This window comes from Rhodococcus maanshanensis NBRC 100610 (genome assembly GCF_001894865.1).
GTDB lineage: Bacteria > Actinomycetota > Actinomycetes > Mycobacteriales > Mycobacteriaceae > Rhodococcus_G > Rhodococcus_G maanshanensis.
This window is the reverse complement of the sequence record NZ_BCXA01000007.1, coordinates 1-56,521: the sequence shown is the minus strand read 5'-3', so window position 1 is coordinate 56,521 and position 56,521 is coordinate 1. Positions and strand designations below refer to the sequence as shown.

Annotated in this window: 54 protein-coding genes and 1 pseudogene (1 of these 55 cut by a window edge); 37 read left to right on the top strand and 18 right to left on the bottom strand. The window is 69.4% G+C overall.

All coding sequences use genetic code 11. The features are described 5' to 3' along the window. On the bottom strand, positions 1–543 hold the 5' portion of the coding sequence (locus RM1_RS04775) for a siderophore-interacting protein (protein ID WP_072750234.1). 279 nt of this gene lie to the left of the window's left edge; the window shows 543 of its 822 coding nt (coding positions 1–543); its start codon is at positions 541–543; its stop codon lies off the left edge, out of view. Positions 544–861: 318 nt separating this feature from the next. Between RM1_RS04775 and nrdH the strand changes: the two genes are divergently transcribed. The 5 genes from nrdH (at position 862) to RM1_RS04750 (ending at position 5,237) form a co-directional block, all read left to right on the top strand. Further along, positions 862–1,095: a glutaredoxin-like protein NrdH gene (gene nrdH, locus RM1_RS04770; protein WP_072750233.1), complete on the top strand. Its 234-nt coding sequence runs from the start codon at positions 862–864 to the stop codon at positions 1,093–1,095. Between the two features lie 23 nt (positions 1,096–1,118). Then, positions 1,119–1,577, top strand: coding sequence for a class Ib ribonucleoside-diphosphate reductase assembly flavoprotein NrdI (gene nrdI / locus RM1_RS04765; protein WP_072750232.1), 459 nt, complete (start codon positions 1,119–1,121; stop codon positions 1,575–1,577). After that, on the top strand, positions 1,535–3,721 hold the full coding sequence (gene nrdE, locus RM1_RS04760; RefSeq protein WP_072750231.1) for a class 1b ribonucleoside-diphosphate reductase subunit alpha: 2,187 nt from the start codon (positions 1,535–1,537) through the stop codon (positions 3,719–3,721). Before nrdI ends, nrdE begins: the two co-directional genes overlap by 43 nt. A gap of 34 nt (positions 3,722–3,755) precedes the next feature. After that, on the top strand, positions 3,756–4,730 hold the full coding sequence (gene nrdF / locus RM1_RS04755) for a class 1b ribonucleoside-diphosphate reductase subunit beta (RefSeq protein ID WP_027499154.1): 975 nt from the start codon (positions 3,756–3,758) through the stop codon (positions 4,728–4,730). 123 nt (positions 4,731–4,853) lie between these two features. Continuing rightward, positions 4,854–5,237 carry a VOC family protein gene (locus RM1_RS04750; protein WP_072750230.1) on the top strand — a complete coding sequence of 128 codons (384 nt, stop codon included), beginning with the start codon at positions 4,854–4,856 and terminating at the stop codon, positions 5,235–5,237. Here RM1_RS04750 and RM1_RS04745 read toward each other — a convergent pair. The 4 genes from RM1_RS04745 to RM1_RS04730 are packed head-to-tail and all read right to left on the bottom strand — an operon-like array spanning position 5,209 to position 8,895. Further along, positions 5,209–5,700, bottom strand: coding sequence for an NUDIX hydrolase (locus RM1_RS04745; RefSeq protein WP_072750229.1), 492 nt, complete (start codon positions 5,698–5,700; stop codon positions 5,209–5,211). The genes RM1_RS04750 and RM1_RS04745 overlap by 29 nt on opposite strands. 3 nt (positions 5,701–5,703) lie before the next feature. Then, a complete protein-coding gene (locus tag RM1_RS04740) occupies positions 5,704–6,798 on the bottom strand; it encodes an HtaA domain-containing protein (protein WP_072750228.1) in 1,095 nt (364 codons plus the stop codon). After that, positions 6,782–7,858 (bottom strand): ABC transporter substrate-binding protein, encoded by a 1,077-nt coding sequence (locus tag RM1_RS04735; RefSeq protein ID WP_072750227.1) that lies wholly within the window; start codon positions 7,856–7,858, stop codon positions 6,782–6,784. Before RM1_RS04735 ends, RM1_RS04740 begins: the two co-directional genes overlap by 17 nt. 35 nt (positions 7,859–7,893) lie before the next feature. Then, positions 7,894–8,895: an ABC transporter substrate-binding protein gene (locus RM1_RS04730; RefSeq protein ID WP_072750226.1), complete on the bottom strand. Its 1,002-nt coding sequence runs from the start codon at positions 8,893–8,895 to the stop codon at positions 7,894–7,896. Positions 8,896–8,998: 103 nt separating this feature from the next. Between RM1_RS04730 and RM1_RS04725 the strand changes: the two genes are divergently transcribed. The 12 genes from RM1_RS04725 to RM1_RS04670 all read left to right on the top strand — a co-directional run bounded on the left by RM1_RS04725 (position 8,999) and on the right by RM1_RS04670 (position 20,737). Beyond that, complete coding sequence (locus RM1_RS04725; protein WP_072750244.1) at positions 8,999–9,835, top strand: DUF427 domain-containing protein; 837 nt, start codon at positions 8,999–9,001, stop codon at positions 9,833–9,835. Between the two features lie 171 nt (positions 9,836–10,006). Next, positions 10,007–11,740, top strand: coding sequence for an aa3-type cytochrome oxidase subunit I (ctaD, locus tag RM1_RS04720; RefSeq protein WP_072750225.1), 1,734 nt, complete (start codon positions 10,007–10,009; stop codon positions 11,738–11,740). A gap of 108 nt (positions 11,741–11,848) precedes the next feature. After that, a complete protein-coding gene (serB, locus tag RM1_RS04715) occupies positions 11,849–13,069 on the top strand; it encodes a phosphoserine phosphatase SerB (protein ID WP_072750224.1) in 1,221 nt (406 codons plus the stop codon). Beyond that, the gene (locus RM1_RS04710; RefSeq protein ID WP_072750223.1) at positions 13,069–13,821 is read left to right on the top strand and encodes an aminoacyl-tRNA hydrolase; all 753 of its coding nucleotides are present in this window, start codon (positions 13,069–13,071) and stop codon (positions 13,819–13,821) included. The genes serB and RM1_RS04710 overlap by 1 nt, the downstream gene beginning before the upstream one ends. 47 nt (positions 13,822–13,868) lie before the next feature. Next, complete coding sequence (locus RM1_RS04705) at positions 13,869–14,681, top strand: MerR family transcriptional regulator (protein WP_072750222.1); 813 nt, start codon at positions 13,869–13,871, stop codon at positions 14,679–14,681. After that, positions 14,678–15,220 (top strand): hypothetical protein, encoded by a 543-nt coding sequence (locus RM1_RS04700; RefSeq protein WP_245816041.1) that lies wholly within the window; start codon positions 14,678–14,680, stop codon positions 15,218–15,220. The genes RM1_RS04705 and RM1_RS04700 overlap by 4 nt, the downstream gene beginning before the upstream one ends. A gap of 71 nt (positions 15,221–15,291) precedes the next feature. Next, positions 15,292–15,954: a membrane protein YczE gene (gene yczE / locus RM1_RS04695; protein WP_083576533.1), complete on the top strand. Its 663-nt coding sequence runs from the start codon at positions 15,292–15,294 to the stop codon at positions 15,952–15,954. 71 nt (positions 15,955–16,025) lie between these two features. Then, entirely contained in the window at positions 16,026–16,856 is an 831-nt protein-coding gene (locus RM1_RS04690; RefSeq protein WP_027499165.1) for an ABC transporter ATP-binding protein, read from the top strand. Positions 16,857–16,928: 72 nt separating this feature from the next. Continuing rightward, complete coding sequence (locus RM1_RS04685) at positions 16,929–17,741, top strand: NUDIX hydrolase (RefSeq protein ID WP_072750221.1); 813 nt, start codon at positions 16,929–16,931, stop codon at positions 17,739–17,741. A gap of 9 nt (positions 17,742–17,750) precedes the next feature. Next, positions 17,751–18,530 (top strand): enoyl-CoA hydratase/isomerase family protein, encoded by a 780-nt coding sequence (locus RM1_RS04680; RefSeq protein ID WP_027499167.1) that lies wholly within the window; start codon positions 17,751–17,753, stop codon positions 18,528–18,530. A gap of 66 nt (positions 18,531–18,596) precedes the next feature. Beyond that, positions 18,597–19,577 (top strand): class I SAM-dependent methyltransferase, encoded by a 981-nt coding sequence (locus RM1_RS04675; RefSeq protein ID WP_027499168.1) that lies wholly within the window; start codon positions 18,597–18,599, stop codon positions 19,575–19,577. Beyond that, positions 19,577–20,737 (top strand): class I SAM-dependent methyltransferase, encoded by a 1,161-nt coding sequence (locus tag RM1_RS04670; RefSeq protein WP_072750220.1) that lies wholly within the window; start codon positions 19,577–19,579, stop codon positions 20,735–20,737. The genes RM1_RS04675 and RM1_RS04670 overlap by 1 nt, the downstream gene beginning before the upstream one ends. A 25-nt stretch (positions 20,738–20,762) precedes the next feature. Here the strand turns inward: RM1_RS04670 and RM1_RS04665 are convergent, their stop codons facing one another. After that, complete coding sequence (locus RM1_RS04665) at positions 20,763–22,061, bottom strand: outer membrane protein assembly factor BamB family protein (protein WP_072750219.1); 1,299 nt, start codon at positions 22,059–22,061, stop codon at positions 20,763–20,765. 330 nt (positions 22,062–22,391) lie between these two features. Between RM1_RS04665 and RM1_RS04660 the strand changes: the two genes are divergently transcribed. Both RM1_RS04660 and RM1_RS04655 read left to right on the top strand, forming a co-directional pair. After that, positions 22,392–22,667 (top strand): hypothetical protein, encoded by a 276-nt coding sequence (locus RM1_RS04660; RefSeq protein WP_143069376.1) that lies wholly within the window; start codon positions 22,392–22,394, stop codon positions 22,665–22,667. Between the two features lie 16 nt (positions 22,668–22,683). Next, positions 22,684–23,427, top strand: coding sequence for an acyltransferase (locus RM1_RS04655; protein ID WP_027499171.1), 744 nt, complete (start codon positions 22,684–22,686; stop codon positions 23,425–23,427). 69 nt (positions 23,428–23,496) lie between these two features. On the opposite strand, the gene RM1_RS04650 is transcribed toward RM1_RS04655, so the two are convergent. Genes RM1_RS04650 through RM1_RS04640 form a run of 3 tightly spaced genes read right to left on the bottom strand, consistent with a single transcriptional unit; the run spans position 23,497 to position 27,139 of the window. Continuing rightward, positions 23,497–24,741 carry a glycosyltransferase family 4 protein gene (locus RM1_RS04650; protein WP_072750217.1) on the bottom strand — a complete coding sequence of 415 codons (1,245 nt, stop codon included), beginning with the start codon at positions 24,739–24,741 and terminating at the stop codon, positions 23,497–23,499. Beyond that, positions 24,738–26,267: a 1,4-alpha-glucan branching protein domain-containing protein gene (locus tag RM1_RS04645; RefSeq protein WP_072750216.1), complete on the bottom strand. Its 1,530-nt coding sequence runs from the start codon at positions 26,265–26,267 to the stop codon at positions 24,738–24,740. The genes RM1_RS04650 and RM1_RS04645 overlap by 4 nt, the downstream gene beginning before the upstream one ends. A 32-nt stretch (positions 26,268–26,299) precedes the next feature. Further along, complete coding sequence (locus RM1_RS04640; RefSeq protein WP_425528661.1) at positions 26,300–27,139, bottom strand: class I SAM-dependent methyltransferase; 840 nt, start codon at positions 27,137–27,139, stop codon at positions 26,300–26,302. A 244-nt stretch (positions 27,140–27,383) separates the two neighbouring features. On the opposite strand from RM1_RS04640, the gene RM1_RS04635 reads away from it, so the two are divergent. The 9 genes from RM1_RS04635 (at position 27,384) to RM1_RS04595 (ending at position 37,189) form a co-directional block, all read left to right on the top strand. Further along, positions 27,384–28,184, top strand: a complete 801-nt coding sequence (locus RM1_RS04635) for an electron transfer flavoprotein subunit beta/FixA family protein (protein WP_027499175.1) — start codon at positions 27,384–27,386, stop codon at positions 28,182–28,184. A 44-nt stretch (positions 28,185–28,228) separates the two neighbouring features. After that, entirely contained in the window at positions 28,229–29,185 is a 957-nt protein-coding gene (locus tag RM1_RS04630; protein ID WP_072750214.1) for an electron transfer flavoprotein subunit alpha/FixB family protein, read from the top strand. Positions 29,186–29,313: 128 nt separating this feature from the next. Then, positions 29,314–30,129 carry a GNAT family N-acetyltransferase gene (locus RM1_RS04625; protein ID WP_072750241.1) on the top strand — a complete coding sequence of 272 codons (816 nt, stop codon included), beginning with the start codon at positions 29,314–29,316 and terminating at the stop codon, positions 30,127–30,129. Beyond that, positions 30,126–30,989, top strand: coding sequence for a lysophospholipid acyltransferase family protein (locus RM1_RS04620; protein ID WP_072750213.1), 864 nt, complete (start codon positions 30,126–30,128; stop codon positions 30,987–30,989). The genes RM1_RS04625 and RM1_RS04620 overlap by 4 nt, the downstream gene beginning before the upstream one ends. 64 nt (positions 30,990–31,053) lie before the next feature. Continuing rightward, on the top strand, positions 31,054–32,313 hold the full coding sequence (locus tag RM1_RS04615; protein WP_072750212.1) for a cysteine desulfurase family protein: 1,260 nt from the start codon (positions 31,054–31,056) through the stop codon (positions 32,311–32,313). Then, the gene (gene mnmA, locus RM1_RS04610; protein ID WP_072750211.1) at positions 32,313–33,401 is read left to right on the top strand and encodes a tRNA 2-thiouridine(34) synthase MnmA; all 1,089 of its coding nucleotides are present in this window, start codon (positions 32,313–32,315) and stop codon (positions 33,399–33,401) included. The genes RM1_RS04615 and mnmA overlap by 1 nt, the downstream gene beginning before the upstream one ends. Next, a complete protein-coding gene (locus tag RM1_RS04605; protein ID WP_072750210.1) occupies positions 33,398–34,420 on the top strand; it encodes a methionine synthase in 1,023 nt (340 codons plus the stop codon). The genes mnmA and RM1_RS04605 overlap by 4 nt, the downstream gene beginning before the upstream one ends. A gap of 99 nt (positions 34,421–34,519) precedes the next feature. Beyond that, positions 34,520–36,613, top strand: a complete 2,094-nt coding sequence (gene ligA / locus RM1_RS04600; RefSeq protein WP_072750240.1) for an NAD-dependent DNA ligase LigA — start codon at positions 34,520–34,522, stop codon at positions 36,611–36,613. Between the two features lie 21 nt (positions 36,614–36,634). Continuing rightward, positions 36,635–37,189, top strand: a complete 555-nt coding sequence (locus tag RM1_RS04595; protein WP_072750209.1) for a dihydrofolate reductase family protein — start codon at positions 36,635–36,637, stop codon at positions 37,187–37,189. A gap of 6 nt (positions 37,190–37,195) precedes the next feature. Here the strand turns inward: RM1_RS04595 and RM1_RS04590 are convergent, their stop codons facing one another. Then, complete coding sequence (locus tag RM1_RS04590) at positions 37,196–38,455, bottom strand: SPASM domain-containing protein (RefSeq protein WP_072750208.1); 1,260 nt, start codon at positions 38,453–38,455, stop codon at positions 37,196–37,198. 157 nt (positions 38,456–38,612) lie between these two features. Here RM1_RS04590 and RM1_RS04585 point away from each other — a divergent pair, with 157 nt between their 5' ends. Continuing rightward, a complete protein-coding gene (locus RM1_RS04585) occupies positions 38,613–39,563 on the top strand; it encodes a MerR family transcriptional regulator (RefSeq protein ID WP_072750207.1) in 951 nt (316 codons plus the stop codon). Positions 39,564–39,586: 23 nt separating this feature from the next. Here RM1_RS04585 and RM1_RS04580 read toward each other — a convergent pair whose 3' ends face one another. Beyond that, complete coding sequence (locus RM1_RS04580) at positions 39,587–40,999, bottom strand: acyl-CoA synthetase (protein WP_072750206.1); 1,413 nt, start codon at positions 40,997–40,999, stop codon at positions 39,587–39,589. 40 nt (positions 41,000–41,039) lie between these two features. Beyond that, positions 41,040–42,383, bottom strand: a complete 1,344-nt coding sequence (locus RM1_RS04575; RefSeq protein WP_245816038.1) for an SLC13 family permease — start codon at positions 42,381–42,383, stop codon at positions 41,040–41,042. Between the two features lie 182 nt (positions 42,384–42,565). On the opposite strand from RM1_RS04575, the gene RM1_RS04570 reads away from it, so the two are divergent. Beyond that, positions 42,566–43,324, top strand: a complete 759-nt coding sequence (locus RM1_RS04570; RefSeq protein WP_072750205.1) for an IclR family transcriptional regulator — start codon at positions 42,566–42,568, stop codon at positions 43,322–43,324. A 27-nt stretch (positions 43,325–43,351) separates the two neighbouring features. Here the strand turns inward: RM1_RS04570 and soxR are convergent, their stop codons facing one another. Next, a complete protein-coding gene (soxR, locus tag RM1_RS04565) occupies positions 43,352–43,825 on the bottom strand; it encodes a redox-sensitive transcriptional activator SoxR (protein WP_027499186.1) in 474 nt (157 codons plus the stop codon). An 87-nt stretch (positions 43,826–43,912) separates the two neighbouring features. On the opposite strand from soxR, the gene RM1_RS04560 reads away from it, so the two are divergent. The 3 genes from RM1_RS04560 to RM1_RS04550 all read left to right on the top strand — a co-directional run bounded on the left by RM1_RS04560 (position 43,913) and on the right by RM1_RS04550 (position 46,263). Beyond that, positions 43,913–44,614: an SDR family NAD(P)-dependent oxidoreductase gene (locus RM1_RS04560; protein WP_072750204.1), complete on the top strand. Its 702-nt coding sequence runs from the start codon at positions 43,913–43,915 to the stop codon at positions 44,612–44,614. Next, positions 44,611–45,711 (top strand): S-adenosylmethionine:tRNA ribosyltransferase-isomerase, encoded by a 1,101-nt coding sequence (locus tag RM1_RS04555; RefSeq protein ID WP_072750203.1) that lies wholly within the window; start codon positions 44,611–44,613, stop codon positions 45,709–45,711. The genes RM1_RS04560 and RM1_RS04555 overlap by 4 nt, the downstream gene beginning before the upstream one ends. Before the next feature lie 63 nt (positions 45,712–45,774). Beyond that, the gene (locus RM1_RS04550; protein WP_072750202.1) at positions 45,775–46,263 is read left to right on the top strand and encodes a GNAT family N-acetyltransferase; all 489 of its coding nucleotides are present in this window, start codon (positions 45,775–45,777) and stop codon (positions 46,261–46,263) included. 18 nt (positions 46,264–46,281) lie between these two features. Here the strand turns inward: RM1_RS04550 and RM1_RS04545 are convergent, their stop codons facing one another. Continuing rightward, on the bottom strand, positions 46,282–46,932 hold the full coding sequence (locus RM1_RS04545; RefSeq protein WP_027499189.1) for an ACT domain-containing protein: 651 nt from the start codon (positions 46,930–46,932) through the stop codon (positions 46,282–46,284). A gap of 296 nt (positions 46,933–47,228) precedes the next feature. On the opposite strand from RM1_RS04545, the gene gatC reads away from it, so the two are divergent. Together gatC and gatA are read left to right on the top strand one after the other, a co-directional pair. Beyond that, positions 47,229–47,528 (top strand): Asp-tRNA(Asn)/Glu-tRNA(Gln) amidotransferase subunit GatC, encoded by a 300-nt coding sequence (gatC, locus tag RM1_RS04540; protein ID WP_027499190.1) that lies wholly within the window; start codon positions 47,229–47,231, stop codon positions 47,526–47,528. Then, positions 47,525–48,997, top strand: a complete 1,473-nt coding sequence (gene gatA / locus RM1_RS04535) for an Asp-tRNA(Asn)/Glu-tRNA(Gln) amidotransferase subunit GatA (protein ID WP_072750201.1) — start codon at positions 47,525–47,527, stop codon at positions 48,995–48,997. The genes gatC and gatA overlap by 4 nt, the downstream gene beginning before the upstream one ends. Positions 48,998–49,059: 62 nt before the next feature. Here the strand turns inward: gatA and RM1_RS04530 are convergent, their stop codons facing one another. Both RM1_RS04530 and RM1_RS04525 read right to left on the bottom strand, forming a co-directional pair. Further along, a complete protein-coding gene (locus RM1_RS04530; protein ID WP_072750200.1) occupies positions 49,060–50,199 on the bottom strand; it encodes an NAD(P)/FAD-dependent oxidoreductase in 1,140 nt (379 codons plus the stop codon). Positions 50,200–50,247: 48 nt separating this feature from the next. After that, positions 50,248–51,087, bottom strand: a complete 840-nt coding sequence (locus RM1_RS04525) for an SDR family NAD(P)-dependent oxidoreductase (RefSeq protein ID WP_245816042.1) — start codon at positions 51,085–51,087, stop codon at positions 50,248–50,250. 142 nt (positions 51,088–51,229) lie between these two features. Here RM1_RS04525 and RM1_RS04520 point away from each other — a divergent pair, with 142 nt between their 5' ends. Continuing rightward, entirely contained in the window at positions 51,230–51,826 is a 597-nt protein-coding gene (locus tag RM1_RS04520; RefSeq protein WP_072750198.1) for a TetR/AcrR family transcriptional regulator, read from the top strand. Positions 51,827–52,194: 368 nt separating this feature from the next. Here RM1_RS04520 and RM1_RS04515 read toward each other — a convergent pair whose 3' ends face one another. After that, a complete protein-coding gene (locus RM1_RS04515) occupies positions 52,195–53,337 on the bottom strand; it encodes an arabinofuranosidase catalytic domain-containing protein (protein WP_169922287.1) in 1,143 nt (380 codons plus the stop codon). A 603-nt stretch (positions 53,338–53,940) separates the two neighbouring features. Here RM1_RS04515 and RM1_RS26700 point away from each other — a divergent pair. Further along, positions 53,941–54,048, top strand: a pseudogene (locus tag RM1_RS26700) (transposase); the annotation flags it as partial. 742 nt (positions 54,049–54,790) lie between these two features. Here RM1_RS26700 and RM1_RS04505 read toward each other — a convergent pair. Beyond that, positions 54,791–56,521, bottom strand: a 1,731-nt coding sequence (locus tag RM1_RS04505) for an Ig-like domain repeat protein (protein WP_072750196.1), incomplete at its 5' end; no start/stop codon positions are given.

Here is a 56,521-nt window from a genome sequence, read left to right as displayed (position 1 = left end):
CCGCAGCCACGCGGGCAACGCGCTCGGGGTTCGGCCGTTGCCGGTGTCGTGTAGCCAGGTCACCGTCAGCTCCGCGTCGGTGGCCCAGTCCTGCTCGTCGGCCGGTTCCGGGATCTCGGCGACCAGGTGGACGCCGGTTCCCTGCGGCAGGCCCTCGATGATGCGCGCGGCGGCGGGCAGCGCGCTGAGGTCCGCGAGCAGCAGTTGCCAGCGCGCGTCCGTGGGCGGCCGGTACCAGCCCTTCGGATGGGACAGCCGCACCGGCTCGCCCGGCTCGGCCGCGCGCGCCCACTCGGCGGCCCGCCCGCCCGCGTGCACCGCGAAGTCGATGTCGACGCTGCCGGTGTCCGCGTCCCAGTGGCGCACGGTGTAGCTGCGCCGGTGGTCGTCGCCGAACTCGATGAGCAGCCGCTCGTCCGGATCGCCGCTGGAGGCGAACGCGGCGGGGTCCGCGAGCCCGAATCGGATCCGTCGCAGGCTGGGGGACAGGTGGGTGGTCGACACCACCGCGGCGTGGAACTGGGGATCCTCGGCGGTCGGCACCGCCTCACCCTAGGCCGGTCCGGTGCCACCACATGCATATCGGTCAAGTGCCGCGCACGACACGGCGAAAATGTGACCTGCGACACGCCGATGGGGCGCGTATGGATGCCTTACGACCTGGGAATTCCACGGTTGTGGTTCACAACATCTCGCGTTCTATGGATATGTCGGACACTAGGTGTAGTGTCTAGAACACCGAGAGGGCATAGCCGGAACGGTCGAGAAACACAGGCCGGAGCGCTGTCCAGTAGGTGGGATCCACATGATCTTCCGCGTCACTGACCATCAGTTCCGTAAGCCAGAGAAAGAGGGACTTACATGAGCATCACCGTCTACACCAAGCCGGCGTGCGTTCAGTGCAATGCGACCTACCGGGCGTTCGACAAGGCCGGTATCGAGTACTCCGTCATCGACATCACCGAGGACTCGGAGGCCCGCGACTACGTGATGGCCCTGGGTTACCTGCAGGCCCCCGTCGTGGTGGCAGGCGAGGATCACTGGTCGGGTTTTCGCCCGGACCGGATCAAGTCGCTCATCGCGGCTGCCGCCTGAAGACGATACGGAGATGATCGGCTGTGACATCGCTGGTCTTCTTCTCCAGCGCGTCGGAGAACACCCATCGCTTCGTGCAGAAGTTGGGTGTCCCGGCCACGCGCATTCCGCTGCACGACCGTGCGGGCACGTTCGAGGTCGATGAGCCGTACGTCCTGATCCTGCCGACCTACGGGGGCGGGATCACCGCGACCGGACGGGACACGAGCTACGTGCCCAAGCAGGTCATCAGATTCCTCAACAACACGCACAATCGCTCCCTCATCCGTGGGGTGATCGCTGCAGGCAATACGAACTTCGGCGAGTCGTATTGCTATGCCGGAAACGTGATTTCGCAGAAGTGCAGGGTTCCGTACCTGTACCGCTTCGAGCTCATGGGTACCGCCGAAGACGTAGTAGCAGTCCGGGACGGGCTCGAACAATTCATGGAGAGTGAACAGTGGCACCGACAATCACAGACACAGCCCCGGCTGGGAGTGTAGAACGCGCTGTGGCACGACCCGACGTCTCCTCGGGAGAACTCGACTACCACGCGTTGAACGCGATGCTGAACCTGTACGGCCCCAACGGCGAGATCCAGTTCGAGAAGGACCGCGAGGCCGCGAACCAGTACTTCCTCCAGCACGTCAACCAGAACACCGTCTTCTTCCACAACCAGGACGAGAAGCTGGACTACCTGGTCAAGGAGAACTACTACGAGCGTGAGGTCCTCGACCAGTACACGCGCAACTTCGTCAAGTCGCTGATCGACCACGCGTACTCGAAGAAGTTCCGGTTCCCCACCTTCCTCGGTGCGTTCAAGTACTACACCTCGTACACGCTCAAGACGTTCGACGGCAAGCGCTACCTCGAGCGATTCGAGGACCGTGTCTGCATGGTCGCCCTGACGCTGGCCGCGGGCGACGAGGATCTGGCCACCAAGCTGGTCGACGAGATCATCGCAGGCCGCTTCCAGCCCGCCACCCCGACGTTCCTCAACTCGGGCAAGAAGCAGCGCGGCGAGCCCGTGTCCTGCTTCCTGCTCCGCATCGAGGACAACATGGAGTCGATCGGCCGCTCCATCAACTCCGCCCTGCAGCTGTCCAAGCGCGGCGGCGGAGTCGCGTTGCTGCTCAGCAACGTTCGCGAGCACGGCGCCCCGATCAAGAAGATCGAGAACCAGAGCTCGGGCGTCATCCCGATCATGAAGCTGCTCGAGGACTCGTTCTCGTACGCCAACCAGCTCGGCGCGCGTCAGGGCGCGGGCGCGGTGTACCTGCACGCGCACCACCCGGACATCTACCGCTTCCTCGACACCAAGCGGGAGAACGCGGACGAGAAGATCCGCATCAAGACCCTCTCGCTCGGTGTGGTCATCCCGGACATCACCTTCGAGCTGGCGAAGAAGAACGAGGACATGTACCTCTTCTCGCCGTACGACGTCGAGCGCATCTACGGGGTGCCCTTCGCGGACATCAACGTCACCGAGAAGTACTACGAGATGGTCGACGACAAGCGGATCCGCAAGTCGAAGATCAAGGCGCGCGAGTTCTTCCAGACCGTCGCCGAGCTGCAGTTCGAGTCCGGGTACCCGTACATCATGTACGAGGACACCGTGAACCGCGCCAACCCGATCGCGGGCAAGGTCACCCACTCGAACCTGTGCTCGGAGATCCTCCAGGTCTCCACGCCGTCGGAGTTCAACGACGACCTGTCCTACAGCCATATCGGCAAGGACATCTCCTGCAACCTGGGTTCGCTGAACATCGCCAAGACGATGGACTCGCCGGACTTCGCGCAGACGATCGAGACCTCGATCCGCGCGCTGACCGCCGTCGCCGATCAGACCTCCATCGACTCCGTCCCGTCGATCAAGAAGGCGAACGACGAGGGACACGCCATCGGTCTCGGGCAGATGAACCTGCACGGATACCTGGCGCGCGAGCGGATCCACTACGGCTCCGACGAGGGCATCGATTTCACGAACATCTACTTCTACACCGTGGTGTTCCACGCGATCCGGGCGTCCAACGAGATCGCCAAGGAGCGCGGCACGTACTTCGCAGGCTTCCCGGAGTCCAAGTACGCCTCGGGCGAGTTCTTCGACAAGTACACCGACCGGGTCTGGGAGCCGCAGACCGAGCGGGTGCGAGCGCTGTTCGCCGATGCGGGCCTGCACATCCCGACCCAGGACGACTGGCGTGAGCTGAAGGCGTCCGTGCAGCAGCACGGCATCTACAACCAGAACCTGCAGGCGGTGCCGCCGACCGGATCGATCTCCTACATCAACAACTCCACCAGCTCCATCCACCCGGTGGCGTCGAAGATCGAGATCCGCAAGGAAGGCAAGATCGGTCGCGTCTACTACCCGGCGCCCTACCTGACCAACGACAACCTGGAGTACTACCAGGATGCCTACGAGATCGGGTACGAGAAGATCATCGACACCTACGCCGCGGCCACCCAACACGTGGACCAGGGCCTGTCGCTGACGCTGTTCTTCAAGGACACCGCCACCACCAGGGACATCAACAAGGCTCAGATCTACGCGTGGCGCAAGGGCATCAAGACGCTGTACTACATCCGGTTGCGTCAGATGGCCCTCGAGGGCACCGAGGTCGAGGGTTGCGTCTCGTGCATGCTGTGAGTGTGGCGTACGGCTCGAATGGAGTGAGGGAATCGTGAGCGAGAAGATCAAGCTGATCGACCGGGTGTCGGCGATCAACTGGAACCGCGTCCCGGACGAGAAGGACGCCGAGGTCTGGGACCGCCTCACCGGTAACTTCTGGCTGCCGGAGAAGGTCCCGGTGTCCAACGACATCCCGTCGTGGAACACCCTGACCGCGAACGAGAAGCAGCTGACCATGCGGGTCTTCACCGGCCTGACGCTGCTGGACACGATCCAGGGCACCGTCGGTGCCGTCAGCCTGATCCCGGATGCGATCACCCCGCACGAGGAGGCGGTGTACACCAACATCGCGTTCATGGAGTCGGTGCACGCGAAGAGCTACAGCTCGATCTTCTCGACGCTGTGCTCGACCCGTGAGATCGACGACGCGTTCCGGTGGTCGGAGGAGAACCCGAACCTGCAGCGCAAGGCGCAGATCGTCATGGACTACTACCGTGGCGACGACCCGCTCAAGCGCAAGGTGGCCTCCACGCTGCTCGAGTCGTTCCTGTTCTACTCGGGCTTCTACCTGCCGATGTACTGGTCCTCGCGGGCCAAGCTCACCAACACCGCCGACCTGATCCGCCTGATCATCCGCGACGAGGCGGTGCACGGGTACTACATCGGCTACAAGTACCAGCGCGGGCTCGAGCAGCTCAGCCAGGCCGAGCGCGACGACCTGAAGGACTACACCTTCGAGTTGCTCTTCGAGCTCTACGACAACGAGGTCGAGTACACCCAGGACCTCTACGACGAGGTCGGGCTCACCGAGGACGTCAAGAAGTTCCTGCGCTACAACGCCAACAAGGCGCTGATGAACCTCGGCTACGAGGGACTGTTCCCGAAGGACGAGACCGACGTGAACCCGGCGATCCTGTCGGCGCTGTCCCCGAACGCGGACGAGAACCACGACTTCTTCTCCGGGTCGGGCAGCTCCTACGTGATCGGCAAGGCCGTGAACACCGAAGACGAGGACTGGGACTTCTAGACCTGCTCCCGGTCAGAACAACCGATGAAGGGCCCCTGCACACGTGCAGGGGCCCTTCACGCGTGCGGGGGATCGGGCTAGCGTCGGGATCGTCCGAGGTTCACTTCAGGTGAGGAGGCGGCGATGAGCGGCAAGGTCGTGCACTTCGAGGTCCCGTTCGACGACGGGGACCGGGCAAGGAAGTTCTACCAGCAGGCATTCGGATGGAACACCATCGAGATGCCCGAGATGAGTTACACGATCGCGGGCACCGGACCGGTGGGCGAGCAGGGTATGCCGACCGAACCGGGTTACATCAACGGCGGCATGTTCGGCCGCGTCCCTGAGTATCCGAAGGGGCCGGTGATCACCATCGACGTGGCGAGCATCGACGACGCCCTCGCCAAGATCGCCGAGCTGGGCGGCTCGACGGTGGGGGAGAAGCAGCCGGTCGGCGAGATGGGGTTCGCGGCCTACTTCAAGGACACCGAGGGCAACATCATGGGTCTGTGGGAGAACGCAGGCTGAACCACGCCTCGGGCACGTCGCGGAGGGCCTTCTCGATGCGCTGCATCGAGCTCTCGGTGAGATCCGCGGGCAGCGCACCCGGTTCGAACCAGGCGACCTCGAGGTTCTCCTCGTCGGCCGTGCGGGCCTCGCCCGCCGTGTGCCGCGCCAGGAAGCAGACGTCGAGGTAGCTCGCGACGTCCCCGTTCGGGTAGGTGATCGGACCGGCGGTGTCGACGCTGGTGATGCGCACGAGCTCTGCCTCGACCCCGGTCTCCTCGAGGATCTCGCGCAGCACGGCGGGGCCGGGTTCCTCGCCGGGTTCGAGGATGCCGGACACTACCGCCCACAGCCCGTTGTCAGCCCTGCGCGTCAACAGGATTCGGCCGGCACCGTCGACGACGACCGCGCTCACGCCGGACAGCCACAACGGGGCGTGTCCGACGTGAGCGCGGAGGTCGCTGACGAACCTGGGGATCGGCACCGGTCAGTACCTGAAGGTGACGGGGGCGGCGGGAGCGCCGGAGTACGGCAGCAGGATGCTCGGCTGCAGCGCCGTCGCGAACCGGGCGGGGACGTCGGTGAACTCGGACACGCCTGCCTTTCCCGGAGCGTCCAACTGCGCGAACCGGATCCGGCTCATGGCGTCGGTGCCGACCATGTTGCCCTCGGAGGTCTTCGCGGACAGGAACGTGCCCTCCGGTGTGAACTCGATCCACGGATCGGCCAGCGCGATCTCCGCGAGGTGGAAGCGGGTGAAGGAGACCACGGTGCCCCGATAGCGAACGGTGCCGAGGCCGGTCGTCGGATCGACATCGGCGGACTCGAGCTCGAAAGCGAGGCGGCCGTCCTTGCGTACCGTCCCGCCGTCGCTGCCGACGACTGAACCCTGGGTGCCGCGCTGCACCAGGTCGGTGTAGCCGGGCGCGAGAGCCCACAGCAGGTCCTGTGCGGGCGGCGTCGGCGCGTTCGGTCCCGGTGCCGGGTCGAAGTTCACCGGGACGGACAGCTCCTCCGCGGCGTTGACGGCGTCCGCGGCGGCGTAGGTGTACACCCCGTAGACCGCGTCCGGGGCGGCCGTTGCCGGCTTCTTCACCGTGAGCGTGGCGGTGAAGGATCCGTCGCCGGCGAGGGGGACCCACTGCTGCCGGATGGTGCGACGAAAGTCGAAGGGCGCGTCGGGAACCCGGTTCAGCGCGTCCTCGGACATCACCCACGCGGTGGCCGAGCGTTGCTGCCCGACCCGGGCCTGCGCGGGTGCGTCCTCGGACGGACGCCACTGCGGGGCGAACGCACCGAACGCGACGAAGGTGCCGTGCGGGACGCCGGGCGGCACCGGCACCGGCAGACCGCCGGTGTTGGCCTGCGGATCGAACCCGGTGCCGCGCACCACGATCCGGTCACCCTCGTGCACGGCGGTGTCGCCGAGTGCGGTGCTGCCGTCGGCGGCGAACAGCTCGATCCGGGCCGCGCCGCCGGGTTCGGCGGGCGCGGCAGCGGCCGGGGCCGACCACGCAATCGACCCGATCAGGGCGGCCGCCAGCGAGGCGAGGGCGCCGCGGCGCCTAGTTGACGTAGCCATTGAGCGAGGCCTCCAGATCGCTGAGGATGTCGCGGGCCGCGATGACGCCGATGCCGGTCATCCAGATCTCGTCGTCCACGGCGAACACGCGCTTGTCCTTGACGGCGCCGAGGCCCTGCCACAGGCCGCCTTTCATGACCTCGACCCCCTGCCCCCTGGCCTCGTCGCCGTAGAAGCTCACGTAGATGACGTCGCCTTCGGCGTTGCTCAGCTGTTCCTCGCTGAGCTCCGCGAACCGCTTGTCCTTGGCGTCCTCGAGGCGCTGGAACGTCGGGCGCTGGACGCCCGCGTCGGCGAGGACCTGGCCGGAGAAGCTGTCCGGCCCGTAGATCCGGATGGCACCGGGCATGAAGCGGACGACGGAGGCCTGCGTCTGGGAGGAGTCGAGGGTGTTGCCCGTCGCGGTGGCGGCGCCCTGGTAGTCGTCGAGGGCCTGACGCGCGGCAGCGCCGCGGCCGAGCGCGGTGCCGTCGAGGAGCAGGTTGTCCTTCCACGTCGTGCCGACCTTCTCGGTGAACGTGGTGGGGGCGACCGCGCTGAGCTGCTGGTAGAGCTCCGGGGTACGGAACTTCGAGCCCAGGATCAGGTCCGGCTTGAGCGTGGCGATCTTCTCGATGTCCGGTTCCTGCACCGTCCCGACCGATTCGACGCCCGCGATCGTCGGCCCCAGATACTCGGGTTGGGACCCGACCGCCCCGGTCACCGCGGCGCCGACCAGGCGGTCCTGCAGGCCGAGCGCGCAGACGGTGTCGAGCTTGTCGGTGTCGAGCACCACGATCCGCTGTGGATCCGCGGGTACCTCGGTCTCGCCCGCCGCGTGCACCACCTTTCGGGTGCTGCCCGTCACGCCGGCCGGGTCGACGGGAGCAGTTGGGCCGCAGACGTTCTCGGTGTCACGGGCGTTACCGAGCACGCCCGCGCCCGCGACGCTGGTGGTGCTGCGCACGATGCCGTCGGCGGCGTCGTCGGTGCCGGACCCGCCGCACGCGGCGAGCAACACGGTCGAGGCCGTGAGCAGGGCCGCGGGCACGACGCGGCGGACGAGATGAGGCTTACGCATGTGGGGTCCTCCTGAGCTGTCGGGCGGTGTCGAGACTAGCCGCGGTGCGGGTCGACCTCGTAGGCCGCGGCCAGGTCGTCGAGGATGCCGCCCGCGCCCTGGACGCTGACCGCGGCCATCCAGACCGTGTCGTCGACGTCGATCTTGCGGCCGCGCAGGCCCGCCCAGAGCGGGTTGGTGAGGAACGGCTTGGCGTGGTCGGCCACCGCGGTGCTGCCGTCGGGGGCGTGGTAGGTCGAGACCAGGATCAGGTCGGCCTCGGCCTCGGTGATCAGCTCCGGGCTGATGTCGTTGGCGATGCTGGAGGGCTTTGCCGGGTCAGGAGCCGCGCTGGCGGGCCTGGCGAGCCCGGCGTCGGCGAGCACGATGCCGCTGAACGAGGTGCTCCGGTAGATCCGCGCCGTCGGCTCACCCGCGAAGCGGACCACCGAGACGGTCGGGGTGTTCGCCTTGGCGTTGATCTCGCGGCCGACGGCCGCCGCCCGGTCCTCGTAGGCGCCGATCTTCTTCTCGGCGAGGTCCTCCTTGCCAAGCGCCTTGCCGAGCAGGCGGATGTTGTCCTTCCATGTCGGCCCGGTGGTCTCGGACATCACCGTCGGCGCGATCTTGGACAGCTGATCGTAGATGTCGCCGTGCCGGACCTTCGCGGACACGATCAGGTCGGGTTGCAGCTCGGCGATCTTCTCCAGGCTCGGCGTTGCCAGTGGGCCGACCGCGACGGCGTCCTTCGCGAACTCGCCGCGTGCGTCGCCGAGATAGTCCGGCAGGGTGTCGGTGCGATAGGTGACGTACCCGACCAGGTCGGTCTCGAGGAGCAGGACGGCGTCGGAGTAGCTGGTGTCGAGGGCGACGACCCGCTTCGGTGCGGTGGGGATCTCGGTCGATCCCAGCGCGTGCGCGACCGTGCGCGGGAACTGGGCCTGGGCGGCAGGCTCGGGGGCCGACTCGGTGTTCTCGGTCGAACAGCCGGTCAGGCCGATGAGTGCGGCTGCGGCTCCCGCGACGAGCGTGAGCAGCGGATTCTTGCGGGCGTTCACAGAGAACTCCTGTCAGATCGTTAGGTAAGCGAAACCTTAGCAAGGCTGTCCTTGTTGTGTGATGGCCCCGCCAGGACGGTCGGGTGGGGGCACCATGGAGGGCATGGCCGTCTCGATGCACAAGAGGTTGTTGCAGGAGCTGGGCGAGCTTCGATACGTGCCCACCGGCAAGCGGATCCGCGCCCGCAGCCGTGACCGGGTGGTGGCCGACTCCCTCGATGCGGTGCTGGTGTGGGAGCCCCGCCGGGTGGTCCCGGTCTACGCGGTGCCGATCCGCGACGTGCAGGGCACGCTGTCGCCTGCCCCGGGTGGTGGCGGCGCGCAGATGCCGGTCTTCCTGGACGAGCAGGCCGGCCCGCCGCTCGGCCCCGGAGTCGGCTTCGCCGCGCACACCTGCCACGGAACCGCGCTCGACATCGTCACCGATGACGCGGTGTACCCGGCCGCCGCATTCCGGCCGGCGGACGAGGTGCTGTCCACGCTGGTGTTGCTGGATTTCGAGGCCTTCGACTGGTGGGAGGAGGACGAGCAGATCCTCGGTCATCCGCGCGACCCCTTCCATCGGGTCGACGTCCGTCGAAGCTCTCGGAGGGTTCGCGTGGAGCTCGAGGGCCTTCTGCTCGCCGAGTCGGACCGGCCGTCCGCGGTGTTCGAGACCCTGCTGCCCGTGACGCGCTTCTATCTGCCGCGCGAGGACGTCCGCGTTCCGCTGGTGCCCACCGAGACCCGCACGTACTGCGCGTACAAGGGGGAGGCGTCGTACTTCACCGTCGAGTCGGCGGGCGAGCGCGGAATCGATGTCGCGTGGAGCTACGAACACCCGCTGCCGGACTGTCCCGAGATCGCCGGACTGGTCGCCTTCTTTCAGGAGCGACTCGACGTGACCGTCGACGGCGCACCGATGGTCGGGGCGCGTACGCCCTGGTCGGAGCCTGCGTGACGGCTGTACGCGACACGAAGTACGACGATGGGTAGGACCGGCTCCGCGGATCGTGGAGGGACGGTCTACGATTCGTCAGAGCGCAAGCAAGAGGATGTTCGCCTCGCAGCCCGGGGCCGGACGTCCTGAGCGGAGCCTGCGGAGCGACCAAGGGCACATTCAGGAGGATCAGTGACTGCCGTAGCGCCCCAGCCAGTCCCCGAGATAAACGCCGCCAGGCCCTACCCGGCGCGATTGGGACCCAAGGGCTCGTACATCTACAAGATGATCACCACCACTGACCCCAAGGTTCTTGGGATCATGTACATGGTGACGTCGTTCGCGTTCTTCCTCATCGGCGGCCTCATGGCCCTGCTGATGCGTTCAGAACTCGCGGTTCCGGGCATGCAGTTCCTGTCGAACGAGCAGTTCAATCAGCTCTTCACGATGCACGGCACCATCATGCTGCTGCTGTACGCGACCCCGATCGTGTTCGGCTTCGCGAACTACATCCTGCCGCTGCAGATCGGCGCCCCCGACGTGGCGTTCCCGCGCCTGAACGCGTTCAGCTACTGGCTGTACCTGTTCGGCGCGATCATCGCCACCGCAGGCTTCATCACCCCCGGTGGTGCCGCCGACTTCGGTTGGACCGCCTACAGCCCGCTGACCAGCGCCCTGCATTCGCCCGGCGTCGGTGCGGACCTGTGGATCCTGGGCCTCGCGGTCGGTGGTCTCGGCACCATCCTCGGTGGCGTCAACATGATCACCACGGTGATCTGTCTGCGCGCCCCCGGCATGACCATGTTCCGCATGCCGATCTTCACCTGGAACATCCTGGTGACGAGCGTCCTGATCCTCCTGGCCTTCCCGCTGCTGACCGCGGCGCTGCTGGGTGTGTTCGTGGACCGGCACTTCGGTGCACACATCTTCGACCCGGCCAACGGCGGCGTCCTGCTCTGGCAGCACCTGTTCTGGTTCTTCGGTCACCCCGAGGTCTACATCATCGCGCTGCCGTTCTTCGGCATCGTCTCGGAGATCTTCCCGGTGTTCAGCCGTAAGCCGCTCTTCGGCTACAGCGGCCTGGTCTACGCCACGCTCGGCATCGCCGCCCTCTCCATCGCGGTGTGGGCGCACCACATGTACGCCACCGGCGCCGTGCTGCTGCCGTTCTTCTCCTTCATGACGTTCCTGATCGCGGTCCCGACCGGCGTGAAGTTCTTCAACTGGATCGGCACGATGTGGAAGGGTCAGGTGACCTTCGAGTCGCCGATGTTGTTCTCCGTCGGCTTCCTGGTGACCTTCCTCTTCGGTGGTCTGTCCGGCGTGCTGCTCGCCAGCCCGCCGCTCGACTTCCACGTCACGGACTCGTACTTCGTGGTCGCGCACTTCCACTACGTGCTCTTCGGCACCATCGTGTTCGCCACCTACGCGGGCATCTACTTCTGGTTCCCGAAGATGACCGGTCGCCTGCTCGACGAGCGCCTCGCCAAGTGGCACTTCTGGACGACCTTCATCGGCTTCCACACCACATTCCTCGTGCAGCACTGGCTGGGCAACGAGGGCATGCCCCGTCGTTACGCGGACTACCTGCCCAGCGACGGCTTCACCACGCTGAACACGATCTCCACGATCGGCGCGTTCGTCCTCGGTGCCTCCACGCTGCCGTTCATCTGGAACGTCTTCAAGAGCTACCGCTACGGCGAGATCGTCACGGTCGACGACCCGTGGGGCTACGGCAACTCCCTGGAGTGGGCGACGTCCTGCCCGCCGCCGCGGCACAACTTCACCGAGCTGCCCCGGATCCGTTCGGAGCGTCCGGCGTTCGAGCTGCACTACCCGCACATGGTCGAGCGGATGCGTGCCGAGGCGCACGTCGGGCCCGGCCACGGCAGCAAGGCGACCGCGGTCCTCGAGGACGCGCACTAGCCGCAATGAACAACTCACAAGGCCCCGCCCGAGCTTCGGGCGGGGCCTTGTGATTGGCACAATGGGTTCGTATCCGCGGTCTACGCCGCGGGATGGAGGGAGTTCTCGGTGGGTTCAGACACCACGGTGTTGGTCACGGTCACCGGACCTGACCGCCCCGGCGTCACGTCCGTGCTGCTCGCGGCGCTCTCGCGGCACCGCGTCAGCCTGCTGGACGTGGAGCAGGTGGTCATCCGGGGGCGCCTGACGCTCGGCGTCCTGGTGTCCTACCCCAACGACGCCGAGGCGCTCCAGGAGGAACTCGAGGGGGCGATGGCCACCGTCGGCATGCAGGTCGACGTGGAGTCCGGCTCGTTCGCCGCGGCCAGGCCCGCGCCGTCCACCCACGCGGTGGTGGTGCTCGGCAGCCCGGTCAGCGCCCGCTCGTTCAGCACGATCGCCCGTGAGCTCGCCCGGCAGGGCGCGAACATCGACTCCATCCGCGGCATCGCCGACTACCCGGTGACCGGGCTCGAGCTGATGGTGACCGCCCCCGACACCGGCGCCGAGGCCGATGCCGCCCTGCGCACCGGGCTGGCCGAGGTGGCCGTCGGGGAGGCTGTGGACGTCGCCGTGGAGCGGGCCGGGCTGGCCCGCCGCGCGAAGCGGCTCATCGTGTTCGACGTGGACTCCACCCTGGTGCAGGGCGAGGTCATCGAGATGCTGGCCGCCCGTGCGGGCAAGGAGGAGGAGGTCCGCGCCGTCACCGAGGCCGCGATGCGCGGCGAGATCGACTTCACCGAGTCGCTGCACCAGCGGGTCGCGGTGCTTGCCGGTCTGGACGCCTCGGTCATCGACGAGGTGGGCGAGTCGCTCGAGCTGACCCCCGGTGCCCGCACCACCATCCGGACCCTGCGCAGGCTCGGGTTCCACTGCGGCGTGGTCTCCGGCGGCTTCCGCCAGGTGATCGAGGGTCTCGCGCACGAGCTGGAACTGGACTTCGTCGAGGCGAACACCCTCGAGATCGTCGACGGCAAGCTGACCGGCCGGGTGATCGGCGATGTCGTCGACCGGGCGGCGAAGGCCGTCGCACTGCGAAAGTTCGCCGCCCAGTCGGGCGTCGCGATGGAGCAGACCGTCGCCGTCGGGGACGGCGCCAACGACATCGACATGCTCAACGCCGCGGGTCTCGGGGTCGCGTTCAACGCCAAGCCGGCACTGCGGGAGGTGGCGGACGCGGCGCTCTCGCACCCGTTCCTCGACGCGGTGCTGTTCATCCTCGGCGTCACCCGCCACGAGGTGGAGGCGGCCGACGCCGAGGACGGGCTGGTGCGCCGGGTGCCGCTCTGATGGATGAGCGCCTCCCAGCCGCCTTCCTCGACCGGCATGCGGTGCTCGCGGCCGGCTACGGCGGCCGTGCGGACCCGGAAGACCCCGCGCAGGTGCTGGCGATGCCGGTGGTCCTGCACATCACCAAGGTGCACCCGCCCGCGCGCAGCGCGTTGCTGGCGGCCGCGGCCGCGGCCACGGTGGCGCTGTGCCTCGACGAGCGGGCGGGCGCAACCGACGAGGGCGAGCCTGGCCCGTGGCAGCAGGCCCTACTCGACTGGACGGGCTCGCGGATCCGGAAGGTCGCCCGCAGGGCCAGGGGATCGCAGTGGCTCGCCGCACAGCACGTGGACGGCGTCACCGTCGAGGTCGACGGGGCGCAGGCCAGGGCCATCGTGCCGGGACCGGTCGGCGAGGTCGATCAGCGTGTCCGCAAACTCCAGATCGGCGGTACCGACCTCGAGCACGACGAGCCGGGCGAACCGGCGGCAGGCCTTCCTGTGCTGTGGGTGAACCGTTCCCTGGAGATGACCGTCGGCAAGGCCGCGGCCCAGGTCGGGCACGCGTCGATGCTGTTGGCGGGTGCGATGGAGCCCGAGCGGGCCTGGGCGTGGTCGCGCGAGGGCTACCGCTGCAGCGTGCGGGACGCCGATCCGGCGCGCTGGGCGGCGCTCGGCGAACTGGTGACGCAGGGGCGGGCGATCGCCGTCCGCGACGCCGGGTACACCGAGGTGGCGCCTGGCTCGATGACGGTGATCGCGCCGGTCGGATAGACACCGAGGCTTGACCATGACGCAGCGTCATGGTTGATGCTGGAACCATGCGAATCGGCGACCTGGCGCAGACGGCCGGAATCACTCCGCGGACAATCCGGCACTACCACCGCCTGGGAGTACTCGAGGAGCCGAGACGGCTCTCCAACGGGTACCGCGTCTACGAGTTGCCGGATCTGATCAGGCTGCTCCGTATTCGGTGGCTGGCCACCGCGGGGGTTCCGCTCGGTTCGATCGCCACGATCATGGATTCGGCTCGCGCAGAGTGCGATACGGACGACCTGGGCGATGACCTGAGGGCGCTCATCGACGGTATCGATGCCGAACTCGATCGTCTCGGCGGCCAGCGGCGGCGGTTGCAGGAGATGCTGGACGCACACCGCGACGGTCGACCGGTCTCTCCACTGCCCGCCGAACTGGCCGTGGCCTTCTCCGAATTGATCTCGGCGGAAGACGATCCCAGAACACGCCGTGAGTTCGAACGCGAGCGGGACGCCTGGGAACTGCTCGCCGTTTCCGGCACGGGACCCTCCGCGCTGTTCGACGCCGCGACACGGGTGCTCTCGGATCCGGGCTCGCGCGCGACGATAGTCAGCATGTATCGGCGGTTCGCGGCACTGGTCGGGGTCGATCCAGCTCCGGTGGAACAGGAGATCGACTCTCTCGCCGAGGGGTTCGTGTCCGTGATCGTTCGCGAGTACGGCGGAACCGGCTTGATGGGTGACGGCGCGGAGTCCGCGGCGCCGATGACGCGTCCGATGATGACCGTCGCCGAGCTGGTGCCCGACCCGGCGCAGCGCGAGGTCGTCATGCGGGTCCTCGCACGGCTCGGGTCGTCATTGGATGAGGCCACCGCGTGATCGCCTCGGTGTGGATGTGGATCCGCGGTGAGGTGGACGATCGACACGGTCAGGCGGCCGGGTTCGGATACACCAAGGGCACCTTCGTGCTCCCGTTCGCCTTCATGGTCGCCGGGCTGATCGAGGCGGTGGCGATCCACCTCCTCGTGCCTTGGCAGTGGCTGCGCGTGACGCTGCTGATCGCCACGGTTGTCTCACTCGCCATGGTCGTCGGTTGGCTCGCCGGGCGGGTGGTGCACCCGCATCTGATCACCGAGGACGAACTGGTCCTCCGATCGGGGTCGGCAGTCCTGGCGACCGTCGATCTGGCCGTGATCGGTGCTGCGCGGCTCGTCAGGCGGTTCGACCGCACCGACGAGGAACTCCGCGACGGCCGCCTCTATCTGCCGGGGCCGGACGGCACGGTCCTCGACATCGACTTTCGAGGCGGCATCCCGATCACCTTTCGCCGCGGCGAACCGACCGAGATCACCGGCGTGAGCCTGCATGTGGACGATCCGCAGGCGATGCTGGCGCGGCTGCGCGCCCTGACGACCTGACTGGACCATGCGGTCCACCGGCGCCGAAGTGGCTCTTTTCTCCCGGTCCAGTTGTCGGGAGACTGGCCACCATGTTCACCCGCCTGCCCGCCCGTCTCTCCGCGCTCTTCGTCGGTCTGTGGCTCTACGGATTCTCGATGGCACTGATGGTGGTCGCCGGGCTCGGGCTCGACCCCTGGGACGTGTTTCACCAGGGTGTGGCCCAGCGGACGTCGCTGAGCTTCGGCACCGTCATCGCGCTGACAGGTGCCGCGGTGCTGCTGCTGTGGATCCCGATCCGTCAGCGCCCCGGCTTCGGCACGGTCGCGAACGTCGTGGTGATCGCGGTGTCGGTGGATACCTCGCTGGCCCTGCTCCCCGAACTGGATGCGATGGCAGCCCGGATTCCGGTGATGCTGTTCGCGGTGGTGCTCAACGCCCTCGCGACGGCGCTCTACATCGGTGCGGGGCTAGGCCCAGGGCCGAGGGACGGACTGATGACCGGCCTCGTCGCGCGCACCGGGCTGTCGGTTCGGTTGGTCCGCACCGGGATCGAGGTCGCCGTGCTGGCGACCGGCTGGATGCTCGGCGGCACCGTCGGGGTCGGCACCGTCGTCTACGCGCTCGGCATCGGCCCGCTGATCCAGCTGATGATGCGCCTGATGTCCCGGGGCCGACCCGACCCGCGCGTCGCCGACGCGGCACCGGCGATGTCGGTGTCCGCGGTCGCGCACGAGGCGTGCCCGGCCCGGTGACCAGCGCGGCGCCGGGGGCGGGCGACACGCAACCCGGTCCTGACGCGTGCGCCTGGAGCGGGTAGGTCAAGATGGGCGTCGTGTCCGAACTTGATCCCGATCTGCTCATCGATTTCGACGACGTACTCATCCGCCGTGGCGGCGTGACCCTGGTCGGCCCCGTGACGTGGAAGGTGGAGCTCGACGAGAAGTGGGTTGTGCTCGGGCCCAACGGCGCGGGCAAGACCTCGCTGCTGCGGATCGCGGCCGCCGAGGTGCACCCGACGTCGGGGAAGGCCCACCTGCTCGGGGAGGTCCTCGGCCGCGTCGACGTCACCGAGCTGCGCCCGAGGATCGGGCTGTCCTCCTCCTCGCTCGCGCACCGGGTGCCCGCCGACGAGGTGGTGCGCGACCTGGTGGTCTCGGCCGGCTATGCCGTGCTGGGCCGGTGGCGCGAACGCTACGAGGAGATGGACACCACCCGGGCGGTGGAGATGCTCGAGAGCCTTGGCGCCGAGCACCTGGCGAACCGGACCTACGGCACGCTGTCGGAGGGGGAGCGCAAGCGGGTGCTGATCGCGCGGGCCCTGATGACCGATCCTGAGCTGCTGCTGCTCGACGAGCCTGCGGCGGGCCTGGACCTGGGCGGGCGCGAGGAGCTCGTCGCGCGTCTCTCGGACCTGGCCGCCGACCCGGACGCGCCCGCGACCGTGCTCATCACCCATCACGTCGAGGAGATCCCCCCCGGCTTCACGCACGCGCTGCTGCTCAAGGAGGGCGAGGTCGTCTCTCAGGGCCTGATCGACGACGTGATCACCGCGGAGAACCTGACCCACGCGTTCAGCCAGGCGATCAGCCTGGACAAGGTCGACGGCCGATTCTTCGCCAGGCGTACCCGGCTGCCGGGTCAGCATCGCCGCTGAGGCCCCGCCCTGGGCGGGCCTTTCTTGAGCCGCGCGAACTAACTGGTGCGGCGGCGTTGTAACGTCCGACACATGGCCACTTTTGATGCGCACCCCGAAGTTCCCCCGAAGGACGCCTCCACCGTCATCCTGATTCGCGACTCCGCGTCCGGGCCCGAGGTGTTCCTGCTCCGGCGCGTCGGCGGGATGGCCTTCGCGGGTGGCATGACCGTGTTCCCCGGTGGCGGCGTCGACCCGCAGGACGCCGATGCGGACGTGGCATGGAGCGGACCGCCGGTCTCCTGGTGGGCCGAGCGGTTCGGCGTCGACGAGGGCAGGGCGAAGGCGCTGGTCTGCGCGGCGGTGCGGGAGACCTTCGAGGAGTGTGGCGTCCTGCTGGCCGGGCCGACCGCGGACACCGTCGTCGCGGACACCGCCGGGTACGCGCAGGCGCGCAAGCAGCTGGAGGCTCGGGAGCTCTCGTTCAGCGAGTTCCTCGCGCGCGAGAACCTGGTGCTGCGCGCGGATCTGCTTCGGCCGTGGGCGAATTGGATCACCCCGGTCGGTGAGGGCAGGCGCTACGACACCCGCTTCTTCGTGGCCGCGGCCCCCGCCGGTCAGATCGCGGACGGCGAGACGTCGGAGGCCGCCGAGGTCACCTGGCAGACCCCGGCGCAGGCCGTCACGGACTGGATCGAGGGCCGCACCATGCTGCTCCCGCCGACCTGGAGCCAGCTGAGCTCGATCGGCGAATACGACACCGTCGCAGACGTTCTCGCCGCCGAGCCGGAGATCCCGGTGATCCTGCCGACGCTGTACCAGGAGGAGGACGGCTCGTGGCAGGTGCGATTCCCCGGTCAGGAACCGTACTACGCCGCCGGGGCGCACCCGTGGGGCGAAAGGTAGCCTTCGCTCATGGCTGAGTTTGTGACTCTCGAGGTATCCGACGGCATCGGCACCATCCGGCTCGCGCGCCCCCCGATGAACGCGCTGAACCGTCAGTTGCAGGAGGAGCTCCGGGCCGCGGCCCGCGAGGCCACCGTCAACGCCGACGTCAAGGCCGTCATCGTCTACGGCGGCGAGAAGGTGTTCGCGGCGGGCGCGGACATCAAGGAGATGGCGGAGATGTCCTTCGCCGAGATGAGCCCCGTCGCGGGCGACCTGCAGTCGGCGCTCGGTTGCATCTCCGAGATCCCGAAGCCGACCGTCGCCGCGATCACCGGCTACGCCCTCGGTGGCGGCCTGGAGATCGCGCTCGGCGCTGATCGCCGGATCGCGGGCGACAACGCCAAGGTCGGCGTCCCCGAGGTGCTGCTCGGCGTGATCCCCGGTGGCGGCGGCACCCAGCGCCTGGCCCGCCTCATCGGCCCAAGCAAGGCCAAGGACCTGGTGTTCACCGGACGGTTCGTCGGTGCCGAGGAGGCCCTCGCGATCGGCCTGATCGACGAGATGGTCGCCCCCGACGAGGTCTACAACGCCGCCCGCGCGTGGGCCTCGCAGTTCGTCGGCGCCGCGAGCCGCGCCATCGCCGCAGCCAAGGCGTCCATCGATCAGGGCCTCGACACCGACCTGAACACCGGGCTCAAGATCGAAGCGCAGCAGTTCGCGCAGCTCTTCGCGACCGACGACCGGACGATCGGCATGGAGTCCTTCGTCGCGAACGGCCCGGGTAAGGCGCAGTTCACGGGCAAGTAGCGGCCCGGCATTCCGCGCAAAACTAGAACCTGTTCACACTCCTTACTACCCGGTAGGCTCTCACCCATGACTGCAAGCCCGAAGGACGGGATGGATCCCGCGCCGAACCCGCACGCCACGGCCGAAGAGGTCGAAGCCGCGCTCAAGGACACCAAGCTCGCCCAGGTCCTGTACCACGACTGGGAGGCCGAGACGTACGACGACAAGTGGTCGATCTCGTACGACGAGCGCTGCATCGACTACGCCCGTGGCCGGTTCGACGCGGTTGCAGGCGACCAGCCGCTGCCGTACGAGCGCGCGCTCGAACTCGGCTGTGGCACCGGCTTCTTCCTGCTCAACCTGATGCAGGGTGGGGTCGCCAAGACCGGATCGGTGACCGACCTGTCGCCGGGCATGGTGAAGGTGGCGCTGCGCAACGCCGAGGGCCTCGGCCTCCCGGTCGACGGCCGGGTCGCCGACGCGGAGACCATCCCGTACGAGGACAACACGTTCGATCTCGTGGTCGGTCACGCCGTGCTGCACCACATCCCCGATGTGGAGCAGTCGCTGCGCGAGGTGCTGCGGGTGCTCAAGCCGGGCGGCCGCTTCGTCTTCGCGGGCGAGCCGACCACCATCGGTAACTTCTACGCACGCTGGCTCGGCCGCGCGACGTGGGAGGCCACCACCCGGGTCACCAAGCTGCCGTTCCTGGCCGACTGGCGTCGCCCGCAGGCCGAGCTCGACGAGTCCTCCCGCGCCGCTGCGCTCGAGGCCGTCGTCGACCTGCACACCTTCGATCCCACGGATCTGGAGAACATGGCCAAGTCGGCGGGCGCCACCCAGGTGCACGCCGCGACCGAGGAGTTCGCCGCGGCGCTGCTCGGCTGGCCGGTCCGGACCTTCGAGGCCGCCGTGCCGCCGGAGAAGCTGGGCTGGGGCTGGGGCCGGTTCGCCTTCGGCGGCTGGAAGACGCTCAGCTGGGTGGACGAGAAGGTCCTCAAGCACGTCGTGCCGCGTGGCTTCTTCTACAACGTGATGATCACCGGCGTCAAGCCCGAACCGAAGTAGTGGGGTACGAGTTCACCCGGGAGGACGTGCGGTACCTGACGTCCGAGGACGGCATCGCCGCCCTCGCCGAGGTGGATCGGCTCGAACTCTCGACGCGCACGCACCTGGCCGACATCGGCCGGGTGCGTGCGCGTTTTGCCGACCGCTCCGGTGCCCTGGTCGAGACGGTGCTGCTGCGGCGCAGGGCCGTCGGCAAAATCGACGGCGGCAGACACTGGCTGTTCACCGACGACGCGCTGCAGCAGACGACGCCGTCCTCGGTCGCGCGCAGGCGGGCCGACCGGGTGGCGGGCCGGGCGGTGCACGACGTGACCTGCTCGGTGGGCGCGGAACTGTCCGCCCTTGTCGGCGTCGCGAGCACGGTGATCGGCAGCGACCTCGACCCGGTTCGCCTCGCCATGGCGCAACACAACGTGCCCGGCGCGACGGTCGTCCGCGCGGACGCGTTGGTGCCGTGCACCCGCGACACCGTCGTCCTCGCCGATCCGGCCAGGCGGGCGGGCGGCAGGCGCAGACACGACCCGGCCGCGCTGCAGCCGCCGCTGCCGGACCTGCTGGAGGCGTACCGCGGTCGCGACCTGTCGGTGAAATGCGCGCCAGGACTGGACTATGACGCGCTGGAGTGGCCGGGCGAGGTGGAGATCGTCTCGCTCGACGGGGGCGTGCGCGAGGCCTGCCTCTGGTCGCCCGGGCTGGCCGGGGCCGGGGTTCACCGTCGCGCGACCGTGCTGACCGCGGACACGGCCTGGGAGCTCACCGATGCCGAACCGGACGAGATCCCCGAACGCGAACCGGGGGAGTGGATCGTCGACCCGGACGGGGCGGTGGTGCGCGCGGGCCTGGTGCGGCACTACGCGGCCAGGCACGGGCTCTGGCAGCTCGACCCGCGGATCGCGTACCTCACCGGCGACGCGGTGCCTGCTGGCGTGCGCGGTTTCCGGATCATCGAGCAGCTCAAGTACTCGGAGAAGGCGCTGCGCCAGGAGCTCGCGCGCCTCGACTGCGGGGTGGCCGAGATCCTGGTGCGCGGGGTCGACGTGGACCCGGCGGTGCTGCGCCCGAGGCTGAAGCTGCGCGGCTCGGCGTCGCTGAGCGTCGTGCTGACCCGGATCGGTCGCACCCCGGTCGCGTTCGTCTGCGCCGCGGGCGTCCGGGCCTGAACCCGGACCCCGGTCGCGGTGCGGGCTAGCGGAGGACGAACACCTCGCCGATCAGGGTGGGGGTGACGACCTCGCCGCCGGGGCCGATCGACGTGCCGACGGTGAAGCCCTCGGCGCCCGGCAGGGTGTCCTGGTCGAGCGTCTCGCCGGTGTCGGTGTCGAAGGTGAGCACCGCGAGACCGGTCTCGCCCTCACGTACCACCGTGTAGCCGGTCGCGCCGCCGGTCTGCGCCGGGACGCCGAGCTGGACGAGGTCCTTTCGCTCCCACAGCAACTCGGCGTGGTCGCCCTTGTCCTCCAGTGCGAGCAGGCGGCCCTTGTCGGAGCCGGCCGGGATGATCAGGCCGTCCGCGGCCACGGAGGGGCTGCCCGCGGCGGCGAACCCGAGGTCGTGGTTCCAGCGGGGCGCGCCGGTCTCGGCATCGAGCGCCCACAGCGCGCCCTTGTTGTCGTTCGCGTACAGCGTCGTCCCGTCGGCGGAGATCACCGGGCTGGACGTCACGCCGCCGGGCAGCGCGTCGGAGGACCAGTCCTCGGTGATCCGGCCGTCGGCGTACCGCAGGCCGACCAGCTCGGCGTGCGGGCGGCCCGGTCGCCAGACGGTGAGGAAGAACCTTCCGGTGGCGAGGTCGATCGCAGCGGCGGTCGAGACGGGGCACTCGGGGGCGCCGAAGAAGCACTGCTCGAGTCCCTGCGCGGCAGGCGGCAGCGGGAGATCCTTGGCGGTGTCGTAGGTCGGCGTCGGGATCAGCTGGTACGACGGCACTATCTCCTTGCCGGTCTGGGTGCTGAGCACCGAGACGACGCCGAAGTGCGTGACGAACAGCAGGTTTCCGTCGGCGGTGAACTGGGCGGACAGCGGCGTCCCGCTAACCACGGTGCGCCAGCGCAGCTGGCCGTGTTCGTTGAACGAGTTCATGGCGCCGTCCTCGCCGACGTACACGTTCGTGACGCGGTCGACCAGCGGGGTCGAGACCGCGACGCCGGGGCCGAGCCGGTTGCACCAGCGCTTGCGGCCGCTCTCGATCTCGAACGAGTAGAGGTTGCAGCCGTTCTCGCTGCGCGAGGTGACGAAGATCTGGCCGTTCGACGCGACCGAGGCGGCCGTCGCGGTCGGTGCGCCGATCGGGCGCGACCAGTCGAAGGAGATCGAGCGGGCCCCCTCGGCGGGGCTGGTGCCGCTGTTGCGGGCGTCCGCGTGCGCGGCGGGCCATCCGTGCGGGGCGTAGGCGTCGTCGAGCGGTGGTGCGCCGCTGCAGCCGCCGATGATCAGCGCCGAAACTGCCGTCAGCGACACCGCTGCCGACCGGAGAACACGCCGCATTCAACACTCCTCGTGTGGATTTCGCTCGGTGCAGACTATCCGGCCTGCCGCCGAGGGGCGCGAACCCGCCCCTCCGCAGAATGCGGATCGGCTATCCGTTGAACGCAGGACAATCGAGGGTTCCGAACGGCGGTCGGGGCCCGCATGTGAAATCTGGAATGATTCAGAATTCAATGGACGCCCGATCACAAGCGTCCAATTGTGGCGCGACGGAGCAGGTCCGAAGCGTCCCGTGATTGGAACGTTATTTCGGTACGTTTCGTATCGAATTGCGGGTAATTAGCCGAAGGAACCGCACAATTCCGGTCGCAATTGTGTTTGAATGGCGACATGGAAGGGTCCGGGGGTGAGGATTTGAGCGCGCCGCGTCGTTCGCCGCGTGTCGACGCGAACGACAATCACCTGCTCGGTACGCCACAGGCGGGGGTCGTGATCGTCGTCGGCCTGATCGTCGGCGCCGCGACGTTGATCGGCGTGATGACGTCCTCCCTGCTCGCGGTCATCGTGGTCGCGGTGACGGCGGCGCTGGTCGCGGCGCTGTTGGGTGGCGGCGGATGGCTCAGCGGTGGGGGCGGAGTGGGCCGTCGCGGGGCGCACATTCGCTGACCGTAGGCTGCATGGCATGACCAGCATGTGGGGCGCACCGTTGCGCACGAGGTGGCGGGGATCACGTCGGACCGACAGCGAGCAGGCGAAGTTCCTGACCCGCGATTCCCTGCGATGGGTGCTCGAGAACAAGGCGTACACGCCCTGGTACCTGGTGCGTTACTACCGGCTGGCCAAGTTCAAGCTCGCGAACCCGCACGTGATCCTGCGCGGCATGGTCTTCCTCGGCAAGAACGTGGAGATCCACTCGACCCCCGAACTGTCGCGGCTCGAGATCGGCCGCTGGGTGCACATCGGCGACGGCAACGCGATCCGCTGCCACGAGGGTTCCCTGCGTATCGGCGACAAGGTCGTCTTCGGCAAGGACAACGTCGTCAACACCTACCTCGACATCGAGATCGGTGCCTCCACCCTGGTCGCGGACTGGTGCTACATCTGCGACTTCGACCACCGGATGGACGACGTCAACGTCCCGATCAAGGACCAGGGCATCGTGAAGGGCCCGGTTCGCATCGGCCCGGACACCTGGATCGCCGCCAAGGTGACCGTGCTGCGGAACACGATCGTCGGCCGCGGGTGTGTGCTCGGCGCGCACGCGGTGGTCAAGGGCCAGATCCCGGACTACAGCATCGCGGTCGGGGCGCCCGTCAAGGTCGTCAAGAACCGCAAGGAGGCCTGGGAGGCCGGGGCGGCCGAGCGGGCCAAGTACATCGCCGCCCTCGAGGACATCGAGCGCAAGAAGGCCGCGGCAGCGGGCTGAGGCGCTGCGCGCCTGTGCGCGGTTGACGAGTGCCTGCACTCGTCAACCGCGCACAGGCGGCGGAGCCGCCTACCGGCCGGGCAGCGGCCGCTGGGGGATGTCGGGGCGTGCCAAAGGGTGTCGCACCCGGCGCTTGGCGCTCAGGTAGACCTGCGCGGTGTCGACCGCGACGCTGTGCCAGTCGAAGTCGGCGGTGAGCCGTTCCCTGGCCGCCTCCGCCCGCCGCTGCGCGGCCGCGGGGTCGTCGAGCACCTCGCGCACCGCCGACGTCAGTCCCTCGACGTCGCCAGGCAGGAACGACATGCCCGTGACGCCGTCGACAACGGCCTCACCGAGCCCGCCCGCGGTGGAGGTGACCAGCGGGGTGCCCGCCGCCGCCGCCTCGAGCGCGATGATGCCGAACGGCTCGTACCGGCTGGGCAGCACGATCGCGTCCGCCGCGTGCAGCCAGCCGAGCAGCTCGGTGTGGTCGAGGCTGCCGAGGAAGGTCACCGAGCGCAGGACCCGGTTGGAGCGTGCCTCCTGCTGCAGCCACTCGAACTGAGTGCCCTCGCCCGCGACGGCCAGGGTGGTGCCCGGATGGCTGCGACGGATCCGGGGCAGCGCGGCGATGATGTCCTGCACGCCCTTCTCGTACTCGAGCCTGCCGACGAACAGCAGTCGCGGCGGGCCGGAGCGTGGCGCGCGCTCCCGGTAGTTCCAGGTGGTGACGTCGATACCGTTGCGGATCACCGTGATCGGCGGCAACTGCGGGCCGTAGAGCTCGGTGACCTCCTCCTCCATCGACGCCGAGCAGGTGATGATCGAGTCCGACTCGTTGGCCAGCCACCACTCCACGGAGTGCACCTGACGGTTGATCGTCCCGGAGATCCAGCCGCTGTGCCTGCCTGCCTCGGTGGCGTGCAGCGTGGAGACCAGCGGCACGTCGAAGTATTCGGCGAGCGCGATGGCGGGGTGTGCGACCAGCCAGTCGTGCGCGTGCACGACGTCGGGCTGCCAGCCGTCGCCGACGCCGGGCTTGCCGAGTGCGACGCCCGCGCGCACCATGGCGTGTCCCATCGCCAGGGTCCAGGCCAGCATGTCCTCGCCGAACACGAAGTGCGCCGGGTCCTCGGCGACCGCCACCACCAGCACGCCCTCCGAGATGTGGGTGATGGTCGGGTGGGTTGACGCGTCGGTGCCGGTCGGGCGCCGCGAGAGCACGACCACCTCGTGGCCGGCCTGCACCAGCTCGGTGGCCAGGTGGTGCACGTGCCTGCCGAGCCCGCCGACGACCACCGGCGGGTACTCCCAGGACACCATCAGGACCTTCATGCGGGACCACCGATCGCTTCGTCGGGGAGTCGCCGGGCGTCCAGCGAGGGGAACAGCCCGTCGGCGTGGTTCCAGCCGTCGGCCAGTTGCCGCGCCCGGTCGAGGTGGCCTGCGGCGACGGCGCCCGCGATCTCCCTGGTGGCGTGGGCGTGCAGGTGCGCGCGGTCGCGGGCGTACCCCGCCGCGGAGTCCTTGCTGACCATGAACGCCCAGTCGCTCTGCACGGTCATGATGGCCTCGCGCAGGATCTGGTCGTTGACCCGATCCCGCAGCTCCGGCCGGCCGGGCGCGCGCTGCGCGCCGCGGGCCTTGTCCACCGCGTCCAGCGCGGTCTGCACCACCTCGGCATTCAGCTGGACCAGGTCGGCGACCTGATCGCCCGCCCAGACCCGCCAATCCTTGCCGCTGCCCCATGAGGAGTCGGCGAGCTGGACGGGTTCGCCGACGAAGCCGGCAGCCCTGGCATCGGCGAGGGTGCCGACCGGGATGCCCGCCTCCGGCAGCGCGCGCAGTACCTTCTCCAGCCACTGCGGGCCCTCGAACCACCAGTGCCCGAACAGCTCGGTGTCGAAGGCGGCCACCACGAGCGCGGGCCTGCCGATGCGTTCGCTCTCCGAGCGCATCCTCGACCGGACCGTGTCGACGAAGTCCGCGACGTGCCGGTCGATGGCGGCGGCCGCGAGTTCGGGGTCGTACGGTGCCTTGTCCTTCGAGTCGACGGTGCGGCCGGTGACCCGTGCGGGCTTGAGCCCGGTGTCGTGGTCGTAGGTGTGGAAGTCGCGGTAGGCGCCGTCACCCGGGTAGCCGGACTTCGGCGACCACACCCGGTAGGAGACCTGCAGGTCGCGGCCGAAGGCCACCACGTCGGATTCGCGGACCGGGCGGCCGAGGGAGGTGTCCCCGCGCAGCGACGGGCCGTCCACCATGAAGTGCTGCACGCCCGCGGCGGCGTACTCCCGCTCCATCCCGGGTGTGTAGCCGCACTCGGGCGCCCAGATCCCGGAGGGCTTTGTGCCCCAACGCGCCTCCGCGTCGGCGAGGCCCTCGGTGAGCTGGAACGAGCGCAGTCGCGGATGCAGCAGCGGCTGGAACGGATGGGCAAGCGGTCCGCCGAGGAGTTCGATGGCGTCGGCGTCGACGAGCCCGCGCAGCACCGGCGAGCCGCCGTGCGCCCAGCGCTCCTCGAAGTCGGTCAGCGCCTCCGCGGCGAGCCGGTGCTCGCGGGCGCCGAGGTCGCGGTGCGCCTGGTCGCGCATGCCCGCGGCCTCGTGGGCGCGCAGCTGCCAGTTGCCCAGCCAGTGGTGCATCCCGGCCAGGCAGTGCGGGTCGTCGAGCTGGGCCGCCAGCACCGGGGTGATGCCGAGGCTGAGCAGCCGCGTGCGGCCTTCCGCGGCGAGCGTGCGCAGCACGCGGGCCACGGGCAGGTAGGTGGCCGCCCAGGACTGGTAGAGCCATTCCTCGCCGACGGGCCACCTGCCGTGGTTTGCCAACCACGGCAGGTGTGAGTGCAGGACCAGGCAGAACATGCCCGGTTCCTGCGCGACTCCTGTCGGTTTGTTCACCCGGACACCGCCGGCTTCCGTGCGATGGCAACCAGATCGAGGCTGGCGTCGATGTCGGGCTCGGTGAGCACGAAGTCGTCCACGGTGATGGCCTCGACGTCGGCGACGAGGTCCGCGGGCCACGGCTCGCCCGCCAGCGCGCGGTCGATCTGGGCGTCGATGAAGGAGCCGCCGTGCTTGGCGTCGAGCTCGCGCAGGCGGGGGCCGTGGTGCACGCCGGTCATCAGGTCGACGACGAAGCCCGCCTCCTCGAGGAGCTCGGTCATCTCGGCGGCGTTGAGCTCGCGGGTGTGGAACGGGTTGAGCGGGGTGTCCCGGCCGGGGGAGAAGGTGATCCGGTTCGGGGTGCTGATCAGCAGCTCGCCGCCGGGGGTCAGCACGCGGTAGCACTCGGCCAGGAACTGGGCCTGGTCCCACAGGTGCTCGATCACCTGGAAGTTGACGACGATCCCGACGCTGGCGTCGGACAGCGGGAGGTCGGCGAGGTTGCCCTGACGCATGTCGATGCGCGGGTAGCGGGCGCGCACGTGCTCGACGGCGGAGGTGTCGTAGTCGAGCCCGATGACCTTGTCGGCGACATCGGCAATCATGTTGGCGCCGTAGCCTTCTCCGGACCCGGCCTCGAGAACGACGCGGCCTGCGCAGCGCTCGAGCAGCTGCCGGTACACCACCTCGTGACGGCGGAACCAGTAGTTCTCCTCGGGCACGCCGGGGACGGTGCGCTCGCCGGTCAGCGGCAGGGTCGCTTCGCTCGGCTGCGGGGTCGCCTCGGCAGCCGTCGGGTGGTTGTCGGCGTCGACGGACATGGCCGGGGTCGAGACAGATGAATCGCTCACCGTTGGGAGGTTAGTGCCCTCGGTGTCAGAACTGGTCGGGGTGGTCCACATCACAGGCATGAATGATCCTCCTGGCCGTTATGGTGGACGAGGTTTCCCACCCAAGTTACTAACGGGTAACTTAACATGGGGTAATCTGACGCACACCCGACGTGCGAACGAGACGGTTACGCGAGCGCTCCTCCTCGACGTGGAGCTGCTCTCGATCATCAGGCAGAAATACACAGGAGGTCGACGAAGACCCATGACGAACATCGTCGTTTTGATCAAGCAGGTTCCTGACACCTGGTCCGAGCGCAAGCTCACCGATGGTGACTTCACGCTGGACCGCGAGGCCGCGGACGCCGTGCTCGACGAGATCAACGAGCGCGCGGTCGAGGAGGCCCTGCTCATCAAGGAGGCACAGGGGGGCGAGGTGACCGTGCTGTCCGCCGGCCCGGACCGCGCCACCGATGCCATCCGCAAGGCGCTGTCCATGGGTGCCGACAAGGCCGTTCACATCAACGACCCGGCCCTGCACGGCTCCGACGCCATCCAGACCGGCTGGACGCTGGCCGCCGCGCTCGGACAGATCGGCTTCGAGAACGAGGAGCCGGCCGACCTGATCATCGCCGGTAACGAGGCCACCGACGGCCGCGTCGGCGCCGTTCCGGCCATCATCGCGGAGTACCTCGGCATCCCGCAGCTCACCCAGCTGCGCAAGCTCACCGTCGCCGAAGGCAAGGTCACCGGCGAGCGCGAGACCGACGAGGGCATCTTCGGCCTCGAGGCCACCCTGCCCGCCATCGTCTCGGTCACCGAGAAGATCAACGAGCCGCGCTTCCCGTCCTTCAAGGGCATCATGGCCGCGAAGAAGAAGGAAGTCTCGGTCCTCACCCTCGCCGACCTCGGCGTCGACCCGGAGACCGTTGGCGTCGCGAACGCGGGCACCACCGTCACCGCGTCCACCCCCAAGCCCCCGCGTACCGCTGGCGAGCGCGTCACCGACGAGGGCGATGGCGGCAGCAAGATCGCCGCTTACCTCGTCGGCCAGAAGATCATCTGATCGCGCCCCTCAACCAGCAGACCCACACGTAGGAGAAGACAGCAATGGCAGAAGTACTTGTGCTCGTCGAGCACGCCGAGGGTGCGCTCAAGAAGGTCAGCACCGAGCTCATCACCGCAGCGCGCGCGCTCGGCGAGCCGGCCGCGGTCGTCGCGGGCCCGGCCGGAACCGCGGCCAAGCTCGCCGAGGCGCTGGCCGCCGCGGGCGCCGCGAAGATCTACGTCGCCGAGTCCGATGACATCGACGGCTACCTGATCACCCCGAAGGTCGACGTCCTCGCCGCCCTGGTCGAGTCCGCCGGTCCGGCCGCCGTGATCACCGCCGCCACCACCGAGGGCAAAGAGGTCTCCGGACGTCTGGCAGCGCGGATCGGTTCCGGCCTGCTCAGCGACGTCATCGAGGTCAAGGCCGACGGCAGCGCCGTGCACTCGATCTTCGGTGGCGCGTTCACGGTCGAGGCCAAGGCCAACGGCGAGGTCCCGGTCATCTCGGTTCGTCCGGGTGCCGTCGAGGCCCAGCCGCAGGCCGGTGCCGCCGAGCAGGTCACCGTCGAGGTGCCGGCTCAGGACGAGAGCGCCGTCAAGGTGACCTCGCGTCAGCCGATCGTCGGTGGCGACCGCCCCGAGCTCACCGAGGCCTCCGTCGTGGTCTCCGGTGGCCGTGGCGTCGGCAGCGCCGACAAGTTCAGCGTGGTCGAGGAGCTCGCCGACTCGCTCGGTGCCGCGGTCGGTGCCTCGCGCGCCGCCGTGGACTCGGGCTACTACCCGGGCCAGTTCCAGGTCGGTCAGACCGGTAAGACGGTCTCCCCGCAGCTGTACATCGCGCTCGGAATCTCCGGCGCCATCCAGCACCGCGCAGGCATGCAGACGTCGAAGACCATCGTCGCCGTCAACAAGGACGAAGAGGCCCCGATCTTCGAGATCGCGGACTACGGCGTCGTCGGCGACCTGTTCAACGTCGCACCGCAGCTCACCGAGGCGGTCAAGGCTCACAAGGGCTGATCCCGCGTCACCTTTCGGCGGCCCCGTTCCCTGGTTGGGAGCGGGGCCGCCGTCGTGTTCACCGAAGTTGCATCGACACGACACCGACCTGATGCCGGGTGGCCGCCCGGCTCGGTGACTCTTCGGGCATGACGACAACGCCGGTCCTCATCAACGATTGCCCGAGCGTCACCACCGTCCCCAGATACACCCTGCTGCTGTCCTCGGACCGCGAGCACCGGGTGGCAGCGCAGCGGCTGCGATACCAGGTGTTCGCCTCCGAACCGGGCTTCGAAGGCGCGGTCCGCGGCATCTCCGACGGTCTCGACGCCGACCACTTCGACGAGTATTGCGATCACCTGCTGGTGCGCGACGAGCTGGCCGACGAGGTCGTCGGCTGCTACCGGATGCTGACCCCGGACGCCGCCATCGCCGCCGGCGGGCTCTATACCGCCACCGAGTTCGACCTCGCCGCGCTCGACCCGCTGCGCCCGCAGCTCGTCGAGATGGGCCGGGCCTGCGTGCACCCCGACCACCGCTCCGGTTCGGTGCTCGGCCTGATGTGGGCTGGCATCCTCAACTACCTGGAGCTCACCGGCTACCGCTGGGCCATGGGCTGCGTGTCGGTGCCGATGCAGGCCCGGCCGAGCGATCTGCCCGGCGCGAACGTGCGCGGGGTCCGCGACCGACTGCTCGCCGCGCACGCCACCGCCCCTGACCTCCGCGTGCGCCCGCTGCGGCCGGTGCCCGACCTCGACGAGATCGCGGCGCCCGCCCGCCCGGTGCTGCCCCCGCTGCTGCGCGGGTACCTGCGCCTCGGCGCCTCGATCTGCGGGGAGCCCGCCCACGACCCCGACTTCGGCGTCGCCGACTTCGTGGCCCTGCTCGGCATGGCCGAGGCCGACGAGCGCTACCTCGGCCGGCTGCGCTCGGCCGCCGCCGCGGTCCCGATGATCGTCCGATGACGCACGACTGGATGCCCTCGAGCCCCTGCGGCGACGGCTGCCTGCCCAGCGCGCCGGAGCGGGCGGGTCTGGCCCGGGTGGCCGCACGGTGCGCGATGCTCGCGGCGATGGTGCTCTCGTTGCCCGTCCTGCTGGCGGGTGGGGCCCTGCCCGGATCCTGGCGCCGCTCGCTGCAGCGCGGCTACTCGCGGGCGGCGTTGCGCGGGCTGGGGGTGCGGCTGCGAGTGCGCGACGAGCGCGGCCTCGACCTCGAACCGGGGGAACGGGGAGTGCTGGTGGTGGCGGGGCACGTCTCCTGGGCAGACGTGCTCGTGCTCGGCGCGCTCGGGCCCGCAGACTTCGTGGCAAGGGCGGACCTGCTGGAATGGCCGCTGCTCGGGACGTTGGCGCGTCGGATGCGGATCATCCCGATCGACCGGGCGCGGCTGTCCGAGCTGCCCGGCGCGGTAGACGAGGCCGCGGAGCGGCTGCGGGCAGGCGGCCGCGTGGTGGCCTTCCCGGAGGGCACCACCTGGTGCGGTCGTGCCTACGGCAGCTTCCGCCCCGCCCTGTTCCAGTCCGCGGTCGAGGCAGGCGCGCTGGTGCAGCCGGTGGGGATCAGGTACTGCACCCCCGACGGGCGGCTGGACACCACGGCCTGCTTCGTCGGGGACCAGACGCTGGCCGCGTCGCTGCGCAGGACGGTCGGCCTGCGCAGGCTCGACGTGGAGGTGCTGCTCGCGCCGCTGGAGGAGCCGGGCGCCGACCGCAGGGAGTTGGCGCGGCGCTGCGAGCGAGCGGCGCGCGCGATCGTCGGCGCGGACCTGACCGTGCAGGACATCCTCGACAGCATGGAGGACCGTCAGACCGCGGCGGCGTGAGCGGGCCTACCAGCACAGTCGCGGTCGCAGTGCCCTCAGGGCGACGGGCTATCCTGGTCAGGTCATGACATCGCCCCACCCGAGCTCCTCCGACCGCAGTGACGTCACCCTGCGGTCCAGCGCGCCATCCCAGGTCTACCTCGATCACGCCGCGACGACACCGATGCTGCCGGAGGCCGTCGAGTCGATGACCGCGGTGCTCGCCACGGTGGGCAACGCGTCCTCGCTGCACGGCTCGGGCCGCGCGGCCCGCCGCCGGGTGGAGGAGGCGCGGGAGTCCATCGCGGCCGATCTCGGCGCGCGGCCGTCGGAGGTCATCTTCACCTCCGGGGGAACCGAGAGCGACAACCTGGCCGTCAAGGGCATCTACTGGGCCCGTCGTGACGCCGACCCGCGCCGCCGCCGGATCATCGCAGGTGCCGTCGAGCACCATGCCGTGCTCGACGCGGTCGAGTGGCTGGTGGAGCACGAGCGCGCCGAGGTCACCTGGCTGCCGGTGGACCGGCTGGGCCGCATCGACCCCGATGCGTTGCGCGTCGAGCTGGCGGCGAGCGCCGACGAGGTCGCCCTCGTCACCGTCATGTGGGCGAACAACGAGGTCGGTTCGATCATGGCGATCGCCGAACTCGCCGCCGTCGCGGCCGAATTCGACGTCCCGATCCACAGCGACGCGGTGCAGGCCGTTGCACAGCTGCCGGTGGACTTCGGGGCCAGTGGGCTTTCCGCGCTCAGCATCGCGGCGCACAAGTTCGGCGGGCCGCAGGGCACAGGAGCGCTGTTGCTCGGCCGCCAGGTGCCGTGCGCGCCGCTGCTGCACGGCGGCGGCCACGAGCGTGACCTGCGGGCGGGCACCCTGGACACCGCGGCGGTGGTGTCGATGGCAACCGCACTGCGGAAGACGGTGTCGGACATGGATTCTCGCTCCTCCGAGCTGATCCGGCTGCGTGAGCGGCTGATCGCCGGGGTGCGCGCGGTCGTGCCGAATGCGGTGCTGAACGGTCCGGTCGGCGATCAGCGCCTGCCCGGCAACGCGCACTTCACCTTTCCCGGCTGCGAGGGCGATTCGCTGCTGATGCTGCTCGACGCGGCGGGGATCGAGTGCTCGACTGGATCGGCGTGCACGGCCGGGGTCGCCAGCGCCAGCCACGTGCTGATCGCGATGGGCGTCGACCCGACCGTGGCGCGCGGGTCGCTGCGGTTCTCGTTGGGACACACCTCGACCGACGCCGACGTGGATGCATTGATCGCGGCACTGCCGCAGGTGGTCGAGCGGGCCAGGATGGCCGGTCTGGCAGGCGCAGGGGCCAGGGGAGGGGCACGCTGATGCGGGTACTTGCGGCGATGAGCGGCGGAGTGGACTCCGCGGTGGCGGCGGCGCGTGCGGTCGCCGCAGGACACGAGGTGGTCGGCGTGCACCTGGCACTGTCCACGGCGCCGGGGACCCTGCGCACCGGATCGCGCGGTTGCTGCTCCAAGGAGGACGCCGGGGACGCACGCCGTGCCGCCGACATCCTCGGGATCCCTTTCTACGTCTGGGATTTCGCGGACCGCTTCAAGGAAGACGTGATCGAGGACTTCATCGAGTCCTACGCCGCGGGGGAGACGCCGAACCCCTGCCTGCGCTGCAACGAGAAGATCAAGTTCTCCGCCCTCGCGGACCGCGCGATCGCGCTCGGTTTCGACGCGGTCGCGACCGGTCACTACGCGCGCCTGGAGGACGGCGTGCTGCGCCGCGCGGTCGACGCCGACAAGGACCAGTCGTACGTCCTCGGTGTGCTCACCGCCGAGCAGCTGTCCCGGGCGATGTTCCCGGTCGGCGACACCCCGAAGCCGCAGATCCGCGCCGAGGCCGCCGAGCGTGGGCTCGCGGTCGCGGACAAGCCGGACAGCCACGACATCTGCTTCATCCCGTCCGGGGACACCAGGGCCTTCCTCGGCGCCAAGATCGGGATCCGGCCCGGCAAGGTCGTCGACGCGGACTCCGGTGAGGTGCTCGCCGATCACGAGGGCGTGCACGGGTTCACCATCGGCCAGCGCAAGGGACTGGGAGTGCAGGGCCCGGCGGCCGACGGCAAGCCGCGCTATGTCACCGCCATCGAGCCCGAGACCGGCACCGTCACCGTCGGCTCGGCCGAGCGCCTGCAGGTCTGGTCGATCGCGGCCGAGCGCGCGATCTGGACCTCCGGCGTTGCGCCGCAGGGGCCGGTCGAGTGCGTGGTGCAGGTCCGGGCGCACGGCGGACTGGCCGAGGCCGTGGTCGTGCCGGTCGACGGCGGACTGGACGTGCAGCTGCGTGAGCCGCTGACCGGCGTCGCGAGGGGGCAGGCCGTCGTGCTGTACCGGCCCGACCCCGCGGGCGACGAGGTCCTCGGCAGCGGCACCATCGTCGGCACCGGCACGGACCGTCGGTGACGGGACCGTCCATCCCGGTCGGCGTCGCGACCGGCGTCGGTTCCTGGCCCGGCACCGATCCGCGGGAGGCCGCCGCCATCGTGGTCGGCGAGCTGCCCGCGCTGCCGCACCTGGTGGAACTGCCCGACCGCGGGGTCGGCGCCGACATGATCGGCCGCGCGGCCGCGCTGCTGGTCGACCTGCCGCTGGACACCTCAACCACCGCCTACCGGCTCGCGCAGCGTCCCGGTGCGGTGACCCGTCGCGCCCGCGACCTGCTCCGGCGCGACCTGGACGCGCTCGAGGAGGCCTGGGAGGTCGCCGGGCGCAGGGGCACCGATCAGCCGGTGAAGGTCCAGTCCGTCGGGCCGCTGACGCTGGCCGCGCAGGTCGAGTTGTCCGGCGGGCACCGCGTGCTCACCGACGCGGGCGCGCTGCGTGACCTCGCCGAATCGCTGGCCGAGGGGCTGAGCGTGCACGTCGCGGAGGTGGCCCGCAGGCTCGGCTCTCCGGTCGTGGTCCAGCTCGACGAGCCAGGACTGCCTGCGGTGCTGGCCGGTTCGCTGGCAGGCGTGTCGATCCTGCAGACCCCTCGCGCGATGCCGGAACCGGAGGCGCTCGCCTTCCTCTCGTCGGTGATCGACCGGCTGGAGTCGCCGGTGCTCGTGCACTCCTGCGCCGCCGGTCTGCCGCTTGCGCTGCTGCGTCGCAGCGGGGCCGCGATGATCGGACTCGACATGAGCGAACTGACGGTCGCGGACCTCGACGGGGTCGGCGAACTGCTCGAGGACGGCATCGCGCTGGCACTGGGGCTGGTGCCGACCCTCGGCCCCGAGCCCGCGCCCGGCTGGCGCGAACTCGCCCAGCCCGCGGTGACACTCGTCGACCGGCTGGGGTTCCCGCGATCGGTCCTCGCCACGCAGGTGACGGTGACGCCTCGATGCGGTCTCGCGGGCGCGAGCCCGGAGTGGGCGCGGGTGGCGTTGCGTCGAGCCGCCGAGCTGACGAGGGCATTCGCGGACGGCGCCGAGTTCGACTGAATCGGACCAGCGGCGGCTCGCTCGAGCGGCGGTGTTGTCTGCCTCCTGCGATAACCTTCCGGCGTGGACGAGAACGCAGCCAAGGGGTCCGAAGCAGCACTGTCAGCGGCCACCTCCGACGAACGCGACGAATGGCAGCGGCTCGCGGAGGAGGTGCGCGAGCATCAGTTCCGCTACTACGTGCGGGACTCTCCGATCATCTCCGACGGGGAGTTCGACGCCCTGCTGAACCGGCTGATCGCGCTCGAGGAGTCCCGGCCCGATCTGCGCACTCCCGATTCGCCCACCCAGCTCGTCGGCGGCGGGTTCGCCACCGAGTTCACCGCGGTCGACCACCTCGAACGAATGCTGAGCCTGGACAACGTCTTCGACGAGGAGGAGCTGCGCGCCTGGGTGCGGCGGGTGGAGGCCGACGCCGGTTCCGACCTGCACTACCTGTGCGAGGTGAAGATCGACGGTGTCGCGCTGAACCTGGTGTATGAGAACGGCAGGCTGGTGCGCGGCGCCACCCGCGGCGACGGCCGCACCGGCGAGGACGTCACCCTCAACGCGCGCACGATCGAGGAGATCCCGCACGTGCTGACGCCGAGCGACGAGTTCCCGATCCCGTCGCTGCTGGAGGTCCGCGGCGAGGTGTTCTTCCGGCTCGAGGACTTCGAGGCGCTCAACGCGTCACTGGTCGCGGAGGGCAAGGCGCCGTTCGCCAATCCCCGCAACTCGGCGGCCGGATCACTGCGGCAGAAGAACCCGGCGGTCACGGCCAAGCGGCGGCTCGGCATGATCTGCCACGGGCTCGGCCGGATCGAGGGCTTCACGCCCGCCTCCCAGCACGACGCCTACACCGCGCTGGCGGCCTGGGGGCTGCCGGTGTCGACGCACACCGCGCGGGTGCGGGGCGTCGACGAGGTGGTGGCGAGGGTTGCGTACTGGGACGAGCACCGCCACGACGTGGAGCACGAGATCGACGGCCTGGTGGTCAAGGTCGACGAGATGGCGCTGCACCGGCGGCTCGGGTCCACCTCGAGGGCCCCGCGCTGGGCCATCGCGTACAAGTACCCGCCGGAGGAGGCCACCACCCGGCTGCTAGACATCCGCGTCAGCGTGGGCCGCACCGGCCGGGTCACCCCGTTCGCCTACATGGAGCCGGTGACCGTCGCCGGTTCCACCGTCTCGCTCGCGACGCTGCACAACGGGTCCGAGGTCAAGCGCAAGGGCGTGCTGATCGGCGACATGGTGGTCATTCGGAAGGCGGGCGAGGTCATCCCCGAGGTGCTCGGCCCCGTGGTCGATGTGCGCACCGGGGACGAGCGCGAGTTCGTGATGCCGACGCACTGCCCCGAGTGCGGCACCGAGCTGGCCCCCGCGAAGGAGGGCGACGCGGACATCCGGTGCCCGAACCAGCGGTCCTGCCCGGCCCAGTTGCGGGAGAGGGTCTTTCACGTGTCGGGTCGCGGCGCCTTCGACATCGAGGTGCTCGGCTACGAGGCGGCGACCGAGCTGCTCAAGTCCGGCGTGATCACCGACGAGGGCGACCTGTTCTCGCTCACCGCCGATGATCTGATGAAGACCTCGCTGTTCACCACCAAGGCGGGGGCGCTGTCGGCGAACGGGCGCAGGCTGCTCGACAACCTGCACTCGGCCAAGGACAAGCCGCTGTGGCGGGTGCTGGTGGCGCTGTCCATCCGGCACGTCGGGCCAACCGCGGCCCGGGCATTGGCCTCCGAGTTCGGCAGCCTCGAGCGGATCGAGAGCGCCTCGGTGGAGGAACTGGCGGCCGTGGACGGTGTCGGCGGCACCATCGCCGCCGCCGTCGTCGAGTGGTTTGCGGTGGATTGGCATCGCGAGATCGTGGCGAAATGGCGGGTGGCTGGTGTTTCCATGGAGGACGCCCGCGACGAGTCGATCGAGCGGAACCTCGAGGGCCTGTCGATCGTGGTCACCGGATCGCTGGTCGGGTTCACCCGCGACGGCGCCAAGGAGGCCATCCTGATCCGCGGTGGCAAGGCCGCGGGCTCGGTGTCGAAGAAGACCGCGTTCGTGGTGGTGGGCGAGGCCCCGGGTTCCAAGCACGACAAGGCGATCGAGCTCGGGGTGCCGGTGCTCGACGAGGACGGGTTCCGGCTGCTGCTCGAGGGCGGCCCGGACGCGGTGACGCCGGCAGGCGCGGAGGGTGACGTCGACACGGCCGGATAGCCGGCACAGCGGGAGGACGACATGGGCGCGTTGATCTACTCGTCGATCTGTTCGCTCGACGGTTACGTCGCGGACCGCGACGGCAATTTCGACTGGGCCGCGCCGGACGAGGAGGTGCACGGCTTCGTCAACGACCGTGAGCGCCCGATCGGCACCTACCTCTTCGGGCGCCGCATGTACGAGGTGATGGCCGTCTGGGAGTCGGCGGTCGGCAACACGGCCCCTGGCACAGCGGACGACTTCGCCGAGCTGTGGCGGTCCGCCGACAAGATCGTGTATTCGACCACCCTGCAGGCGGTGTCGACCTCCCGCACCCGGCTCGAGCGGGAGTTCGATCCCGCGGCGATCCGCGCGTTGAAGGCGTCCTCGCCGCGCGACCTTTCGGTCGGTGGCCCCGGCCTCGCGGCCTGTGCGATCCGGGCGGGACTCGTCGACGACGTGCAGCTGTACCTGGTCCCGTCCGTGGTGGGCGGCGGTACCCCGGTGCTGCCGCAGGATGTTCGCCTGGACCTGGAGTTGGTCGACGAACACCGGTTCCGCGGCGGCACGGTGTTCCTGCACTACCGAACGCGCTAGCCGCAATCAGCCCCGACAGGCGGGACTTCCGGGGAACGCAGGAACACCGAACCGGCAACCGACGTCGGTGACGGCGGCCATCCGCTCGACCGGATTCCTGACCTCCAGGGCCGGCAGCAGTCCGTCGCCGAGGAGTGCGCTCTTGGTCGTGGGCGTTGTGGCCCTGGCGTCGAGGGTTCCGCGGGCCCGCGCGAACTCGACGAGTTCGTCGTAGACCATCGACAGCGCCGCTTCCGTGGTCTGATCCTCCGGATCGAGCCCGGCGAAATCCACCCCGGTCTCGTACTCGTGGCGGACCGCGTGCGGGCCCTGGTCACAGGTGGGTTTGTTCAGGTCGATGCGGAACTCCTGCCGATCCGGCGCGGGCGGGGTGATCGTCCCGGCATCGGTGCAGACATGGTGCGAGATGCGATCACCGAGGGCATGGAGGTAGATGCCGATCCGCGCATTCCAGGATTCGTCGCCGATCCAGGAGTCGAATTGCGACGATCGAACGTCGCCGGAGATGACCTGCTCTCCTGTGGTGTTGGTGAACGGGATCGCGACCGGGGTCTCCACGCTGTACACGCCGTTGATCTGCGCAGGCTGCGGGTCGTCGTAACACGCTGCGCCAGTGGCATAGTCGCCGTTCGACGAGCGGTTCGTGAACCCTCCCGTGCACAGCGGGGCGCTGCTGCCCGGCCCGGCCATGGCCCACCGCCGCACGTGGGTGAGCATCACCTCGTGTGCGGGATCGTCGACATCGGGCCGCAGCCCGCTGGGCCCGGGAGCGAGCGGCCCAGGCATCGTCGGGAGGAAGTGGAAGAGGAACCCGCCGGTGGCGAAATGCGTACGCACGAGCCCGCCGATGTCCTTGGTGGTCAACGTGGCGGCGTCGGCGACGGGTTGACCGTTCACGTCGCGTGGCGCGAAGGTGCCAAGGTCGGTCGCCTCGTCGTACGCCGCGATCCAGTACGCATCTCGCTCCGAGAAGCCGACGGTGCGGGCGATGATGTACGAAGAATCGGCATGCACGAGGCTGCGTCCGCCGAGCGGCTGACGCAGCGTGTACCCGTAGCGCACGAACGCCTCGAGGCCGCAGAGCGGACCGTTCGGGTCGTCCACCGGACACGGGGGCGGCAGGGGCGCACAGTTGTCCGGCGGGGCGCCGCCCTGGCTGTAACAGATGTCTTCGGCGAAGCCGTGCGCCTGCGGCGGTGCGATCACGAACGCTGCGGCGGCGAGCGCCAGCGCCACCGTGGCCGATCTCCGAATGTGTCCATTCATCGACAAGCGCCTCTCCGGTCGCCGCGTTTGTCCAGGCTAGCATCCACGTGGCAGGTTCGGAGCGAGATTTCGCAGGTCGGAGCCACAGCCGCGGGGTGAATGCCACGCGGTCGAGGAGACTTGAGTCTCCCGCAGGGGGAGACGCGAGAGTGGGGACATGGACGACGACGCGCTCTACTCGATCGGTGATCTGGCCCGGCGAACCGGACTGACGGTCAAGGCCATTCGGTTCTACGCGGATCGGGGGATCGTGCCGCCGACCGGCCGCAGCCCCGCCGGCTACCGGCTCTACGACGTCGACGCGATCGCGCGGCTGGATCTCGTGCGGACGCTGCGCGAGCTGGGATTGGACCTGGTCACGATCAAGGGGGTCGTGGACCGCCAGACGTCCCTGCCCGAGGTCGCGGCTGCGCACGCCGAGGCGCTGGCGGCGCAGATCCGGACGCTGAGTCTGCGGCGGACGGTGTTGTCGGTGGTGGCCAAGCGTGGATCCGGCCCGGAGGAGATGAGACTCGTGCACAAGCTGGCCAAGCTGTCCGAGTCCGAACGGCGAAGCCTGATAGTCGATTTCCTCGACAACGCCTTCGGCGGACTCGATGGCGAACCCGGGTTCCAGGGGATCATGCGCTCGATGACCCCGGAACTGCCCGAGAACCCCGAGGCGGAACAGATCGAGGCGTGGGTGGAACTCGCCGAACTGTCTTGGGATCCGGACTTTCGCGTCGTCATGAGGGAGATCGCGCAGGACCACGCGGCAGACCAGAGGGCAGCACGTGCGCACGGCGGCGCGGTCGGCGTGCGCCGTGAGATCGTCGCGGTCGTCCGGGACCACGCGGCGCCGATGGTGGCCGCGGGCGTCGACCCGTCCGCGCCCGAGGCGACTCCGGTGGTCGAGGAGGTGACGGCGCAGTACGCCCGACTGCGCGGTGGCTCCGACGATGTCGGGCTCCAGCGGCGGCTGCTGTCGCGGCTCGAGGCCGCGAACGACCCGCGCCGGGAGCGCTACCTGCGGCTGCTCGCCGTGGTCAACGGATGGGCCGTGCCCGACAGTTCGGCGGCCGCGCTCGACTGGTTCGTGCGGGCCCTGCGCGCCCGGCTGCCCGAGTAGGGAGCCGGGCGCCGTCGACCCCGCTACCGGGCGAGCGCCGCCTTCTGCACCTTTCCCATCGCGTTCCGCGGAAGCGCGTCGACGAACCGCACCTCGCGCGGCCGCTTGTGCCGGGAGAGGTCGCCTGCCACGTAGTCGATCAGGCGCTCGCCCAGCGCGGATCCGGGACTCGTCTCGGAGGTTACGACGAACGCGACCACCCGCTGACCGAGATCGCTGTCGGGAACCCCGACGACGGCGACCTCCGCGACCGAGGGGTGTGCGAGCAGTGCCGCCTCGACCTCGCCCGCGCCGATGCGATAGCCGCCCGACTTGATCAGATCCGTCGACTCGCGACCGACGATCCGGTGGAATCCGGCCGGATCGCAGGTTGCGACGTCGCCTGTGACGAACCAGCCGTCGTCCGTCCATGCGGCGGCCGTGGCCTCCGGCCGGTTCAGGTAGCCGTCGAACAGCATCGGCCCCCTGACCTCCAGGCGGCCGATGCTCGATCCGTCGTGCGCCACGATCTGGCCGTCCTCGGTACGCAGGCGGGTCTCGACGCCGCGAAGCGGTTGCCCCACCCAGCCCGGCCTGCGTTCGCCGTCCGCGCGGGTGCTCAGGGTGATCATCGTCTCGCTCATGCCGTACCGCTCGATGGGCGGGATCCCCGTGAGCTGGGTGATTCGTTCGAACACCGGGACCGAGAGCGCGGCGCTCCCCGACACCAGGAGCCGCGCCCGGCGCAGCGCCCGCGCGGACTGCTCGTCCTCCGCGATCCTCGACCACACCGTGGGCACACCGAAATACATGGTTCCCGGCGCCGCCGCGTAGGCCGCAGGTTTCGGCCGCACCGTGTGGGTGACGCGCGAACCGATCCGGAGGGACGCGAGCACGCCGAGCACGAGGCCGTGCATGTGGAACAGCGGTAGCCCGTGCACCAAGGTGTCGTCGGCGGTCCACTGCCACGCGTCGGCGAGGGCGTCGATGCCCGCGGCGAGGGCGCGGTGGGTCAACAGGACGCCCTTGGGTGCGCCGGTGGTCCCTGACGTGTAGAGGATCATGGCCAGCTCGTCCATCGACGGCCGACCGAGCTGTCCGCTCGTGCTCGGCCTGCGGTCCACAGGGATGGTCGGGAGTCCGCTGTCGATCTGTGTGGGGCCGATCCACTGGGTGGCACCGGAATCCGCGATGATGTGCCGGAGTTCCGCCGGACCGGAGTCGGGCGGGACCGGCACCACGGGCACCCCCGCCAGCAGGCACCCCGTCACGGCGATGATCGTCTCGAGGGTGGGTTCCGCGCAGACGGCTACGGGTCCGGCATCCGGGAGTGCCGCCGCCAGGCCGCTTGCGGCGGAGAACAGTTCGGATCGCGACATGCTCGTGTCCCCGAGGGTGATCGCATCGGCGAGGTCCACCGCGTGGTGGCCGGACGGGTCCAATGACGAGAGAAGCACTGGTGAGTTCCTTTCGGTGGGTTGGTTCTTCAGGCCCCGGTCACAGGACCATCGCGGGCACGACCAGGGTGCCGACGAGCGCGACGGGGCCGATGACCACCATCGACATCCCCCATCGGGTCAGCAGGCTGGTCATCCGGGCCCGCTGGTCCTCGGCGACCGAGGCGACGAGGGTCGCTCCCACGGTCGAGAACGGCGAGACGTCCACGATGGAGGAGCAGACGGCGAGCGCGCAGATCAGGGCCCAGCCGGGGATGTCGCCGGTGGCGACCAGCGGCAGCGCCAGCGGCACGAGGGCGGCCAGCATGCCGGTTGTCGACGCGAAGGCCGAGATGAGGCCGCCGAGGAGGCAGATGATCAGGGCCGCGACGATCGGAACGCCCACCTTGCCCGCCGTTTCCCCGAGCAGGTCGACGGCGCCCATGTGCTGCAGGACACCGACATAGGTGATGATGCCGCCCACCAACAGGACCGTCGACCAGTCGATCTTCGCGACGGCGCTGTTGCCGGATTTCGGGTCGATCAGCGTCAGCACCGCCCCGAAGGCGAAACCGAGCACCCCGATGTCCGGGTCCTGGCCTGCGAGCGAGATCCCGATGACGGCGCCGACGAGCCCCACCATGCAGATCACCGTGGCGATCTGGACCCCCGTGAACGGTTCCCGTTCGGCGAGCGTTCCGTGCCGGGGTCCCGGTCCGTCGTCGAGGCGGCTGCCTGCGATGCGGTGCGTCACGTCGCCCTCGTACTGGGCGGTGCCCGCTCCTGTGGCGATGCTGGTGACGAAAGACGGTGTTCTCGAACCGATCTCGGTGGCCAGTGCGACGTGACGCTGTCGCAACCTGGATCCGCCGAACATGACGAACGCGCCGAGCAGCAACACCAGGTTGACGACGACGGCAACCGTGAACAGGGTGAGCGGGCTCAGTTCGATCCCGGCCTCGTGGGCGGTGCCGTAGCTGACGATCCCGAAGAGACTGGTCGGGGCGAAGGCCCCGGCGCTCAGTCCGGTCCCGATGGCCAGACCCATGAGCATCGGGTCCATGCCGTACTTCCTGGCGATCGGCATGCCGATCGGGGCCACCACCAGGCCGCCAAGTGGCGAGCCCATGGCCGAGATCCCTGCCGTCAGCGCAAAGAAGACGAAGGGCAGCACGGCGGCGTTGTCGCCGACCTTGGCGAGCGCGACCTCGATGATGCGGTCGATGGTGCCGTTGGACTGAGCGATCGCGAAGAAGTAGGTCACGCCCACGAGCAGCACCAGGATGCTCAGCGGGAATCCCCCGATGATGTCGTCGATGGGCATGTCGGCCAGCCAGAGCCCGACGCCGCACGCGGTGGCGAACATGAGCACGCCGATGTGGACCTTGCGGAGCGTGGATACCAAGAAGACGCCGACAAAAGATGACGAGCGCCGAGAGCTGTAGAGCCATGCGGTTGCCTTTTCCAGGAGTGTGGGGGCGGGTATTCCCAATCGGTCCACTGTGTGGCACACTGGTCTATCTAGCGAACCGATGCCGTGTAAGCTAGCTCACACCGGGCGGCAGCGTCAACAAACTCGGAGGTCAAATGCCCACCAACAGCGTCGTTTCCGCATTTCGGGTGCTGGAGACGGTGGCCGAACAGCAGCCCGTCGGGCTGTCGGAGCTCAGCAGGATGGTGGACCTGCCCAAGAGCACGGTGCAGAGGTGCCTGCTGACGCTGCACGAACTCGGTTGGCTCCGGCCGAGTTCCGCCGCGCCGACGCGGTGGAGCCTGACCTACCGGGCCTTCTCGGTCGGCAGCAAAGCCCGTGACCATCAGCAGATTCGGGAAACGGCGCTGCCCACATTGAACGAGCTGCAGTTGGCGACCACGGAGACCATCCACCTCTGCGCCCCGGACGGGCGGGAGATGGTCCTCATCGAACGGCTCGACACCGCACACTCCTTGCGCGCGTTCATGCCACTGGGGCAACGGATCCCGATGCACGCCTCCGCGACCGGGCAGGCCTTCCTCGCGGCGCAGCCCGACGACGCGGTCCGGTCCTATGTGGCCGACGGGCTCGCCCCGCGGACGCCGAGCACCATCACGGACGCCGACGTGCTCTGGGAAACCATCGAGCAGATCCGGGGTCGCGGATACTCGATCAACGATCAGGGTCTGAGTACCGGCATCACGGCGATCGGCGCGGCCGTCCTCGACGCCGACGGGCAGCCACTGGCCTCGGTGTCGGTGTCCGGTCCGACGAGCCGGATCACCGCCGACAAGTACGAAACGTACGGCCTCGCAGTGCATGCCGCGACCCAGAAGATCCGGGCGGCACTGCTGCGCTTCGACCTCGAGTAGGCGTGGCGGGTCGGCGTGGAAGCGCTCTCAGGCGGGGCGTTCCGCGTCGTCGCGATGCAGCGCCTTGGGTAGGTAGGCCGCACCGGGTCCGTAGCTCGCGGCGGCATCGCCCGGGTTCGACAGTGCGCACGTCTTGAGGGAGAGGCACCCGCAGCCGATGCAGGAATCGAGCCCGTCGCGCAGCGCGATCAGGGCGTCGATCTGCTCGTTGAGCCTGCCGCGCCAACTCTGCGACAGCCTGGTCCAATCGGCCCGGGTCGGGGCGCGCCCGTCCGGCAGCTGGGCCAGCGCCTCGGCCACCTCCTCCAGGCTGAGCCCGATGCTCCTCGCGGCGCGGACGAAGGCGATCCTGCGCAGCACGCTGCGCTGATAGCGCCGCTGGTTGCCCGACGTCCTGCTCGACGTGATCAGGCCCTGGTCCTCGTAGTACCGCAGTGCGGACGGGGCCAGGCCGCTGCGTCGCGCCACCTCGCCGACGGTCAGCAGATCCGTGGTGCGCATGGGGAGCTCCTCACCTGCGGTCCTTGACATCAAGTGAACTTGAGCTTTCAGGATGGTCCCAGAAGTCACGGGACGCAAGGAGCTCTGATGGACGACACCAAGACGGCGTTGATCACCGGCGGATCGGCCGGTTTCGGCAGGGCGGTGGCGCTCGCGCTGGCCGAGCGGGGCTGGCAGGTGATCGTCACCGGTCGCCACGATGCGGCCCTCGCTCGGGTCGCGGCGCAGGCGAGCGGGATCACCGCGTGCCAGGGCGATGTCACCGATGCCGCGCACCGGGAACAGCTCCACACGGAGATCGCCACCCGCGGGCGACTGGACCTGCTGCTCAACAACGCCAGCACGCTCGGACCGAGCCCGATGCCTGCGCTCGCACGGTACCCGGAGGCCGAGCTGACGAACGTGTTCGCGACGAACGTGATCGCGCCGCTGGCGTTGATCTCCGCGCTGCTCGAACCGGTGAGCCGGGCGGCAGGGGCGATCGTGAACGTGTCCTCCGACGCGGCGGTCGAGGCCTACGAGGGGTGGGGCGGATACGGTGCGGCGAAGGCCGCCCTCGACCACGCGACGGCCGTGCTCGCGGTGGAGCAACCGCAGCTCTCGGTATACGCGTTCGATCCGGGCGACATGCGCACCGCGATGCACCAGGCGGCGTTCCCAGGTGAGGACATCTCCGACCGCCCCGAACCCGAGACGGTGGTGCCCGCGCTGCTGCGGCTCCTCGACACCCGCCCGGGCAGTGGCCGCTATCGCGCGGCCGACCTGCTGACCGAGGCGGTGTCGCCGTGACCGAGGTGAGGGTCGAGGCCGCGGCCGGGCCCGACTTCGTCCTGCCGGACCGGCTGGAGGCGAGCGGTCCGCCCGAGAGCCGCGGGCAGCTGCGGGACACCGTGCGCCTGTTGGTGGCCGAGGGGGAGCGGGTCGAGCACGCCCGTTTCCACGAGCTGCCGAGGTATCTGCGCGCGGGCGACGTTGTGGTCGTGAACACGTCGGCCACCCTCGCCGCCGCCGTCGACGGCACCGTCGACGGAGTGGGCCCGGTGGTGGTGCATTTCTCCATGCCGCTCGACGACGGCGCCTGGGTGGTGGAGGTGCGGGCGCCCGGTCCGGTGACAGGGCCGCTCGACGATGCCGCCGCGGGCATGCGAATTCGCCTCCCGCTCAGCGCGGAGGCAACCCTCCGGGAGCCGTGGCCGCGGACATCGATCAGGCTGTGGCGCGCCGAGATCGACGGCGTCGCGGACGTCGCGCGGGATCTGCTCGCGGTCGCAGGCAGGCCGATCACCTACGCGTACGTGCGGGAACGGTGGCCGCTGCCGTACTACCAGACCATCTTCGGGAGGGATCGGGGGAGCGCGGAGATGGCCAGCGCGGCAAGGCCGTTCACGCACACCATGATCACCGAGCTGGCCGTGTCGGGGGTGGTGGTCGCGCCGGTCCTGCTGCACACGTCGGTCTCGTCGGCCGAACCGGGCGAGCCACCGATCCCCGAGCGGTACGAGATACCCGAGTGGACCGCCCGGCTGATCAACGACCGGCGTGCCGCGGGTGGCCGGGTGATCGCGGTCGGCACCACGGTGACCCGGGCACTCGAAACCGGGGCCACCGAGCGCGGGACGGTGGTGGCCGGGGCCGGCTGGACGGACCTGGTGCTGAGCGCGCGGCGGCCGGCCCGGGTAGTGGACGGCCTGGTCACGGGCTGGCACGCCCCCGGCGCGTCGCACCTGATGCTCCTCGAGTCGGTGGTGGGCCCGGCGGTCGTGCGCAGGGCATACGAGGCCGCGCTCGAGGAGGGATACCTCTGGCACGAGTTCGGGGACAGTGCGTTGTTGCTGCGCGCAAAAGGCCAGCTCGCGCGCCTCACGCCGACGGCGGTACGCGGGTGAGGTTGTTCACAATCGGCCCGCACGCGTGACGGGAACCAACGAATCTCCTGCGATAGTGACCCCATGATCGAGATTCGCCCCGCAACGCCCGCCGACTACGACACCATCGGCGAGCTGACCGTCGACGTCTACGTAGACGGTGGATTCGTTTCGGACACGAGCGCGTACGTGGACCGCCTGCGCGATACCGCGACCCGCGCGGAGCACGCCGAGGTCGTTGTGGCCGTCGCCGGTGACGAGATCGTCGGTTCGCTGACGATCGCCGAGCCCGGCACCCCGTTCGCCGACGTCGCGGAGCCGGGCGAACTGGAGTTCCGGATGCTCGCGGTCGCGCCGACCGCCCGCGGTAAGGGCGTGGGGTCGGCGCTGGTGAAGCACGTCCTGGACGAGGCCTACGACCGTGGGCTCGCACGCGTGGTGATCTCGACGGAGGCGGACATGGTCGACGCCCGCCGCATCTACGATCGCAACGATTTCGTCCCTGCGCCCCAGCGCGACTGGGAGCCTGCGCCGGGTGTCGAGCTCACCGTGCTGGTGCGCGAGTTCGTCTGAGCCGGTGGCAGCCCCGCGCTAGCTGAGCACGGTCGCCACGATGCCGGCCAGGTAGCCGAGCCGCGCGATCTCGGACGGCCGGAACTCCGGTCCGCCCGGACGTCCGAGCAACAGCGCCTGGCCGGAGTGCCCGAGGGGAGCCGCCGCGAGCGTGGTGTTCATGTCCTTCCACACCGTCGGCACCCAGTCGGCCTCGCCGTCGAGGACCGTCGGCTTGGTCAGCGGCATCCACGGGGCCTCCCCGGCATGGGTTTCGGGGGCTCCCGAGCTGCCGACCACCCGAAACGTCCCGCGGGAGCCGATGCCGATCACCGTCGCCCAGCCGACCCGCAGCACGCGGGGGGCACCCTCGACGAGGACCTGGAGCCGGTCGTCGGTGGCCGTGGCGACCTGATCGATCAGCTCCAGTTCGCGATGGGTGTCGAGGATTCCGGTGTAGGGCCGGATCGAGTCGACGCGGACGCCGGCCAACTGCTCCGCGGCGGTCAGCAGGGTGTCCGGCAGCGAGCCGTGCGCCACGTCGACGACGAGATCGTCGACCGCGTACCCGGCGCCCCGCTCGACCACGTCGAGGGAGAGGATGTCGGCTCCGACCGAGCCGAGCGCGACGGCCAGCGAGCCCAGGCTTCCGGGACGATCGGGGAGCTGGACACGCAGGAGATACGACACGGGGCGTTCCTTCTGTGGCGGGTGGGTCGGGGAACGGTGGGTTCGCCCTGACTCCATCCTTGCACCGTTTCTGCTCGGTGTGCCGCCCGGACGTGTCAGCGAATTCGCCGCTGCCCGTCGGACTCCCAGCTCGCCGCGGATCGGTGACACGGGTGACATGTGATCGTTCCGCCGCGGAAACGAAGTCGCCTCGCGCGCCCGGGTCGCGTCCGGCCCCGGCTCTGGCTGCGGCGGCCGGGCGGCGACGCTCTAGGCTAGGGGCGATCGCTGTCTCCGACCTGAAAGGGGCCCACGCGGTGCCTGCCATCTCCCGTGACGAGGTCGCCCACCTCGCCCGGCTGTCCCGGCTCGCGCTGTCCGACGCCGAACTTGACGAGTTCGCCGGTCAGCTCGATTCGATCCTCAGCCATGTCAAGACGGTGGCCGAGGTCGCCACGGACGATGTGCCGCCCTCCGCGAACCCCAACGCGATCACCAACGTGACCCGCCCCGATGTGATCGTTCCCGGACTCACCCCCGAGCAGGCGCTCTCGGGTGCGCCCGCCGTCGAGCAGGACCGTTTCGCCGTGCCGCAGATCCTGGGGGAAGAGCAGTGACCACCGACCTGACCGCGTTGGACGCCTCCGTCCTCGCCTCGAAGATCCATGCCCGTGAGGTGTCCTCCGTCGAGGTCACCCAGGCGCACCTGGACCGCATCGCCGCGGTCGACGGCGAGATCAACGCCTTCCTGCACGTGGCGGGCGAGCAGGCGCTGAGCGCCGCCAAGTCGGTGGACGACGCGCTGGGCTCCGGCCAGGCGCCCGCGTCCGCACTGGCGGGCGTTCCGCTCGCGCTCAAGGACGTGTTCACCACCACGGACATGCCGACCACCTGCGGATCGAAGATCCTCGAGGGCTGGGTGTCGCCGTACGACGCGACGCTGACGACCAAGCTGCGCGAGGCCGGCATCCCGGTGCTCGGCAAGACCAACATGGACGAGTTCGCGATGGGCTCGTCCACCGAGAACTCGGCCTACGGGCCCACCCGCAACCCGTGGGACACCACGCGGATCCCGGGTGGCTCCGGCGGCGGCTCGGCTGCCGCGCTCGCCTCGAACCAGGCGCCGCTGGCCATCGGCACGGACACCGGCGGATCGATCCGTCAGCCCGCGGCCGTGACCGCCACCGTCGGCACCAAGCCCACTTACGGCACGGTGTCCCGGTTCGGTCTGGTCGCGTGCGCGTCCTCGCTCGACCAGGGCGGCCCGTGTGGCCGCAGTGTCCTCGACACCGCGCTCCTGCACGAGGTGATCGCCGGCCACGACCCGCGCGACTCCACCTCGGTGAACGCGCCGGTCCGTCCCGTGGTCGAGGCCGCCCGTCAGGGTGCGAGCGGCGACCTCAAGGGCGTGCGCGTCGGCGTCGTCAAGGAATTGCACTCGGACAGTTACCAGCCCGGCGTCATCGCCTCGTTCGATGCGGCCGTCGCGCAGCTCACCGAACTCGGTGCCGAGGTCGTCGAGGTCTCCTGCCCGAACTTCCTGCACGCGCTCGCGGCCTACTACCTGATCCTGCCGAGCGAGGTCTCCTCGAACCTGGCGCGCTTCGACGCGATGCGGTACGGCATGCGCGTCGACGACGGCAACATGAGTGCCGACCAGGTGATGGCCGCGACGCGGGCCGCCGGATTCGGCAAGGAGGTCAAGCGCCGCATCATGATCGGCACCTACGCGCTGTCCTCCGGCTACTACGACGCCTACTACGGCTCGGCGCTGAAGGTCCGCACGCTCATCGCGCGCGACTTCGATAAGGCGTACGAGTCGGTCGACGTGCTGGTCTCGCCGACCAGCCCCTTCACCCCGTGGAAGCTGGGGGAGAAGGTCAACGATCCGCTCGCGATGTACCTCTCCGACCTGTGCACCCTGCCGACCAACCTGGCCGGGCACTGCGCGATGTCGGTGCCCTCGGGCCTGTCCGCGGACGACGGGCTGCCCGTCGGCCTGCAGATCATGGCTCCGGCGATGGCCGACGAGCGGTTGTACCGGGTTGGCGCGGCCTACGAGACCGCCCGCGGCTCGATCAAGTAGCGCTGCGCGCCTGTGCGCGATCGGTACCCCGGTGCGGGTACCGATCGCACACAGTTCGTTGATCAGCCGGTGAACCACCGGCGACGCCTGGCCGCCGCGAATTCCGCCTTCTCCCGGGCCAACTCGGCCGATGGCGCGACGAACGGCGCGACGGGCGCCGGACCGGACAGGAAGTCCGCGTCCACCTTGCCGACCAGGCCGCCGCCGAACTCGATGTGGCAGGCGCCCCGGCCGCGGTACTTCACCTCGGGCTGCGGCGTCGATCGCACCCTCGCGGCGATGACCGCGGCGACCGTGCGGGCGGCGTCCTCGGCGAACACCCCGGCCCTCGGGACGGGTGCGTCCGCGCAGTCGCCGATGGCGTAGACGCCGGGGAAGGGCGTGGCGAGCGTGCGCTGGTCGACGGCGACCCAGCCGTCCGCTCCGCCCACCGTGAGTCCGGACGCCTCGACCACGTCGGGTACCCGGTGTTTCGGGATCCCGATGAACAGGTCGTAGTCGAGTTCCCCCGCGCGGGTGCGGGCGCGGTGCGCCGACGGGTCGAGCGCGTGGACCAGGCGTCCCGGCGAGTACTCGATGCCGCGTTCCGCGAGCGCCTCGACGAGGGCGGTCGAGGTCTCCGCCGACACCGGGATCGGCGAGTCCATGGGGCTGAGCACGTGGATGCTCGTCCGGTCGCGCAGCCCGCGCCGGACCAGTTCGTCGTGCAGGAGCAGGACGCCCTCGTAGGGCGCCGGCGGGCACTTGAACGGGACGCTGAGGATGCCCAGCAACACCCTGCCGCCGGTGAAGTCGTCGAGCCTGGCACGCAACCGGCCGACGCCGTCTATGGAGTAGTACTCGTGCCCGTCCTCCACGAACCCGGGGGTCGCGCCGGGCTCGTAGTCGGCGCCGAGCGCGACCACCAGGGTGTCCGGCTCGTATTCGGACCGGTCGGTGACCACGCGGCGGGTTCGCGGGTCGATCGAGGTCACCGTCTCCCGCCGGAACTCGACGCCCGGCCGGACGAGATCGCGGTACGGAATCCGGACCGAATCTTCGGTCGCGCCCTTGAACAGGACATCCATCTTGGCGAACCCGAACATGAACGAGTCGCTCCGGTCGACGAGGACGACGCGGGCCTCGTCGGCGACCGACTCGGACAGACACGCGGCCAGCTCGAGTCCCCCGAATCCGGCGCCGAGGATCAGCACGGTGTGCATGCATCAAGGCTCCTCCCGACGCAGGCGCCGAGGCAAGGGCCGTGCGCGCTACGGCCAGACGAACTCGGCGTCCGCCTCGTAGTCCGCGCGGCGCGCGGCGAGGGCCATGTTCACCATCTGATGGGCGCCGGTGCCGATGATCTGGCGCACCGGCGGGTGCGGGTTGTCCACCAGTGCGAGGAGGGCGGCGGCCGCCTCCCCGGGCGGCGCGTCGGCCCACTCGGGGTCGGCGTCCTCCGGCTCCGCCGGTGGGGGAGCGCTCGGGTCCGGGTACTCCGCGGTCCCCAGTATCGCGAGACGGGTCTCGTCGTAGGCGCGATTCGCGGTCGCGAATCTCATGCTCGAGCGCGCCCAGTCGGTGTCGAAGCCGCCGAGTTGCGCCATCGTCACCGAGATCCCGAACGGGCGGAGCTCCTCGGCGGCCGAGGCGCTGAACCCCTCGAGGGCCCACTTGCTCGCGTTGTAGAGACCGAAGGTCGGCATCGCCCCGACCGCGCCGACGCTGGAGATCTGGATGATGTGCCCCGATCCCTGCGCCCGTAGCTGCGGTATCACGGCCTGGGTAACCCACAGTGCACCAAAGAAATTCGTCTCCATCTGGGTACGGACCTGATCCTCGGTGACCTCTTCGACGGCGCCCATCAGCCCGTATCCCGCGTTGTTGACGACGACGTCGATCCGGCCGAACCGGTCGACCGCCTGCGCGACGGCCCCGGCGGCGGCGTCGCGATCGGTCACGTCCAGGCGCAGCGCGGCCACACGCCCGGGGTAGGCGGCCTCCAGGTCAAGAAGGGCTGTCGCGTCGCGGGCGGTCGCGGCCACCCGATCGCCCGCGTCGAGTGCGGCGGTGGCAAAGGCGCGTCCGAGTCCGCGTCCGGCGCCGGTGATGAACCAGGTGCGGGGTCCGGTGGTGGGAATGGTGGCCTCCTCGGGTTCGGTAACGAGACGGCGCGTCTCGTGAAGCCCACTGTGGCATCACCCAGAGGTCATGTCAAGACGCAACGTCTCGTCTCGCTGATACGGTGGGCGCATGACGACGAAGCCCAAGGTCCCGCCGGTTCGGCGCAGCGAGCGTGCGCGGTCCGCGATCCTCACCGCTACCACGGAGCTGGTCTTCGAGGTGCCCTATGGCCGGTTGACGATCGAGGCGATCGCCGCACGCGCGGGCGTGGGTAAGCAGACGATCTACCGGTGGTGGCCGACCAAGGGAGCGGTGCTGTTCGACGCGCTGCTCGAGCTGTCCGGCGGACCGGACGGGGTCGCCCTGCCCGACACCGGCGACCTGCGCGCGGATCTCGGGCTGTTCCTCCGCGCCACCGTGGCGGAGATGACCGAACCGCGCTTCGATGCCTTCCTCCGCGCGGTCATGATCGAGATCCAGTCGGATCCCGACCTCGCCGAGGTCTACCGGGAACGGCTGCTCGCGCCACAGCGCGAGGCGATCCACGAGCGGCTCCGGATCGCGGTGGAGTCCGGCGCGATCAGGGCGGACGCGGACCTGGAGGTCGCGGTCGACCTGCTGGTCGGGCCCGTCCAGACCCGCTGGGCGCTCGGGCTGGGAGGCCTGACCGAGGGCTACGCGGACTCCCTGCTCGAGCTGGTCCTGGCGGCGGTGAATCCGAGCTGATTGCCCCAGGCGGATCCGTCCATCTGGAACGTCGAGAAGGCTGAGAAGGTGCTCGAGGACGGCGGCTACAGGCGCACCGGGCGTGGTGGTCGAGCACCGCCGAAACCGGCTACCGATCCTGGTCAGCCAACACCACGTCGCAGAAACGACCGATTCTTGGACAGTGGTCGACCGTGCCGCCAACAACCAACGGAGGCGGTGGCCGATCCCGACACCGAAGGCCCGCGCTCGGCGTTGCTGACCGGCCAGGCAATCCGGGCACGCCGTCCTCGACGGTGTCGGGGTAGTCGGCCGGCTCGCGCCAGCCAACTACCACCCCAGCCGCCTCATATCCTCGGTCACGGAGTCGGCGTACGACGGTCCCACCATCACCGCATCGTGTAGTGCGCGCTGGCGATATTGGCTTGAACGGCCGCGTGGGCGGTGGCTGATGGCACGCCGAAAGTCATGGCCCCTTCGAAGAACTCACCGTCGGTTGTTCCCTGGTCGCCGCCGGATCCGAGAATGATGGCCCCTTCCTTCTGCATGGGCGAGTACCCGGGCCCCGGTGGTGTCGGGCCGTCATAGAAGGTTTCCAGCTGGCCTCCGTTGGCGTCCGCGCCCCTGATCGCGAACGTCTGGGAGCCGGGGTTGTCGAGTACCGCGGTCACGAACGGGTAGGGCATTGCCTTGTTGTCTGCCGTGGCTGCGCAACAGAATCCGAGACCGGACTTAGCGGTGCCGCCTTGCTTGGCCCGGTAGTTCTCGGCCTGCTCGGTGGGGGTCCCCGTCATGAACATCCCGTTTTCGAGGTCGGCTTGCACCCACGGCCCGTCCCCGGGCCCGCAGGCATTCCAGCAGGCACGGCTGAAGTTCAACGCATCCATATGACCGTTGCCGGTGTCGGTACCCGAGATTTCGGAGTTGCCGAAGTCGAAGCAGCAGTCCCGGCCCGAGTGGGTGCCGCCGAACACTGCGTACATGCTCTCGGGCTCGTCGTTGACCGCGACACCGCGGGCCCGGATGTTGCCGTTGTTGTAGGCCTGACCTGGGTAGCCGGTGAGCGTGAAGCAGGTCAACGCGATCTCGCATGGTCCCATTTGTCCCCCGCTCGGACCGGTTCCGGGCGGGGCATCGACGAACTTGAAGCCGTACGCGGGGCGACCGTCGACGGTGATCGGCAGGGCGGCCGCGTCGACCCCTTCGTGAGGGAAGAAGAAGTTCGAGTAGATCGCCGTCGTCGGACCCTGTGGGATCAGGTTGTTGTGCTGGTCGGACTGGTCATAGATCGTCGTGACGGTGCATCGTGTCGCAGCACAGAACCCGTCCTGGTACGAGGCGTTGGCGTACCCGCCCGCGGCAGTCACACCGATATCGGTACGGGCCCTGTCGGAGTGGCGCTCGACCTGATACAGAGCCCCGGCGTAGTCGGCGAACAACGCTCGCGCCGAGCTGTAGGCAGCCACACAGGGTGCGCCGTCAGCGGCGTAGACATCGCACGGCCGCGGCGCCGACAGCGGCTCGCCCGTCACCACTGACGGGTTGACGAACAGAAGCGCCAACAGTGCAACCGCGAGACCGAAAACCCGGCCCCGACGACTCCTCGACCAGCTCCGTGCTCCAGCAGGTCGTTTCGAGCGTGCGAAGGTGGCCGGTATGGACTGAGCACGACGCTTTGTTGCGTGTGCGGATTCGACAGACAAGGGCGTTCTCCACTCTGATGCGCGTCTGGCCTCGATCGGAGGCCACTTTGGGTTGAAATCTCTCCCGGAGACTAACCGACTGACCGCTCGGTTGGTAGGCCCCCGCATCCGTCGGTCAAGGCTGCGCTCAAGTTGCCCGACCGAGCCCCTGTCCAAGAATCGGTCGTTACCTGGACACGAATCGAGGAAGGGGAGCTGTGACTTTCAGCCCAAGGTGGCGGGGTTTTGGCAGGGCTATGTGGCGCCGATGACGAGGCAAGCCAGACGCGGCCGCCTCGACACTGCGATCGAAGAAATGGCAGCGGACAGCGAGTTCACCCCACTGGTGCGCCGCATGTCATGCCTGCGCGGTGTGAGCACCTTGACCGGGTTCGCATTGGCACTCGAGATCGGGGACTGGAACCGGTTCACCGGCTTTCGCAAGGATCGTTCGTCGGGTTGGTTCCCTCGGAGTATTCCTCCGGTTCATCACGGGTGCTGGGCGCGATCACCAAGACCGGGAACACCCATGTTCGCCGACTATTGGTGGAAGCGGCCTGGCATCACCGGCCCCGCTATCACGTCGGGACGGTGATGCGCCGACGGTGGGATCTGGCACCGGCCGCGGCCCGTGCCCGTGGAGACGAGGGCAACCGCCCCTGCACCACCGGTGGGTGAGTTTCCTCGAACGCCGTAAGCGGCCGACGGTGGCGAACGTGGCGATCGCCCGCGAGTTGGCCGGCTGGTGCTGGTCCCTGGCGGTCATGAACGACTGAGCGACCACCTGATCCGCTTCCTCCCCGAGCCGGTGGTGGCAGCGCGTGGATCGACCCGCGACCCAACTATGAGCAGACCTTCCGGTCGACGCTCGATCCTAGACACGCGGAACCCGATCCAGCCGAAACCCCGTCCTGCGGTATCCAACCCGCGCATATGCCCCCGAGCACTTCGTGCAGGGAGGGACCCCCGTCTGACCGCGCGTCGCCAACCGACACGCTCACCACACAGACTTGCCAGAGGAAGCACCGAGGCGCCGTCGGGGTAGCTTCCCGACGGCGCCTCATCCTGTCCTCTTGACAAACTTCCCTACATATCAGTTGGTGCGGATCGTCAGGCCGGGGTTGGCCGCGAGGACCGACTTGACCGGCTGCCCCAAATTGGTGGGATGAATGTGGCCTCATGGCGCTGCTGAGTCGGAGCCGCGGGCGATACCGAGAGCGGGGCGTCACCCCGGAATACGACAAGGGGCCCCGAACGCGAGAGAGTTCGCGTCCGAGACCCCTTGTCGGGACGTTCGGGGTGTCTAGTTGGTGCGGATCTTCAGACCGGGGTTGTCCTTGAGGATTTCCTTGATCGGTGTCACTTTCACGGTGGGTTTGTAGCCATCCGGAACATCCGGATCTGCCATCATCTCTTCGCACTCCGACTGGCTGAGCGTCATTATGTTGGATTGGCCCGTGATGCCTAGTGCCTCGGTGCCGGTGATCATGGGGCTGCCGCTGTCGCCGCCCAGCCCACAGATCCTCACGGCGAACCTGCCAGTGGTGTGGCCACCTCGCGGATCGCCGGTCACGGCGACTTTGATTGTGCCGCAGTGGTAGCCGGTGGTTTGGCCGGACATGCACACCGGAGCCCCCTCCACGGGGTCGGCGGTGCCGGTGATCGCCAGCGGGGCCTTACGGGGGACGCGAACGTAGTTGTTCTCGAACCGCTTGGCGAACGTGTCGTCGATCTTGATCACCGAGTAATCGAGTCGCAGTGGCGCCTTTGCCGTCTTGACCGCCTCGCCGAAGCGCACGCCACGCTCGCCGCCCACCACCTCGTGTCCGATTGAGGCGCGATCAGTGCCCGCAGAATCAGGCTCGTTCGGGTCGCAGTGACCGGCGGTGAGGACCGCCGCATGGCCGGAGGCGTCGGTGGCGTTGAAAGCGAGCGTGCACATGTGGGATCCGCCGGAGGCGCCCACGAAATCGTATGTGTCGCCACCCATGATGGCGTTGGCGGCCGGCGGTTTGGGCTTGGTGGTGGTGGGCTTGGGGGGACCCGCGACGGTGACCTGCGCGGTGGTGGTGGCGAGTGCGACGTTCTCGAAGCCGGAGAAGGTGGCGGTGATGGTGCGCTGACCCGCCGCGGTGGGGGTCCACTGGAAGGTGGAGGTGCCGTCGTCGTTGACCAGTGCAGTGGTGAGGACGGTGGTGCCGTCCTTGAATTCGACGGTGCCGTCGGCTGCTGCGGGGTTGTTGACCTTCGCCTTGAGCGTGGTCGCCTTGCCGACGGTGGCTCCCTTGATGGGGTCGAGGGTGATCGTGGAGGTGGCGGGGTTGTTGTCGGCGGGTGCGACGGTGACCTGCGCGGTGGTGGTGGATCCGGCGACGCCGTCGCGGCCGGAGAAGGTGGCGGTGATGGTCACCGTGCCGGCGGTGTCGGGGAACCAGTCCGCGGTGGCGGTGCCGTCGGCGCCGACCGGTACGGGCTCGAATTCGACTGCACCGTCGCTGAACACGACGGTGCCACCCGCTGCTGCGGGGTTGATCTTCGCCTTCAGCGTGGTCGCCTTGCCGACGGTGGCGCCGGCGATGGGGTCGAGGGTGGTGGTGGCGGCGGCCGGGTCGGTGGGCTTGGTGGTGGTGGGCTTGGTGGTTGTGGGTTCGGCAGGCTTGGTGGTGGTCGGCTTGGTGGGTTTGGTCGGGTCGGACGAGCCGAGCGAGCCGAACCCGGGCAGGGCGGACGGGCCAGCGGGTTCCTGCGCCACGCGGACGAAGTTGAGGAAGTCGGGCAATTGCAGGCCCTGGCCCGCGGCGGTGTCCTTCACGTTCAGCGCGATGTCGTTGTTGACGGGGTCGATCGCGGTGCCGTTGACGAGGCCGGCCAGCGGTGCGGGCAGCTGCTGGATCCAGGTGTTGAGCTGACCGAGCAGGTCGGACAGGGCGTTTTCGCTGCGCGACTGGTCCTTGACCTTGAAGCCGGCGGCCTCGACGGCTGTGCGGGCGGCGGCCTTGTCCGGTCCGTCGGCCAGGCCGACCAGCGGGGTGCC

What these genes read in the sequence shown, in the direction of transcription:
- nrdH (WP_072750233.1), top strand. Translation starts at nt 862, where the DNA reads ATGAGCATCACCGTCTACACCAAGCCGGCGTGCGTTCAGTGCAATGCG.
- RM1_RS04750 (WP_072750230.1), top strand. Translation starts at nt 4,854, where the DNA reads ATGAGCGGCAAGGTCGTGCACTTCGAGGTCCCGTTCGACGACGGGGAC.
- RM1_RS04740 (WP_072750228.1), bottom strand. Translation starts at nt 6,798, where the DNA reads ATGGCTACGTCAACTAGGCGCCGCGGCGCCCTCGCCTCGCTGGCGGCC.
- RM1_RS04735 (WP_072750227.1), bottom strand. Translation starts at nt 7,858, where the DNA reads ATGCGTAAGCCTCATCTCGTCCGCCGCGTCGTGCCCGCGGCCCTGCTC.
- RM1_RS04725 (WP_072750244.1), top strand. Translation starts at nt 8,999, where the DNA reads ATGGCCGTCTCGATGCACAAGAGGTTGTTGCAGGAGCTGGGCGAGCTT.
- RM1_RS04710 (WP_072750223.1), top strand. Translation starts at nt 13,069, where the DNA reads ATGGATGAGCGCCTCCCAGCCGCCTTCCTCGACCGGCATGCGGTGCTC.
- RM1_RS04705 (WP_072750222.1), top strand. Translation starts at nt 13,869, where the DNA reads ATGCGAATCGGCGACCTGGCGCAGACGGCCGGAATCACTCCGCGGACA.
- yczE (WP_083576533.1), top strand. Translation starts at nt 15,292, where the DNA reads ATGTTCACCCGCCTGCCCGCCCGTCTCTCCGCGCTCTTCGTCGGTCTG.
- RM1_RS04690 (WP_027499165.1), top strand. Translation starts at nt 16,026, where the DNA reads ATGGGCGTCGTGTCCGAACTTGATCCCGATCTGCTCATCGATTTCGAC.
- RM1_RS04685 (WP_072750221.1), top strand. Translation starts at nt 16,929, where the DNA reads ATGGCCACTTTTGATGCGCACCCCGAAGTTCCCCCGAAGGACGCCTCC.
- RM1_RS04680 (WP_027499167.1), top strand. Translation starts at nt 17,751, where the DNA reads ATGGCTGAGTTTGTGACTCTCGAGGTATCCGACGGCATCGGCACCATC.
- RM1_RS04675 (WP_027499168.1), top strand. Translation starts at nt 18,597, where the DNA reads ATGACTGCAAGCCCGAAGGACGGGATGGATCCCGCGCCGAACCCGCAC.
- RM1_RS04665 (WP_072750219.1), bottom strand. Translation starts at nt 22,061, where the DNA reads ATGCGGCGTGTTCTCCGGTCGGCAGCGGTGTCGCTGACGGCAGTTTCG.
- RM1_RS04660 (WP_143069376.1), top strand. Translation starts at nt 22,392, where the DNA reads ATGGAAGGGTCCGGGGGTGAGGATTTGAGCGCGCCGCGTCGTTCGCCG.
- RM1_RS04655 (WP_027499171.1), top strand. Translation starts at nt 22,684, where the DNA reads ATGACCAGCATGTGGGGCGCACCGTTGCGCACGAGGTGGCGGGGATCA.
- RM1_RS04650 (WP_072750217.1), bottom strand. Translation starts at nt 24,741, where the DNA reads ATGAAGGTCCTGATGGTGTCCTGGGAGTACCCGCCGGTGGTCGTCGGC.
- RM1_RS04645 (WP_072750216.1), bottom strand. Translation starts at nt 26,267, where the DNA reads ATGTTCTGCCTGGTCCTGCACTCACACCTGCCGTGGTTGGCAAACCAC.
- RM1_RS04635 (WP_027499175.1), top strand. Translation starts at nt 27,384, where the DNA reads ATGACGAACATCGTCGTTTTGATCAAGCAGGTTCCTGACACCTGGTCC.
- RM1_RS04630 (WP_072750214.1), top strand. Translation starts at nt 28,229, where the DNA reads ATGGCAGAAGTACTTGTGCTCGTCGAGCACGCCGAGGGTGCGCTCAAG.
- RM1_RS04625 (WP_072750241.1), top strand. Translation starts at nt 29,314, where the DNA reads ATGACGACAACGCCGGTCCTCATCAACGATTGCCCGAGCGTCACCACC.
- RM1_RS04620 (WP_072750213.1), top strand. Translation starts at nt 30,126, where the DNA reads ATGACGCACGACTGGATGCCCTCGAGCCCCTGCGGCGACGGCTGCCTG.
- RM1_RS04615 (WP_072750212.1), top strand. Translation starts at nt 31,054, where the DNA reads ATGACATCGCCCCACCCGAGCTCCTCCGACCGCAGTGACGTCACCCTG.
- mnmA (WP_072750211.1), top strand. Translation starts at nt 32,313, where the DNA reads ATGCGGGTACTTGCGGCGATGAGCGGCGGAGTGGACTCCGCGGTGGCG.
- RM1_RS04595 (WP_072750209.1), top strand. Translation starts at nt 36,635, where the DNA reads ATGGGCGCGTTGATCTACTCGTCGATCTGTTCGCTCGACGGTTACGTC.
- RM1_RS04590 (WP_072750208.1), bottom strand. Translation starts at nt 38,455, where the DNA reads ATGAATGGACACATTCGGAGATCGGCCACGGTGGCGCTGGCGCTCGCC.
- RM1_RS04585 (WP_072750207.1), top strand. Translation starts at nt 38,613, where the DNA reads ATGGACGACGACGCGCTCTACTCGATCGGTGATCTGGCCCGGCGAACC.
- RM1_RS04570 (WP_072750205.1), top strand. Translation starts at nt 42,566, where the DNA reads ATGCCCACCAACAGCGTCGTTTCCGCATTTCGGGTGCTGGAGACGGTG.
- soxR (WP_027499186.1), bottom strand. Translation starts at nt 43,825, where the DNA reads ATGCGCACCACGGATCTGCTGACCGTCGGCGAGGTGGCGCGACGCAGC.
- RM1_RS04560 (WP_072750204.1), top strand. Translation starts at nt 43,913, where the DNA reads ATGGACGACACCAAGACGGCGTTGATCACCGGCGGATCGGCCGGTTTC.
- RM1_RS04550 (WP_072750202.1), top strand. Translation starts at nt 45,775, where the DNA reads ATGATCGAGATTCGCCCCGCAACGCCCGCCGACTACGACACCATCGGC.
- RM1_RS04530 (WP_072750200.1), bottom strand. Translation starts at nt 50,199, where the DNA reads ATGCACACCGTGCTGATCCTCGGCGCCGGATTCGGGGGACTCGAGCTG.
- RM1_RS04520 (WP_072750198.1), top strand. Translation starts at nt 51,230, where the DNA reads ATGACGACGAAGCCCAAGGTCCCGCCGGTTCGGCGCAGCGAGCGTGCG.